Source organism: Isoptericola hypogeus (genome assembly GCF_039531145.1).
In the GTDB taxonomy this organism is placed as follows: Bacteria; Actinomycetota; Actinomycetes; order Actinomycetales; family Cellulomonadaceae; genus Isoptericola; species Isoptericola hypogeus.
In genome coordinates this window covers 1,062,506-1,118,551 of the sequence record NZ_BAAAPM010000003.1, presented here as the reverse complement: position 1 = coordinate 1,118,551, position 56,046 = coordinate 1,062,506, and the positions used below count along the sequence as shown (strand labels likewise).

The 56,046-nt window shown below is 74.1% G+C and carries 52 protein-coding genes, 1 tRNA gene and 1 riboswitch (1 of these 54 running past the window's edge); of the genes, 27 read left to right on the top strand and 26 right to left on the bottom strand.

Annotated elements, in window-relative coordinates:
* On the bottom strand, positions 1-7 hold the 5' end (the start) of the coding sequence (locus ABD254_RS07305) for an HAD family hydrolase (RefSeq protein WP_344247081.1). 635 nt of this gene lie to the left of the window's left edge; the window shows 7 of its 642 coding nt (coding positions 1-7); it begins with the start codon at positions 5-7; its stop codon lies beyond the left edge, outside the window.
* A gap of 199 nt (positions 8-206) precedes the next feature.
* Between ABD254_RS07305 and ABD254_RS07300 the strand changes: the two genes are divergently transcribed.
* Entirely contained in the window at positions 207-1,076 is an 870-nt protein-coding gene (locus tag ABD254_RS07300) for a sugar phosphate isomerase/epimerase family protein (protein ID WP_344247079.1), read from the top strand.
* Positions 1,077-1,187: 111 nt separating this feature from the next.
* Here the strand turns inward: ABD254_RS07300 and ABD254_RS07295 are convergent, their stop codons facing one another.
* Positions 1,188-1,790: a TetR/AcrR family transcriptional regulator gene (locus ABD254_RS07295; protein WP_344247077.1), complete on the bottom strand. Its 603-nt coding sequence runs from the start codon at positions 1,788-1,790 to the stop codon at positions 1,188-1,190.
* 62 nt (positions 1,791-1,852) lie between these two features.
* Here ABD254_RS07295 and ABD254_RS07290 point away from each other — a divergent pair, with 62 nt between their 5' ends.
* The 3 genes from ABD254_RS07290 to ABD254_RS07280 all read left to right on the top strand — a co-directional run bounded on the left by ABD254_RS07290 (position 1,853) and on the right by ABD254_RS07280 (position 5,352).
* Positions 1,853-2,455: a DinB family protein gene (locus ABD254_RS07290; RefSeq protein WP_344247075.1), complete on the top strand. Its 603-nt coding sequence runs from the start codon at positions 1,853-1,855 to the stop codon at positions 2,453-2,455.
* A gap of 46 nt (positions 2,456-2,501) precedes the next feature.
* Positions 2,502-3,497 carry a hypothetical protein gene (locus tag ABD254_RS07285; protein ID WP_344247073.1) on the top strand — a complete coding sequence of 332 codons (996 nt, stop codon included), beginning with the start codon at positions 2,502-2,504 and terminating at the stop codon, positions 3,495-3,497.
* Positions 3,498-4,317: 820 nt separating this feature from the next.
* The gene (locus ABD254_RS07280) at positions 4,318-5,352 is read left to right on the top strand and encodes a pirin family protein (RefSeq protein ID WP_344247071.1); all 1,035 of its coding nucleotides are present in this window, start codon (positions 4,318-4,320) and stop codon (positions 5,350-5,352) included.
* 16 nt (positions 5,353-5,368) lie between these two features.
* Here the strand turns inward: ABD254_RS07280 and ABD254_RS07275 are convergent, their stop codons facing one another.
* Positions 5,369-6,796 (bottom strand): metallopeptidase domain-containing protein, encoded by a 1,428-nt coding sequence (locus ABD254_RS07275; protein ID WP_344247069.1) that lies wholly within the window; start codon positions 6,794-6,796, stop codon positions 5,369-5,371.
* Positions 6,797-6,900: 104 nt separating this feature from the next.
* Positions 6,901-7,371 (bottom strand): nitroreductase family deazaflavin-dependent oxidoreductase, encoded by a 471-nt coding sequence (locus ABD254_RS07270; RefSeq protein WP_344247067.1) that lies wholly within the window; start codon positions 7,369-7,371, stop codon positions 6,901-6,903.
* A 196-nt stretch (positions 7,372-7,567) separates the two neighbouring features.
* On the opposite strand from ABD254_RS07270, the gene ABD254_RS07265 reads away from it, so the two are divergent.
* Entirely contained in the window at positions 7,568-10,012 is a 2,445-nt protein-coding gene (locus tag ABD254_RS07265) for an immune inhibitor A domain-containing protein (RefSeq protein WP_344247065.1), read from the top strand.
* 73 nt (positions 10,013-10,085) lie between these two features.
* Here ABD254_RS07265 and ABD254_RS07260 read toward each other — a convergent pair whose 3' ends face one another.
* The 4 genes from ABD254_RS07260 to ABD254_RS07245 form a co-directional block, all read right to left on the bottom strand.
* Positions 10,086-10,550, bottom strand: a complete 465-nt coding sequence (locus tag ABD254_RS07260; RefSeq protein ID WP_344247063.1) for a hypothetical protein — start codon at positions 10,548-10,550, stop codon at positions 10,086-10,088.
* A 58-nt stretch (positions 10,551-10,608) separates the two neighbouring features.
* Entirely contained in the window at positions 10,609-12,165 is a 1,557-nt protein-coding gene (locus ABD254_RS07255) for a VCBS repeat-containing protein (RefSeq protein ID WP_344247061.1), read from the bottom strand.
* Positions 12,166-12,382: 217 nt separating this feature from the next.
* Positions 12,383-12,456 (bottom strand) — tRNA-Gly (locus ABD254_RS07250).
* Between the two features lie 69 nt (positions 12,457-12,525).
* The gene (locus ABD254_RS07245) at positions 12,526-13,317 is read right to left on the bottom strand and encodes a hypothetical protein (protein WP_344247059.1); all 792 of its coding nucleotides are present in this window, start codon (positions 13,315-13,317) and stop codon (positions 12,526-12,528) included.
* Between the two features lie 86 nt (positions 13,318-13,403).
* Here ABD254_RS07245 and dcd point away from each other — a divergent pair, with 86 nt between their 5' ends.
* The 9 genes from dcd (at position 13,404) to ABD254_RS07200 (ending at position 23,075) form a co-directional block, all read left to right on the top strand.
* On the top strand, positions 13,404-13,979 hold the full coding sequence (gene dcd / locus ABD254_RS07240; RefSeq protein ID WP_344247057.1) for a dCTP deaminase: 576 nt from the start codon (positions 13,404-13,406) through the stop codon (positions 13,977-13,979).
* Between the two features lie 125 nt (positions 13,980-14,104).
* Positions 14,105-15,220 carry a hypothetical protein gene (locus ABD254_RS07235; RefSeq protein ID WP_344247056.1) on the top strand — a complete coding sequence of 372 codons (1,116 nt, stop codon included), beginning with the start codon at positions 14,105-14,107 and terminating at the stop codon, positions 15,218-15,220.
* A 139-nt stretch (positions 15,221-15,359) separates the two neighbouring features.
* Positions 15,360-18,347: a Na+/H+ antiporter subunit A gene (locus tag ABD254_RS07230; protein ID WP_344247054.1), complete on the top strand. Its 2,988-nt coding sequence runs from the start codon at positions 15,360-15,362 to the stop codon at positions 18,345-18,347.
* Entirely contained in the window at positions 18,344-18,898 is a 555-nt protein-coding gene (locus ABD254_RS07225) for a Na(+)/H(+) antiporter subunit C (RefSeq protein WP_344247052.1), read from the top strand. The genes ABD254_RS07230 and ABD254_RS07225 overlap by 4 nt, the downstream gene beginning before the upstream one ends.
* The gene (locus tag ABD254_RS07220; RefSeq protein WP_344247050.1) at positions 18,895-20,493 is read left to right on the top strand and encodes a Na+/H+ antiporter subunit D; all 1,599 of its coding nucleotides are present in this window, start codon (positions 18,895-18,897) and stop codon (positions 20,491-20,493) included. Before ABD254_RS07225 ends, ABD254_RS07220 begins: the two co-directional genes overlap by 4 nt.
* Positions 20,490-21,077, top strand: coding sequence for a Na+/H+ antiporter subunit E (locus ABD254_RS07215; protein WP_344247048.1), 588 nt, complete (start codon positions 20,490-20,492; stop codon positions 21,075-21,077). The genes ABD254_RS07220 and ABD254_RS07215 overlap by 4 nt, the downstream gene beginning before the upstream one ends.
* Complete coding sequence (locus ABD254_RS07210; RefSeq protein ID WP_344248517.1) at positions 21,077-21,481, top strand: MrpF/PhaF family protein; 405 nt, start codon at positions 21,077-21,079, stop codon at positions 21,479-21,481. Before ABD254_RS07215 ends, ABD254_RS07210 begins: the two co-directional genes overlap by 1 nt.
* A complete protein-coding gene (gene mnhG / locus ABD254_RS07205) occupies positions 21,478-21,927 on the top strand; it encodes a monovalent cation/H(+) antiporter subunit G (protein WP_344247046.1) in 450 nt (149 codons plus the stop codon). The genes ABD254_RS07210 and mnhG overlap by 4 nt, the downstream gene beginning before the upstream one ends.
* A gap of 71 nt (positions 21,928-21,998) precedes the next feature.
* A complete protein-coding gene (locus ABD254_RS07200; RefSeq protein ID WP_344247044.1) occupies positions 21,999-23,075 on the top strand; it encodes a cation diffusion facilitator family transporter in 1,077 nt (358 codons plus the stop codon).
* 139 nt (positions 23,076-23,214) lie between these two features.
* Here the strand turns inward: ABD254_RS07200 and ABD254_RS07195 are convergent, their stop codons facing one another.
* The 4 genes from ABD254_RS07195 to ABD254_RS07180 form a co-directional block, all read right to left on the bottom strand.
* On the bottom strand, positions 23,215-23,793 hold the full coding sequence (locus tag ABD254_RS07195) for a methylated-DNA--[protein]-cysteine S-methyltransferase (RefSeq protein ID WP_344247042.1): 579 nt from the start codon (positions 23,791-23,793) through the stop codon (positions 23,215-23,217).
* 94 nt (positions 23,794-23,887) lie between these two features.
* Positions 23,888-25,495, bottom strand: a complete 1,608-nt coding sequence (locus tag ABD254_RS07190; RefSeq protein WP_344247040.1) for an AlkA N-terminal domain-containing protein — start codon at positions 25,493-25,495, stop codon at positions 23,888-23,890.
* A 147-nt stretch (positions 25,496-25,642) separates the two neighbouring features.
* Positions 25,643-26,605, bottom strand: a complete 963-nt coding sequence (locus ABD254_RS07185) for an alpha/beta hydrolase (RefSeq protein WP_344247038.1) — start codon at positions 26,603-26,605, stop codon at positions 25,643-25,645.
* Entirely contained in the window at positions 26,598-27,833 is a 1,236-nt protein-coding gene (locus ABD254_RS07180) for an LppM family (lipo)protein (RefSeq protein WP_344247036.1), read from the bottom strand. Before ABD254_RS07180 ends, ABD254_RS07185 begins: the two co-directional genes overlap by 8 nt.
* Positions 27,834-27,969: 136 nt before the next feature.
* Here ABD254_RS07180 and clpB point away from each other — a divergent pair, with 136 nt between their 5' ends.
* Positions 27,970-30,597 (top strand): ATP-dependent chaperone ClpB, encoded by a 2,628-nt coding sequence (gene clpB / locus ABD254_RS07175; protein ID WP_344247034.1) that lies wholly within the window; start codon positions 27,970-27,972, stop codon positions 30,595-30,597.
* Between the two features lie 114 nt (positions 30,598-30,711).
* Here the strand turns inward: clpB and ABD254_RS07170 are convergent, their stop codons facing one another.
* The 5 genes from ABD254_RS07170 to ABD254_RS07150 form a co-directional block, all read right to left on the bottom strand.
* Complete coding sequence (locus ABD254_RS07170) at positions 30,712-31,530, bottom strand: C40 family peptidase (RefSeq protein WP_344247032.1); 819 nt, start codon at positions 31,528-31,530, stop codon at positions 30,712-30,714.
* Position 31,531: 1 nt separating this feature from the next.
* Positions 31,532-31,695: riboswitch (cyclic di-AMP (ydaO/yuaA leader) on the bottom strand.
* Positions 31,696-31,938: 243 nt separating this feature from the next.
* Complete coding sequence (locus tag ABD254_RS07165; RefSeq protein ID WP_344247030.1) at positions 31,939-32,655, bottom strand: septum formation family protein; 717 nt, start codon at positions 32,653-32,655, stop codon at positions 31,939-31,941.
* Complete coding sequence (locus ABD254_RS07160; protein WP_344247028.1) at positions 32,652-33,551, bottom strand: exodeoxyribonuclease III; 900 nt, start codon at positions 33,549-33,551, stop codon at positions 32,652-32,654. The genes ABD254_RS07165 and ABD254_RS07160 overlap by 4 nt, the downstream gene beginning before the upstream one ends.
* 61 nt (positions 33,552-33,612) lie before the next feature.
* Positions 33,613-34,425 carry a MerR family transcriptional regulator gene (locus ABD254_RS07155; RefSeq protein ID WP_344247026.1) on the bottom strand — a complete coding sequence of 271 codons (813 nt, stop codon included), beginning with the start codon at positions 34,423-34,425 and terminating at the stop codon, positions 33,613-33,615.
* A 47-nt stretch (positions 34,426-34,472) separates the two neighbouring features.
* Positions 34,473-34,979 (bottom strand): VOC family protein, encoded by a 507-nt coding sequence (locus ABD254_RS07150; protein ID WP_344247024.1) that lies wholly within the window; start codon positions 34,977-34,979, stop codon positions 34,473-34,475.
* Positions 34,980-35,102: 123 nt separating this feature from the next.
* Between ABD254_RS07150 and ABD254_RS07145 the strand changes: the two genes are divergently transcribed.
* Entirely contained in the window at positions 35,103-35,876 is a 774-nt protein-coding gene (locus ABD254_RS07145) for an SDR family NAD(P)-dependent oxidoreductase (protein WP_344247022.1), read from the top strand.
* Between the two features lie 31 nt (positions 35,877-35,907).
* Here ABD254_RS07145 and ABD254_RS07140 read toward each other — a convergent pair whose 3' ends face one another.
* The 3 genes from ABD254_RS07140 to ABD254_RS07130 all read right to left on the bottom strand — a co-directional run bounded on the left by ABD254_RS07140 (position 35,908) and on the right by ABD254_RS07130 (position 38,866).
* Positions 35,908-36,948 (bottom strand): TetR/AcrR family transcriptional regulator, encoded by a 1,041-nt coding sequence (locus tag ABD254_RS07140; RefSeq protein WP_344247020.1) that lies wholly within the window; start codon positions 36,946-36,948, stop codon positions 35,908-35,910.
* An 86-nt stretch (positions 36,949-37,034) separates the two neighbouring features.
* A complete protein-coding gene (locus ABD254_RS07135; protein WP_344247018.1) occupies positions 37,035-37,859 on the bottom strand; it encodes an ABC transporter permease in 825 nt (274 codons plus the stop codon).
* The gene (locus ABD254_RS07130) at positions 37,856-38,866 is read right to left on the bottom strand and encodes an ATP-binding cassette domain-containing protein (RefSeq protein ID WP_344247016.1); all 1,011 of its coding nucleotides are present in this window, start codon (positions 38,864-38,866) and stop codon (positions 37,856-37,858) included. The genes ABD254_RS07135 and ABD254_RS07130 overlap by 4 nt, the downstream gene beginning before the upstream one ends.
* Before the next feature lie 163 nt (positions 38,867-39,029).
* Here ABD254_RS07130 and pyrE point away from each other — a divergent pair, with 163 nt between their 5' ends.
* The gene (gene pyrE / locus ABD254_RS07125; RefSeq protein ID WP_344247014.1) at positions 39,030-39,608 is read left to right on the top strand and encodes an orotate phosphoribosyltransferase; all 579 of its coding nucleotides are present in this window, start codon (positions 39,030-39,032) and stop codon (positions 39,606-39,608) included.
* 85 nt (positions 39,609-39,693) lie between these two features.
* Here the strand turns inward: pyrE and ABD254_RS07120 are convergent, their stop codons facing one another.
* Entirely contained in the window at positions 39,694-39,966 is a 273-nt protein-coding gene (locus ABD254_RS07120; RefSeq protein WP_344247012.1) for a hypothetical protein, read from the bottom strand.
* On the bottom strand, positions 39,959-40,699 hold the full coding sequence (locus ABD254_RS07115; RefSeq protein ID WP_344248516.1) for an HAD-IIA family hydrolase: 741 nt from the start codon (positions 40,697-40,699) through the stop codon (positions 39,959-39,961). The genes ABD254_RS07120 and ABD254_RS07115 overlap by 8 nt, the downstream gene beginning before the upstream one ends.
* A gap of 87 nt (positions 40,700-40,786) precedes the next feature.
* Here ABD254_RS07115 and ABD254_RS07110 point away from each other — a divergent pair, with 87 nt between their 5' ends.
* From ABD254_RS07110 to fbaA, 3 genes are all read left to right on the top strand, one after another.
* Entirely contained in the window at positions 40,787-41,620 is an 834-nt protein-coding gene (locus ABD254_RS07110; RefSeq protein WP_344247010.1) for an SDR family oxidoreductase, read from the top strand.
* Positions 41,617-42,321: a TrmH family RNA methyltransferase gene (locus ABD254_RS07105; protein ID WP_344247008.1), complete on the top strand. Its 705-nt coding sequence runs from the start codon at positions 41,617-41,619 to the stop codon at positions 42,319-42,321. Before ABD254_RS07110 ends, ABD254_RS07105 begins: the two co-directional genes overlap by 4 nt.
* 106 nt (positions 42,322-42,427) lie before the next feature.
* Complete coding sequence (fbaA, locus tag ABD254_RS07100; protein ID WP_344247006.1) at positions 42,428-43,447, top strand: class II fructose-bisphosphate aldolase; 1,020 nt, start codon at positions 42,428-42,430, stop codon at positions 43,445-43,447.
* A gap of 80 nt (positions 43,448-43,527) precedes the next feature.
* Here fbaA and ABD254_RS07095 read toward each other — a convergent pair whose 3' ends face one another.
* On the bottom strand, positions 43,528-43,965 hold the full coding sequence (locus tag ABD254_RS07095; protein WP_344247004.1) for an STAS domain-containing protein: 438 nt from the start codon (positions 43,963-43,965) through the stop codon (positions 43,528-43,530).
* Between the two features lie 116 nt (positions 43,966-44,081).
* On the opposite strand from ABD254_RS07095, the gene ABD254_RS07090 reads away from it, so the two are divergent.
* Positions 44,082-46,340: an ATP-binding SpoIIE family protein phosphatase gene (locus ABD254_RS07090; RefSeq protein WP_344247002.1), complete on the top strand. Its 2,259-nt coding sequence runs from the start codon at positions 44,082-44,084 to the stop codon at positions 46,338-46,340.
* A gap of 126 nt (positions 46,341-46,466) precedes the next feature.
* Here the strand turns inward: ABD254_RS07090 and ABD254_RS07085 are convergent, their stop codons facing one another.
* A complete protein-coding gene (locus ABD254_RS07085; RefSeq protein WP_425553674.1) occupies positions 46,467-46,934 on the bottom strand; it encodes a DUF3151 domain-containing protein in 468 nt (155 codons plus the stop codon).
* An 88-nt stretch (positions 46,935-47,022) separates the two neighbouring features.
* On the opposite strand from ABD254_RS07085, the gene ABD254_RS07080 reads away from it, so the two are divergent.
* Both ABD254_RS07080 and ABD254_RS07075 read left to right on the top strand, forming a co-directional pair.
* Positions 47,023-47,394: an STAS domain-containing protein gene (locus tag ABD254_RS07080; RefSeq protein WP_344246998.1), complete on the top strand. Its 372-nt coding sequence runs from the start codon at positions 47,023-47,025 to the stop codon at positions 47,392-47,394.
* Between the two features lie 160 nt (positions 47,395-47,554).
* Positions 47,555-48,847, top strand: a complete 1,293-nt coding sequence (locus tag ABD254_RS07075; RefSeq protein ID WP_344246996.1) for an adenylosuccinate synthase — start codon at positions 47,555-47,557, stop codon at positions 48,845-48,847.
* Positions 48,848-48,918: 71 nt separating this feature from the next.
* Here ABD254_RS07075 and ABD254_RS07070 read toward each other — a convergent pair whose 3' ends face one another.
* Positions 48,919-49,689 carry a hypothetical protein gene (locus ABD254_RS07070; protein WP_344246994.1) on the bottom strand — a complete coding sequence of 257 codons (771 nt, stop codon included), beginning with the start codon at positions 49,687-49,689 and terminating at the stop codon, positions 48,919-48,921.
* Positions 49,690-49,820: 131 nt separating this feature from the next.
* On the opposite strand from ABD254_RS07070, the gene purD reads away from it, so the two are divergent.
* From purD to ABD254_RS07050, 4 genes are all read left to right on the top strand, one after another.
* Positions 49,821-51,122 (top strand): phosphoribosylamine--glycine ligase, encoded by a 1,302-nt coding sequence (gene purD, locus ABD254_RS07065; protein ID WP_344246992.1) that lies wholly within the window; start codon positions 49,821-49,823, stop codon positions 51,120-51,122.
* A 197-nt stretch (positions 51,123-51,319) separates the two neighbouring features.
* Positions 51,320-52,885: a DUF3352 domain-containing protein gene (locus tag ABD254_RS07060; protein WP_344246990.1), complete on the top strand. Its 1,566-nt coding sequence runs from the start codon at positions 51,320-51,322 to the stop codon at positions 52,883-52,885.
* A 36-nt stretch (positions 52,886-52,921) separates the two neighbouring features.
* A complete protein-coding gene (locus ABD254_RS07055; RefSeq protein WP_344246988.1) occupies positions 52,922-53,893 on the top strand; it encodes a phosphoribosylaminoimidazolesuccinocarboxamide synthase in 972 nt (323 codons plus the stop codon).
* 100 nt (positions 53,894-53,993) lie between these two features.
* Positions 53,994-54,956 carry a hypothetical protein gene (locus ABD254_RS07050; protein ID WP_344246986.1) on the top strand — a complete coding sequence of 321 codons (963 nt, stop codon included), beginning with the start codon at positions 53,994-53,996 and terminating at the stop codon, positions 54,954-54,956.
* A gap of 58 nt (positions 54,957-55,014) precedes the next feature.
* On the opposite strand, the gene ABD254_RS07045 is transcribed toward ABD254_RS07050, so the two are convergent.
* A partial coding sequence (locus tag ABD254_RS07045; RefSeq protein ID WP_344246984.1) for a hypothetical protein occupies positions 55,015-56,046 on the bottom strand: 1,032 nt, incomplete at its 5' end.

Genomic DNA, 56,046 nt, shown 5'->3' with positions numbered 1-56,046 from the left:
GCACCATGCCCTGGACCCTATCCGCCGAACATGCCCATCCTGCTCGCCGACCAGGTGGTTCCGCGGGGGACGGTGCGGCCGACCCCGGAGGAACCGCATGGTCGGCGACGTCGGCGGGCGGGGTCGGGGGGCCCGCGGGTAGCGTGTCAGCGTGAGGCCAGCCCCTGTTCAGCGTGCCGTCAGGAACGACGAGTAGCGTGCCGCGCATGCCCGAGGTCCCGATCCCCGTCACCCTGTCGACCGCGTCGGTGTACCCGCGCCGGGCGGCGTTCGCCTTCGAGGTCGCGGCGGAGCTCGGGTACGACGGCGTCGAGGTCATGGTGTGGTCCGACGAGGCGACCCAGGACCCGGCTGCCCTCTCCCGGCTGGCCGCCGACCACGGCGTCCCCGTCCGCTCGATCCACGCGCCGACCCTGCTGGTGAGCCAGCGGGTGTGGGGCCGGGCCCCGGAGTCGAAGCTGCGCCGCAGCGTCGAGATGGCGGGAGAGCTCGGCGCCGGCACGGTCGTCGTGCACCCTCCGTTCCGCTGGCAGTACAAGTACGCGCGCCAGTTCCAGGACCTGGTGCACGAGCTGAACGAGGCCGGCGAGGTGACGGTCGCCGTCGAGAACATGTACCCGTGGCGGCCGCGCTCCAAGGGCGACCGCGAGCTCAAGGCCTACCTGCCCGGCTGGGACCCCGCCGACCACGACTACGACGCCGTGACGCTGGACCTGTCGCACGCCGCGGTCGCGCAGCAGGACGGGATGGAGCTCGTCTCCGGGTTCGGCGACCGGCTGAGGCACGTGCACCTGGCGGACGGGACCGCCTCGGCCCGCGACGAGCACCTCGTGCCGGGACGCGGCGAGATGGCGTGCGACAAGGTCCTCGAGGAGCTCGAGCGGCGCGGGTTCGGCGGCGACGTCGTCGTCGAGATCTCCACGCGCAAGGCGCGCACCGCCCACGAGCGGCACGCCGACCTCGAGGCGTCGCTGAAGTTCGCGCGCGCCCACCTGGCGCCCGTGCCGCAGGCCTACCAGCCGCCTCCGCCGGAGCACCACCACCGGCCGGCGGACGCCTGGACGCCCGGCGGCTGAGCCCACAACGACGGTTGAGCTCGCCTGTGGCGTGGTCTCGACAGGCTCGACAGGCTCGACAGGCTCGACCGACGAGGTCGTCAGGCTCGACGAGCCCGACCGACGAGGTCGTCAGGCGGCGGCGGGCTGCGCGCCGACGGCCCGCAGCACGAACGCCTCCGCCGCGCGGATCGCGCGCTCCCGGGAGGCGGGGTCCTCGGGGATGAGGCGACCCGACAGGCACGCGTTGACGAGCTGCACGGTGGGCTCGATGTCCTGCTGGGGGAACTCGCCCTCGGCGACGCCGGCCCGCAGGATCCGCTTGAGGATCGACTCGACGATCTCCGCGTGCTCGCGCAGGCGCGCCTGCGTGGTCCGCGAGAGCACGGTGCGCAGGTCCGGCCCGGGAGCCAGGTGGAAGACGCGCGCGAGCTGCGCCTGCTGGCGGATGTAGGTGCGCAGCTGCTCGACGGGGTCGGCCACCTCCGCGAGAGCACGCTCCAGGGTCTGCGCGTACTGCTCGGTCTCGTGGGTGATGAAGCCCAGCAGCAGCGCCTCCTTGTCGGGGAAGTGGTTGTAGACGGCGGTGCGCCCGACCCCCGCCGCGGTCGCGATGTCGGCGAGGGTGACGGAGTCGAAGCCGCGCTCGGCCATCAGCGTCGACAAGGCGGTGAACAGCTTGTGCCGGGTCATCTGGCGGTGCTCGTGCAGGCTCTTCCCGATGATCTTGGGCATGCTGACATCATAGGCATCCGTCGTCAGTACCCCGGTCCACCCCTGGGGGCTAGGGTGCCGCTGTGACCGACTCCACGGCGGCCCCGGCGCCGCAGCCCGACCGCATCGTCCCCGACACCAAGGACTGGACCTGGGTGCTGTCCGAACCGTGCCCGGAGTGCGGGTTCGTGGCCGCCGACGTCGAGGTCGCGGCCGTCGGCGAGGCGGTCCGCGGGAGCCTGCCGCGGTGGCGCGCGGTGCTCGGGCGCCCCGACGTGGCGGCGCGCCCCGACCCGCGGACCTGGTCGCCGCTGGAGTACGGCGCCCACGTGCGGGACGTCTTCCGGGTCTTCGACGAGCGGCTCGCGCTGATCCTGATCGAGGACGACCCACTCTTCGCCAACTGGGACCAGGACGCCGCTGCCCTCGAGGGCGACTACGCGCACCAGGACCCGCCGGCGGTCGCGGACGAGCTCGAGCGCGCCGGCCGGGCGGTCGCCGCCCGGTTCGACGCCGTCGCGCCCTCCGACGAGGGGCGCGGCGGACGCCGGTCCAACGGGTCGGTGTTCACGGTGCGCACGCTCGGGCAGTACTTCCTGCACGACGTCGTCCACCACCTGCACGACGTGCGCGCCTCACCGGGGGAGCCGGACAGGGGAGCCGACCGAGGCGTCACGCGGAGGTAACACCCCCGACACACGGCGGATCCCTTCGCGCCGGTACGTTCCGCGCATGGACCCGGTCCACGCGCTCGTCCCCGCGGAGCACGCGTCCGATCACCTGCTCGTCGTCCCCGACGCGGCCGGTGTCCCGGAGATCCCCGGGCTCGCCTTGGCGTGGTTCGACGACGCCGCCTGGCTGCGCCCGCCCCGGGCTGCCGCCGCGACCGGGATCGTCGTCGGAGCCCGGTTCCGCGGCATGCGCCCCAGGGCCGACGGCGGCGCCGTCCCCGGGACGCTGCGCCTGGGCGACGCGTACCGCGCGACCGGCCCGTTCCCGGTCCCGGAGGACGCGGCGCACGCCTTCGGGCTGCCGGGCCCGGCGGTCGCCTGGGCGCTGGGGCGGACGGACGGCACGCTGGACCGGCGCGGCGCGCGCCCGGCGTCGTACGACGACCGCGACGGGATCGGCCGTGCCTTCCCGGGTGGGGTGCCCGAGGGCGAGGAGCTGCGGGTGGTGCGCTGGGCGGTGGCCGTGGCCCGCCGGGCCGGCGGCATCGTGCTCGCGGACGGGGGCCGGCTCGTTCGCCCCGACCCGTCGGCCGCGGTGGACCTCGCGCTGTGGACGTCGTCGGTGCTGCCGCCCGCGGACCTGCTCGCGGTCGTCCGCTCCCTGGTCGCGACGGCGCGCGCAGTCGCGGAGGACGGGAGCGCCGGGCCGTCGGGGTACCGGGTCGTGGCTGCCACGCCCTACGACGGGACGACCGTGGCGGACGTGGTCCGGGCGGCCGGGCTGCCGCCGGCGCTCGCCGGGTTGGAGCCCGCACCCGGGACGGTGGTCTACCGCGTCCGGTGGGCGCCGCAGGACGAGTACGAGCTGCAGGTGGAGCACCCGTCGGGGCTGCACCTGATCGCACGGGCCCGGATGCGGGCGCTGCACGCGCGGCTCGTGCTCGCGCTCCAGCGCCGCGTCGGGGGGACGGCCGTCGACGATCACGGCTTCGTGCTCCCCGCCGAGGAGCTGGAGCGGCGCACGGCCGAGGTGTCCGGAGCGCGCCCCTGGGTGTGAGGCCAGGGGACCGCCTGGCCAGAGGTTATCCACAGGTGTGTGGACAAGTCGCGTGGAAACGAGTGTGACGCCGCTCACCTGCGACGTTCCTCTCTCGAGCCTCCTCGACGGGGCGTGCCGCGGTGGTCCGGGCTCGCCGCGCCGGTCCGCGATGAGGGGCAAACCCGCGAGATCCTGCGGGTTCTGCCCGGGCCGGGGCTCTGGCCGGGCCCGCGTTGACCGTCCGGGTCTGCATCCTGGACCGCTCGGGGCCCGGCCGGCCGGAGCGTTCGTCCACAGATTTGTTCCACAGGCCTGTGGGCGGTGTGGGCATTCCGGGGCTGCTCCTGTGGACGAACCTGTGGTCGGCCGGGCGCCCTCGAAAAGATGCTCCACACCCCTTGCACCACCCCGGATGCAGGTCTAGAAACGTGCCTACCGGTCTCGTGGAGGTCGGGTCGCCGATCCCCTGCTCTGCACGGTCGCGGCCCCCTTCCAGGAGACGTCGGTCGACCGGAGAACGACGGGCCGTCCCGTACCGCGGTGCGGGCTGCGGGTGACGACGCAGGTGCCTGTACGGGGCCGGAAGACCACCCGCGTCCGGTGGCTCGTGGAGAACGGGACCCGGTGAGGCGACGACGCCCTGGCGTCGAGCGACATGCCTCACGGGATCCGACGGGTCGCCGGGGCCGTGACGTCGACCACGGCGCCCCTGGTCCCCGGGATCGTCGACCAGGGGTACGCGGTATCTCCGAGGCCCCCCGGCCGCCCCGGGGGGCCTCGGCACCGGACCCTCGGCGCCCGGGCCGACGGGCCCCGCCCTCGTGAGACGCTCGGAGCCATGAGCAACCTGGAGACCCGCCCGGCCGAGCGCACCTGCACCGCGGGCGAGCGGCATGCCGGCGTCGAGCTGCTCTCCGCCCGCGACGTGCCGCTCGGCGGTCCCCGCGCGATGACCGTGCGGCGCACCATCCCGCAAAGGCAGCGTTCCCTCGTCGGCGCGTGGTGCTTCTGCGACCACTACGGGCCGGACGACGTCTCCCGCTCCGCAGGCATGCAGGTGCCGCCGCACCCGCACATCGGGCTGCAGACGGTGTCCTGGCTGTTCGCGGGCGAGATCGTGCACCGCGACTCGGTCGGCTCGCTGGTCACGGTGCGGCCGGGGGAGCTGAACCTCATGACCGCGGGCGCCGGCATCTCCCACTCCGAGGAGTCGCCCGCGCAGGGGCGCCCGCCGTCGCTGCACGGCGTGCAGCTGTGGACCGTGCTGCCCGCCGCGCACGCGGACGTGGCACCGCACTTCGAGCACCATGCCGACCTGCCGGCGGCCGACTCCGACGGCGCCCGGGTGCAGGTCTTCCTGGGGTCGCTCGGCGTCGCCGGGCAACGGCTCGACTCGCCGGCCCGCACCTACAGCCCGCTGGTGGGCGCCCAGCTCGACCTGGCGGCCGGGGCGAGCGTCGAGCTCGAGACGGACCCGGCGTTCGAGCACGCGCTGCTCGTGGACGCCGGGGACGTCACGCTGGACGGCGACGCGGTCCCGCCGGCCGTGCTCGGCTACGTCGCGCCCGGCCGGGACCGCCTGGTCGTGACGGCCGGCGACGGGCCCGCGCGGGCCGTGCTCATCGGCGGCGAGCCGTTCGACGAGGACGTCCTCATGTGGTGGAACTTCGTCGGCCGCACGCACGAGGAGATCGTGCGCGCCCGCGCCGACTGGACGGCCCAGGTCGCCGAAGGGGACGACGGGGGCACGCGCTACGCGGCGGGCGCGGTCGACCGTCGGTTCGGCCAGGTGCACGGGTACGACGACGGCCCGCTGCGCGCGCCCGCCCTGCCCGACGTCCGCCTGCGGCCGCGGGCGCGCCCCGAGGCGTGAGGGCGGCCGCCCCGGATCAGCTCCGGGGGAACGTCACCCGGACCCGTGCGGTCGTGCCCGACGTCGCGACGACCTTGATGCGCATCGCGTCCGTGCGGGTGGTGAAGGTGCCGCCCTCGGCCAGGGACGACCGGCGTCGCGCCTGGGGCCCCGTCGGGACGATCAGGTGCTCGCCGGGGAGCGCCCAGGATGACCGGCTCCCGGCGACGCGGCTGATCGTCACCCCGTACCGCACGGTGTAGTCGGCGGCCGCGCGCCAGGGCAGCCCGCCGAGGTACGGGTAGCTCACGCCCGGGACCGGCGGCCGCAGCTCGACGAAGTAGTCCTGCCCGCCACGAGGGTCGACGGCCCGGACCAGGGTCGGCAGGCTGTTGTCGCGGTGTCGCGCCGCGATCCGCACCGTGCGGTTGCCGCCCGTGCGGGTGACCGTCACGGTCTCGGCGCGGGGGAGCACGCCGAGCCGACGCTTCTGCGCCCCCGACAGCGGCGCCGTGCCGACGGCGGCGAAGTCGGCGCCCATGAGGTCGAGCGGGTCGAGCCCCTCGGCGGCGCCGCACCGTCGCGACTTGAAGCTGCCGTCGGCGTCCCCCTCGCACCAGCCGACCCCGGAGTGCGCGAGCCCCAGGTTGTGCCCGAGCTCGTGCGCGAGGGTCGCGACCCCGGACCGGTACTGGGCGTGGCCGAAGCGCGAGCCGCGCTCCGCGCCGTCGGGACCGCCGAAAAGCGAGAACGACCAGCCGCCCGGGTTGTCGCGGCCCGCCGTGCTCGGCACCGAGCCGAGCCCCAGCGTGCCGCCGCAGGTGGCGAGGTACCTGCTGCCGTCCGGGTGGTCGCCCCGGCGGTAGGGGTACAGGACCACCAGGTGCTCCCGCGTGCCGGGGCCGCGCGTGCTCGAGGTGTACCAGCCCGAGCCGTAGTGCCTCGAGCCGCCGACCCTGACCTGGCGCAGGATGCCGTCGGTCGTCGTGCACGACCCGTCGCCCGTCTTGATGCGCTCGACCGCGCCGCGGCGGACGAACCGGATCCGGCCGCCGGACTGCTGGGACCAGTACGCGGAGACCTTGGCCAGCAGGGTGTCGACGTCCGCGTCCCGGATCCACCGGCCGACGTTCGCCTTCGTGGCCCCTCGCGGTGTCGCGACGACGATGTCGACGGGGTGCGTGCTGCGGTCGGGCGCGGCACGCAGGCCGTAGCTGCGGGCCCGGTCGCCGTCGCCGACGGCCGACTCCCACGGCACGACATCGTCGCTCTCGGGGAGGGTCGGTGGCAGGTCGGGCCGGGGGGCCGGGGACGCCGCCGCCGGGGCGGCCGCGACACGGGTCGCCGTCGTCGGCGACGCGGCCGGCGACGTGACGGCGGGCGCTCCCGCCGCGGCGAGCGGCTCGATCAGCAGCGCGGCGAGGGCGAGCGAGACGACGGTGACGGTGGTGCGGCGGTGCGACATGCTTCCCCCAGGCCTGCGAACGGTGGGAGCACCGTAACCATCGGCCCCGACATCCGCCCCCGCCCGGACCGGGCGAACCTGGCCACCGGGCGGGATTTCACCCGTCAGAGCAGCCGCAGCTCGACGACCGGCACCACGCGCCTCCAGTTCGGCTCGCCCCGCTCCCGGGCCAACGGCTCCGCCCACTCGGTCAGGACCGGCCGCAGGGCCCGCCACGGTCCGGGGTGGGCCGAGGTGTAGGCCTGCAGGGTGGCTGCGCCGTCGTCGGGGGTCATGGTCGTGGCCCGCGCGCGGGCGTCTCGGCGCCTGCCGACGGAGACGAGCAGGCGCGGTTCGGCCTGGACGTTGCGGTACCACTGCGAGCGGGGGCCGAGGCCGGCGACCACGACGACGCGGTCCGGCGCGGGGCGGTCCACGACCTCCAGCACGACGTACCTCGGCTCGCCGCTGCTGCGGCCGCGGTGCTGGAGCATCAGCAGCCGTCCGCCCGCGAGGGAGCCGAGCCCGGCCCGGAACAGCCAGATCGGAGAGCGGGCGAACCAGCGGGCGTGCAGCAGGCGCGAGGCGAGTCCCATCCCCGGGACGATACCGACGCCGTCCGCCGCTCTCACCAGGGGGAACTCGCCGCCTCCCGCGACGTCCGCCGAGATGCCTGCTGCGGGTCTCGCCCTAGACCTAGCCTGTGATCGCGGTCACGTTTAGTGTCGGGGTGCATCGCCGACTCGGCGGCCACCCCGGCGAGTCGCTCACTCGAATCGAAAGGGAACTCGCGTGAGATCACCCAAGAAGTCCGCCGGGCTACTCGCCCTGGCGCTCACAGCGGGGCTCGGCGTCACCGTCGCCGCCGGCCCCGCCACCGCCGTACCGCCGGTCGGTGACCCGTCCGCACCACGGGCGGCGTCGCCCTCCGACTCCCTGCCGAACCCGATCAGCGACAAGCAGAGCGGGCTGCGTCAGGAGGCCGTCGCGCAGATCCTCAAGGGAGAGGTGAAGCCGAGGACGGTCAGCGGCAACTCGGTCGTCCGGCTCGGCTCGGAGCCGGCCGCCGCGTCCTCGGAGAAGAACCGGGCGCGCAGCGCGGCCGCCAAGCAGCCGCAGTACGTCGAGCTCGACAACGAGCGCACCGACCGGGTGTTCGTGCTGCTCGTCGAGTTCGGCGACCGGCGCCACCCGGACTACCCCGACGTGGACTCCGACCCGGACGTCGCGGGTCCGGCCCGCTTCGACGGTCCGCGCTTCAACGAGATCCCGGAGCCGGCGCCCGACGACAACTCGACCCAGTGGAGGCCCGAGTACACGCCGGAGTACTACCACGACCTGTACTTCGGCGAGGGCGAGGACGTCGAGTCGCTGAAGACCTACTACGAGAAGCAGTCGTCCGGCCGCTACTCGGTGGACGGCCTCGTCACCGACTTCACCACGGTGCGGTACAACCAGGCCCGCTACGGCCGGGACCTCTGCGGGGGCAACGTCTGCAACAACACCTGGGCGCTCGTCGAGGACGGCATGCGGCAGTGGGTCCGCGACCAGCGGGCGGCCGGTATGACGGGCCGCCAGATCCGCGAGGAGCTGGCCACCTTCGACATCCGCGACCGCTACGACTTCGACGGTGACGGGAACTTCGACGAGCCGGACGGCTACGTCGACCGGTTCCAGATGGTGCACGCCGGCGGCGACCAGGCCGACGGCGACCCCATCTACGGCGAGGACGCGATCTGGAGCCACCGCTGGTACACCAACTTCCAGGACCAGGGCACGACGGGTCCGCCGCAGAACCTCGCCGGGGGCACCCAGATCGCCAACACGGGCATGTGGGTGGGTGACTACACCGTGCAGCCCGAGAACGGCGGCCTGTCCGTCGTCGCCCACGAGTACGGGCACGACCTCGGCCTGCCGGACCACTACGACACCGCCGCCAGCGGCGACAACCCGGTCAGCTGGTGGACGCTGATGGCCCAGAGCCGCGTCTCCGCCGCGGGCGACCGTGGCATCGGCACCCGCCCCGCCGACCTCGGCGTGTGGGACAAGCTCCAGCTCGGCTGGCTCGACTACGAGACGGTGGTCGCGGGGCAGAAGCGGACCATCGACCTCGGCCCGCACGAGTACAACTCCTCCAAGGCGCAGGGCGTCGCCGTCGTCCTCCCCGACAAGGAGGTGACCACCGAGCTGCCCACGCCCGCCGAGGGGGAGCAGCAGTGGTGGAGCGGCGCCGGTGACGACTACCGCGCGAGCATGTCGAGGGCCGACCTCGCCGTCCCGGCGGCGGGGGGCCAGCTGGACCTGAAGCTGGCCTTCAACATCGAGGAGGACTTCGACTACGCCCACCTCGAGGTGGAGTCGCCCGCCGGCAGCGGCAACTGGGTGGCGCTGCCCACCGACCAGGTCGACCCGGACACCGACGGCGACCCGGCCGACCCCAACCCCGACGCCGAGACCGGCATCGACGGCCTCAGCGACGGCTATGTCGACGCGAGCTACGACCTGGCGCCGTTCGCCGGCCAGACGATCGGCTTCCGGGCCCGCTACATCACCGACGGTGCGGCACAGGGCCAGGACCCGGGCCTGGGCTGGTCGGGTCTGATGGTCGACGACATCACCGTGACCTCCGGCGGGGAGACGATCTTCGCCGACGGCGCGGAAGAGCCGCCGAACGGCTGGGACCTCGACGGCTTCACGGCCGTCGGCGCCGAGGAGACCGCGGTCTACGACCACTTCTACCTGGCGAGCAACCGGGCGTACGTGTCCTACGACCGCTACCTCAAGACGGGGCCGTACAACTTCGGCTTCCCGGCGCAGCCCGATCGGGTGGAGCACTTCCCCTACCAGAACGGGCTGCTGGTCAACTACTGGGACACCTCGTTCACCAACAACAACACCAGCCAGCACCCGGGCCAGGGCCTGGTGCTGCCGGTGGACGCGAACCCGCAGGTGAACTACAACCTCGAGGGCCAGCCGTGGCGCGGTCGTATCCAGACGTACGACGCCACGTTCGGCCTCGAGCGCGTGGACTCGTTCACGCTGCACGTGAACGGCAAGCCGAGCTATGTGCGCGGCGGGGCGGGCAACGCGGTCTTCAACGACTCGGACCCCGACCGCTACTTCACGCCGTACGCCGACGCGGGCCTGCAGCGGGTCGGAGTCAAGGTGGCGGGCGCCGGGGTGAAGATCAAGGTGCTCGAGCAGAATGGTTCCACCATGAAGATCCGCGTGTCCTGACCGGTACGCGCTGACCGAGGGGCCGGGAGCCGAGGGCTCCCGGCCCCTTCGTCGCGCCTCGTCTGGCGGCGGGTCAGGGGGACGCCGGAAGCTCCTCGGCACGCTCGACCAGGACGACGGGGTAGCCGCCTGCGGTCGCGTCGGGCCGGGACCGGCCGGTGACCTGCACGTGCTCGCCTGTCTGCAGCGACGTCGCCACGTCGCCGGTCAGGGCCCACGCGATGTCGTTGTCGTCCCGCAGCACGACGTACCCGTCGAGCGAGTCGACCACCACGCCGACCAGTCGCAGCTTGGTCCCGGCGTCGCTGGGGACCGTGGGCGGCGCCGTCGGGAGGATCGGGCCGGGCAGCGACCCGGACGGGGACGGGTCGTGCGGCGGCGCGGGGGGCTCTTCGGTGGTCGGCGTCGCGGCCGGGCTGCCGCCGGCCTCCTCGGGGGACGCCTCCTCGGGGGACGGGCCGCCGCACGCCGCCGCCGACAGCAGCACCGCGAGGAGTGCCGGGGCCAGGACGGGCCGGCGGCGTCGCGTCGTCCTCATGTGGATTGGACGAACTGCGACCCCGTCCGGTTCCCGTCCGCGACGTGCCCTCGCTCGGTCAGAGGCCGTCGCCGACCAGACCGGCGCCGAAGGTCGAGGCGCCGACGTCGTCAGGGGCCAGCCCGCGCGGCGCGCCCCCGTCGGACGGGATCACGGCGACCAGTCCGTCGGGGTAGCCGACGTCGGTGGGGGAACCGACGAGCAGGGCCTGCTCGCCGGGAGCGGTGATGACCGAGATGGCCAGCCCGAACTTGTCGCCCGCCTGCGGTGCCCCCGGCACGCCCGGGCTGGACTGGCTGTAGCCGGTGTCGTCGGCGGCGTCGAAGATCGGGACGACCTGCACCAGGCCGGTGTTCGTCGCGGTGCCGTCCTCGCCCGGGACGGCGACGGCGAGCCGGGACCGGTTGTCCCAGGTCGTGGGAGGCACCCAGGCGACGACCTGACCGAACAGGTCGCCTGCCTCGGCGGCGCCGTCGACGCCGCTCGTGTCCTGGTTCAGCGCGATGCCGGGCACCAGCGAGGTCCCGCTGGCGTTGAACACCTGCGCCCATCCGGCGTCGGCGTCGCCGCCGATGTCCTCGCGCGGGATGCCGACCGCGAGACGCCACACCGATCCCACGAGGGCGGCGTCGAGGCTGTGGCCGAACCGGTCACCCTGCTCGATGCTCCCCGGCACATCCGGGCGGCCCTGGTCCAGCAGGAACGCGTCCTCGGGCTCGTCGAAGTACACGTCCTCGAGCACGGTGACGTCCCCGGCGTTGCTGACGCTCCCGATGTCCTCGTAGGGGGCTCCGACCGCGATGTCGACGACGTCGGCGAATCCCGTGAACTGGCCGATCGCGACCGACGTGCCGAGCTGGTCACCGGGCTCGGACGCACCGGGGACCGTGGGGCTGTCGGAGGTATACCAGATGGTGACGCCGCCGCCGTCGAAGGGCACCCGCGCGGCGACCGCTCCGGCGTCGGCGTCGCCACCGACGTCGCGGCCGGGAACCCCGATCGCGAGCGCGTACGCGTCGGGCGCCGGCGTGCCGCCCTGACCCACGTCCTCCTTGACGTCCAGCGCGTGGCCGAACCGGTCGCCCGCGACCGTGGACATGCCGAAGTCGCTGGCACGGAACCACGTCCCGTCGAAGGCACCGAGGCCGCCGACGCCGCCCCGGAACAGGTGCACCGCCCCGGCGTCGGCGGTGGCCCCGACGTTCTCGTACGGGGTGCCGACCAGCAGGTCGGAGTAGCCGTCGCAGTCGATGTCGGCGCTGGCGAGAGCGAAGCCGAACCGGTCGCCGGCGCTGCTGCCGTCAATGGAGGCGAGGTCGTCCTCGCTCAGCGTCTCCGCCGGGCCGTCGCCGATGGTGCCGGCCCCGGTGCCGTAGCTCACGGTGATCGTGCCCGCGTTCAGCTGCCCGTCGACCGTGGCTGTCGGGTCGCCGACGACGAGGTCCGGCCGGCCGTCCCCGTCGAAATCGGTCTCCACCCCCGCCGCGCAGAAGTCGGGAACGTCCGCGTGCGCCCGTGGGGCCGGCTGCGCGACCGCGCTCGCCAGGACCAGGGCGACGGCTGCCGTCGCGATCAGTCCGAGCCTCGGTGCGCGCATCCTCGTGGTCGATGTCATCGTGCCCTCCATGACCGGTCGGCATCGTTGCCGACGTATCTCAAGAGGGCCACGCGGGACCGGGTGATACCCGGGCGATGCGCAGGTCCGCGGACGGCGACCGGACGGAACCAGCGCGTGTCCGGTCCGGCCGCGTGGTGGACGCCGGTCGACGCCGAACCCGTCGGCGACAAGAAACCCCGGGGCGGAGGCGGAGCCTCTGACCCGGGGTTCTTCGTGGAGCGGGTGACGGGAATCGAACCCGCGCTATCAGCTTGGGAAGCTGAAGTTCTACCATTGAACTACACCCGCGCAGCAGCACCGTGACGGTGTGCGCGCCCCGATCATACCCAACTCGCCCGGATGCACCGAACCGGCACGTCACGGCGTGGTGAGCAGCCGGTACCGGTGCAGACGACGACCCGCGGCGCGGCTGCTCGCCTTCACCGCGTCGACCGTCAGCACCTTCACCGGGCTGTACCAGGACTGCGACGGCTTGTGCAGTGCCCAGCCGTCCCCGAGGGTGATCGCCGCGTGCTCGACCTGGCCGGCCGGAGAGCGCCAGACCAGCACCGTCCCGGGGTGGTCGTCCGGGCGGGATCGTCGGGGCAGCGCGACCGCCCGCTCGGCCAGCCAGCGCTCGAACGGCTCGCGCTGCATCCACTCGTGCTCGGCCCCGGCCACGCCGGCCGCTGCCATGACGGTCCCGAAACAGTTCGGGCCGCTCGCCGCGGGGAAGCGCCCGGCAAGCCCTCGCGCGCCGGGCAGGCCGCTCGCGGCGGCGTGTGCCCAGGCCGCGTCGGGCACCGCGTCGTGCCGGCTCGGGCGCACGCCGTCCTCGACCCAGCGGACCATCCGGGCGTCGAGCCGGCCGGGGTCGGCGGCGGACGGCCAGTGATGACGCTCCGGCTGCGCCTGGCGCACCGCGGCCCGATCGGACGCGCTCATCGCCCGGAACGTGGCCTCGTCGATCCAGCCCAGGACCGCGTCGTCGGGCACACCGAAGAGGCCGAAGGTGTCGCGCAGCTCAGGCGAGAGGCGGCCGCGGTCGTCGAGCGCGCCGACCGCTTCGGCCTGCCGCGGGGTCAGCACGTACGGCTGCCGGGGCGGCGCGAACCATCCTCTCCAGCGCTGGGCGAGGCTGGCGGGGACCTCGATGTTCAGTACCTGCACGGCGAGGAGCGTAGCCGCGGCCTCCCGCCCTGCGCCGCCTGTCGGACGGTGGGGCGCCGCCCGCCGTCGGCGACTACCGTGTGGGCGTGCTGCTCTCCGACCGTGACATCCGTGCCGAGCTCGACGCCGGGCGGGTGGTGCTCGACCCGCTGGACCCGGACATGCTCCAGCCGTCGAGCATCGACGTCCGCCTGGACCGGTACTTCCGGCTGTTCGACAACCACAAGTACCCGTTCATCGACCCGTCCCAGGAGCAGCCGGACCTGACGCGCCTCGTGGAGGTCTCGCCCGACGAGCCGTTCGTGCTGCACCCGGGGGAGTTCGTGCTCGGCTCCACGTTCGAGTCGGTCACCCTGCCCGACGACGTCGCCGCCCGCCTGGAGGGCAAGTCGTCCCTCGGCCGGCTCGGCCTGCTCACGCACAGCACGGCCGGCTTCATCGACCCCGGCTTCGGCGGGCACGTCACGCTCGAGCTGAGCAACGTCGCGACGCTGCCGATCACGCTGTGGCCCGGTATGAAGATCGGGCAGATGTGCTTCTTCCGGCTCTCGTCGCCGGCCGAGCACCCGTACGGCTCGCAGGCCTACGGCTCCCGGTATCAGGGGCAGCGCGGCCCCACGGCCAGCCGGTCCTGGCAGTCCTTCCACCGGACGTCGCTCTGAGCACCCCGCGGGTGCCGGCGACGGGGCAGGGGGCGTTCCGGGACGGCGGCCGACGTCGCTACGCTCGGTCCCGCCGCGCCAGCGGCGGGGGGCGCACGCCCTCGTCCCGGAAGGAGCCCCGCCTCATGGCCACCCACGCCGACCTCCCCCCGGTGCCGCCGACCGCGGCCCAGGGACACCAGGCGCGTCACCTCCTGGGCGTTCCGGCGGACGTCGTCGTCGACGAGCTCGAGGTGCTCGCGATGTCCCGCTTCGCGGGCACGCGCTGGGACGTGGTCCCGACCGACCTGCCCGGGGTCGAGGTGCCCGTCGGGCGGATGGCGAACCCCGGCGAGCCGGGAGTGCTGCGCCTGTCCCGCCACAGCACCGTCACCGGCCCGTTCGCGCCGCAGGGCAGGCGCCTCGAGACCGGGCTGCCGTCCGGCACGGCGATGGTCTTCGACGTCGTGTGCCCCCGCGAGCGCTGGGACACCCCGCAGCGCTTCGGCGGCGACCGCGACGGCCTGGCGCGCGCCTTCCCGGCCGGGCTGCCGAACCGCGAGGAGGAGCGGGTCGTCGGCTGGCTGGTCCAGGCGGCGCGGCGCCTCGGCGGCTCGGTGCGGCTCGACGTCGCGGGCACGTGGGACGACATTGACGGCGGGCGTCGTGCGCCCGGCGCGGGCGTCGTGCTCACCCCGGACCCGGGTGCCGCCGTCGACCTCACGGTCTACTCCGACGTCTGGCTCGACCCGCAGGCCGCCCACCGCGTGCTGCAGGCCGTGCACCCGCGCGTCGTGCTGGCCACCGAGGGGAAGCCGTACCAGGGGCCGCCCCAGGGGATCGCGGAGCGGCCGCTCTACCCGGGCGAGGCGCTCGACGACGACACCCGCCGCGAGCTGCACGCCCGCGCCGACGACTTCGACATCGCCGCGCTGCAGGAGCCGATGGTGCTCGATGCGTACGGGCTCGTCACCGACCTGGGCGTGGACGGGTCGATCACGGTCGAGGTGGAGGGCGAGGAGCGGCTGCCGCTGCTCCTGCGCGACCTGCCGTGGGCGAGGTCGGGAGCCGTCTGCTACCACGTGCGCTGGGACGCGCCGGACCTCGTGGAGTCGCAGCGGGAGTTCCCGCAGCCGGCGCTCGTCGTCGCGCGCAAGCGTGCCGCCGACATGGTGGGGAAGCTGGCCGCGGCCATCCACCGCGCTACGGGCGGGGAGATCGCCGACGAGGGCGACTTCCTGCTGGACCCCGAGGACCTGTAGCTCGCCGCCGGTCGCGCAGGCTCGACCGCCGTCGTGATGACGCAGTTCACAGGCCCGCGTCACGAACCTGGCGGCATGGTCACCCGGGCGTGACGATAGAGTAAAGCCCTCGCCCCGCCCCTCTATCGGACGGAGTGCTGTGCTTCCAGTGCTGCTGCTCACCTTCCTGCTGGCCCTCGCGGCGCCGGCTCTCGTGGCATGGCTGGGGCGGCGGGCGTTCTGGGTCCTCGCGATCGGTCCGGCGGCGGCCGCGGGCTACGCCCTGGCGCAGACGCCGCGGGTCACCGCCGGCGACTTCCCCGTCTCGAGCACCCCGTGGGTGCCGGGCCTCGAGCTGTCCCTCGACTTCCGGCTCGACACGCTGTCGTGGCTGATGCTGCTCGTCGTGGGTGGGGTGGGCGCGCTCGTCCTGCTGTACTGCTCCGCGTATTTCGCGCGCGACGCGTTCGGCACCGGCCGGTTCGCGGCCGTCCTCACCGCGTTCGCCGGGGCGATGGTCGGCCTCGTCACCGCCGACGACCTGCTGATGCTGTTCGTCTTCTGGGAGCTGACCACGGTCTTCTCCTACCTGCTGATCGGGCACTACGCCGACCGCAAGGCGTCGCGCCGCGCCGCGATGCAGGCGATCGTCGTGACGACGGCGGGCGGGCTGGTCATGCTGGTCGGCCTCATCGTGCTGGGCGTGTCGACAGGCACCTGGCGCGTGTCGGAGGTCGTGGCCGACCCCCCGACGGGCACCGCCGCGGCCGTGGCGGCGGTGTGCCTGCTGGCCGGCGCCGCCACGAAGTCCGCGCTCATCCCGTTCCACTTCTGGCTCCCCGCGGCGATGGCCGCCCCGACGCCGGTCTCGGCCTACCTGCACGCGGCGGCGATGGTGAAGGCCGGGGTATACCTGGTGGCGCGGTTCGCCCCCGGCTTCGCGGACTTGCCCGTGTGGCGCTGGCTCGTCGTGGTGCTGGGCGGCGGCACCCTGCTGCTCGGCGGCTACCGCGCGCTGCGCCAGCACGACCTCAAGCTCGTGCTCGCGTTCGGCACCGTCTCCCAGCTCGGGCTGATCGTGCTGCTGCTCGGCCTCGGCTCGAAGGCGCTGGCCCTGGCCGGCCTCGCCCTGCTGGGCGCCCACGCGATGTTCAAGGCGGCGCTGTTCCTCGTCGTCGGCGCGATCGACGTCGCGACCGGCACCCGCGACCTGCGCCGGCTGTCGGGCCTGTGGCGCACGATGCCGTTCACCACCGTCGCGGGGGTGCTCGCCACCGCGTCGATGATCGGGTTCCCGCCGTTCGCCGGGTACGTCGCGAAGGAGGCCGCGCTCGAGGGGCTGTGGCACGACGTGACGCACGGTGCCGGCGCGCTCGAGGCGGTGGCGCTCGTCGCGGTCGTCGCCGGCTCCGCCCTGACCGTCGCCTACGGCCTGCGGTTCGCCTGGGGCGCGTTCGCCACGAAGGGCCGCCCGGGCGCGGCGGTCACGCGGGCCGCCGTCGTGCCGGAGAAGGTGGCCGAGACCGTCGACGTCCCGGCGGCCACGGCCGTCCGGCGGCAGCCGTGGCTCCTGGTCGCGCCGCCGCTGGTCCTCGCCGTCCTCGGGCTCCTGGTGGCGCTGTTCCCCGCGACCGGGGAGCGCCTGCTCGCCCCGTACGCCGACCTGTACCCCGCGGGCGAGCCCGGCCACCTGGTGCTGTGGGGCGGAATCACGCCGGTGCTCGCGATCACGGCCGGGGTGCTGCTCGCCGGCGCGCTGCTGTTCTGGCAGCGGGCCAAGGTCGAGCGCGTCCAGGACGGGCTGTGGTCCCCCCGGGGGGCCGACGTCCTGTACCGGCGCTCGATGCGCCGCCTCGACGACCTGGCCGCCGACGTGACGGCCGCCACCCAGCGCGGCTCCCTGCCCGTCTACCTGGGCGTGATCCTCGTCGTCCTCGCCGTGGCCCCCGGAGCCGTGATCGCGAGCGGACTCCTGGGCGGCACGCCGGCGATCGAGGTCGTGCCGTGGGACCGGCCCGCGCAGGCCGCGGTCGTCGCGATCGTCGTCGTCGCGGCCGTGCTCACCGCCCGCGCTCGACGACGCCTCAAGGCCGTGGTCCTCGCCGGCGTGGCGGGGTACGCCAACGCTGCGCTCTTCCTGCTGCACGGCGCCCCCGACCTCGCGCTCACGCAGGTGCTGTGCGAGACCGTGATGCTCGTCGTCATGGTGCTCGTGCTGCGTCGCATGCCGCCGTACTTCACCGACCGGCCGCTCGCGGCGAGCCGCTGGGTACGCCTCGCGCTGGCGGTCGTGACCGGGCTGGTGGTGATGGGCCTGGCCGTCGCGGCGCCGCTCGTGCGGACCGCCGTCCCCATCAGCGTGGACTTCCCGAGCGAGGCGGTGGAGTTCGGCGGCGGCAAGAACGTGGTCAACGTGACCCTGGTGGACATCCGCGCCTGGGACACGGTCGGCGAGATCTCTGTGCTGCTCGTCGCCGCGACCGGGGTCGCGTCGCTCATCTTCCTGCGCCAGCGCAGCGGCGAGGTGCTGCGCCTGGCCCGCGCCGACGACGTGAGCCACACGGACACGCACACGCGCAGCGTCTGGCTCGCGGCCGGGCGGACCGTCGCCCCCGAGCGGCGGTCGGTGCTGCTCGAGGTCGTCACCCGCGTCGTGTTCCACGCCATGATCGTGTTCGCCCTCTTCCTGCTGTTCAGCGGGCACAACGCCCCGGGCGGCGGGTTCGCCGCGGGGCTCGTCGTGGGGATCGCGTTCGCGGTCCGCTACCTGGCCGGCGGCCGGTACGAGCTCGGCGAGGCCGCCCCCGTGAGCCCCGGCATCCTCCTGGGTACGGGCCTCTTCCTGTCCGCCGGCGTGGGCCTCGCCACGCTGGTCGGCGGGCAGGAGGTCCTGGAGAGCTTCATCGTCCACGACCTGCACCTGCCCGTGCTCGGCGAGGTCCACCTGGTGACCTCGCTGTTCTTCGACATCGGCGTGATGCTCGTCGTCGTCGGGCTCGTGCTCGACCTGCTGCGCACCCTCGGCGCCGAGATCGACCGCCAGCCGCGCGAGCCCGAGAGCACGGGCGACGCGCAGGCCGAGCAGGCCGAGCGGGCCGAGCGGGCCGAGCGGGCCGAGCGGCTGACCGTGACGGAGGAGGCGCGATGACGGTCCTCGAGAACACGCCGTCCGCCGTCCTCGTCCTGGCGATCGGCGTCCTCTTCGCCACGGGCGTCTACCTGCTGCTGGAGCGCCCTCTGACCCGGGTGCTCCTCGGGTTCATCCTCATCGGGAACGGCGTGAACCTGCTCATCCTCGTCGCCGGAGGCCGGGCGGGGTCGTCGCCCATCGTGGGCAACGACCCCGCCGGCGAGCCGATGAGCGACCCCCTCGCCCAGGCGATGGTGCTCACGTCGATCGTCATCACCCTCGCCCTCACCGCGTTCATCCTCGCCATGGCCTACCGGTCCTGGCAGCTGCACGGGCACGACGAGGTCGCGGATGACGTCGAGGACCGGCGCGTGGCCCGCCAGGCCGCGGTCAACGCCCCGGCGTTCGAGGATGCCGACGCGACGGAGACCGGCGCCTCGCTCGACGAGGAGGCGGCCGAGGTCCACGACGACGTCGCGGACGACGACGACCACGCCGACCGGAACGACGACGGGATCCCCGACCGGCTGCAGGGACGCCGGCGCGAGCGGAAGGAGGACGACCGATGACCCTCTGGACCGTCGAGACGCTCGTCCCCCTCCCGGTGATGCTCCCGCTCTTCGCCGCCGGGCTCACCCTGGCGCTGCACCGCTTCGCGAACGTCCAGCGCATCATCAGTGTCGCCGCGCTCGCCGCCTCGACGGCCGCGTCGGTCGCGCTGATGTTCGCCGCCGACTCCGGGCCGCTGGTCGTCGACGTCGGCGACTGGGCCGCGCCCGTCGGCATCGACCTCGTCGCCGACCGGCTGTCCGCGGTGATGCTCACCGTCTCCGGCGTGATGCTGCTGTGCGTCCTGCTCTACTCGCTCGGCCAGGGCGTGCCCGAGGGGGAGGACGAGGACGCCGTCCAGTCGCGTGTCGGGGACAGGATCCCCGTCGCGATCTTCCACCCCACGTACCTGGTCCTCGCGGCCGGGGTCGCCAACGCGTTCCTTTCCGGCGACCTGTTCAACCTGTACGTCGGGTTCGAGATCATGCTGGCCGCGTCGTCGGTGCTCCTGACGCTCGGCGGTACCGCCGAGCGCATCCGGGCGGGGTCCGTGTACGTCATCGTCACCCTGCTGTCCTCGCTGCTCTTCCTCACCGCGATCGCGCTGATCTACGCGGCGACCGGCACCGTGAACCTCGCCCAGCTCTCGCTGCGCCTGCCCGACGTCGACCCGACGGTGCAGCTCGCGCTCCAACTGCTGCTCCTGCTCGCGTTCGGGATCAAGGCCGCCGTCTTCCCGCTGTCGGCGTGGCTGCCGGACTCCTACCCGACGGCGCCGGCTCCCGTCACCGCCGTGTTCGCCGGGCTGCTCACCAAGGTCGGCGTGTACCTCATGCTGCGCATGCAGACCCTGCTGTTCCCGCACAACGACCTGGTCGACCAGATCCTCATGGTGGTCGCGCTGCTCACCATGCTCATCGGGATCCTCGGTGCCGTGGCGCAGAGCGACGTCAAACGTCTGCTGTCGTTCACGCTCGTGAGCCACATCGGGTTCATGGTGTTCGGTATCGCGCTCGCGTCCGAGGCGGGGACGGCCGCCGCGATCTTCTACGTCGTGCACCACATCTCTGTCCAGACGGCTCTCTTCCTGGTGGTAGGGCTCGTGGAGTACCGCGGCGGGTCGACGTCGCTCGACCGGCTGGGCGGTCTGGCGAAGCTCGCGCCGGGCCTGGCCGTGCTGTTCTTCGTGCCCGCCCTGAACCTCGCGGGGATCCCGCCGCTGTCCGGGTTCCTGGGCAAGGTGGGGCTGCTCACCGAGGGCGTGCGCGACGGTTCCGGTCTCGCGTGGGCGCTGGTCGTGGGGTCCGTCGCGACGTCGCTGCTCACGCTGTACGCGATCGTCAAGGCGTGGAACAAGGCGTTCTGGCAGGCGCCGCCCCCCGAGATCGAGCCGCATGTGCCGCTGCCGCGCGGCATGGTGCTGCCGGCGGGCGCGCTCGTGGGGTTCGGCCTGCTGCTCACCGTGGTCGCGGGCCCGCTCTACGGTTACGCCGAGCGCGCGGCCGAGGCGTCGATGGACGGCCGCTCCTACGTCGAGGCGGTGTTCCCCGACGGGGCGGAGCGCGGGCGCGGCGAGTCGGTGGAGGTCGCTGTGGAGGGCGGTGGGCACGGATGAGCCTGCACCCCCGACGCCGGTCCGCCCGCGTGCTGCGCCGGGTCGCCGTGCAGTGGCACGCGATCGTCCTGCTCACCGTCATGTGGGTCCTGCTCTGGGGCGACCTGTCCTGGGCGAACGTCATCGCGGGGGCCGCGATCGCGCTCGTGGTCGTGATCCTCTTCCCCCTGCCGCCGATCTCGATGAACGGCACCCTTCGGCCGTGGGCGGCGTCGGTGCTGGTCGCCCGGTTCGTCGCCGACCTGGTCGTCGCCTCGTTCGAGGTGGCCTGGGTCGCCCTGCGGCCGGGGAAGCAACCGCGCGGTGCGATCGTCGGCGTCCAGCTGCGCAACCCCGACGACGCCTACCTGACGATCACCGCCGTGATGTCGTCGCTCGTGCCCGGCTCGCTCGTCGTGGAGGCCAGCCGGCGCACGGGGATGGTCTACCTGCACGTGCTCGACGTCGAGGCCTCCGGCGGGCCCGAGGGGGTGCGGCAGGAGATCCGCACGCTCGAGGCGCGCGTCCTGCGTGCGTTCGCGTCGGACGCCGTCCTCGTGCGCTGCGGGCTCGACCGCCTGACGTCCGGGAAGGGGGCGCCGTGATGCTCGCCGCCGTGATCGCGTCCGCGGTCCTCGTCGCCGCCGCCGCGATGCTCGCGCTCGTCCGCGTGGAGCGCGGCCCCTCGATGCTGGACCGGGCCGTCGCGCTGGACGCGCTGACCATGACGCTCGTCGGCGCGATCGCCGTCGAGGCGATCTGGTCGCGGCGCACCGAGACCATCCCGATCCTCGTGGCGCTGTCGATGGTCGGGTTCGTCAGCTCGGTGACCCTGTCGCGGTTCGCGGCGCGGGAGCCGACCGGTGAGTCCCAGGGCCGCGAGCCCGAGGACGTCGCCGCCCAGGCGCGGACGTCGGACGTCTCGCGGGCCGAGACCCGGCGCGCGGGTCACGACGACGACCTGGCGCCGACCGACGACGAGGGGACCGAGGGGGAGGTGCGTGGATGACCGAGGTCGACCCCGGGACGTGGACCACCGTCGCGGACGCCGTCGCCGCCGTCTGCATGCTGCTCGGCGCCTACTTCACCCTCGCTGCGGGGGTGGGGCTGGTGCGCTTCCCGTCGCTGCTCGCCCGCATGCACACCGTCACCAAGCCGCAGGTGCTGGGACTCGTGCTGCTGCTCGCGGCACTCGCGCTGCGCGTCCGCAGCTGGTCCGCGGTCGCGATGCTCGTGCTGGTGGTGGTGTTCCAGCTCGCCACGTCCCCCGTGGCCGCGCACATGGTGGGTCGGGCCGGCTTCCGCACGGGCAAGGTGGACGACGCCGAGCTCGAGCTCAACGAGCTGCGCGAGACTCCGGCGGGGCTACGGCTGGACGAGCCGGGAATCGACGAGCCGGGAGTCGACGAGCCAGGGGTAGACGAGCCCGGATCGGCCGAGACACGCCGGACCTGACGGCCGGCCCGGCCCGCGCCGTCGGCCCCGCACGTCGCGCGGTGCTGCCGCGCGGCTGGTAGACCGGCACCATGCCCAGCGACGCGAGCGACCTCGACCCGTCCCGGCCGCCCGAGTCGTCCCCGCCCGAGTCGTTCCCGCCCGAGTCGTCCCCGACCGAGTCGTCCCCGCCCGGCCGGCCCGAGGCCGGCAGCCCGCGCGTCGCGAAGCAGAACCGCGAGGGCGAGAGCACGCTGACCGTCGTGATCGCGTTCGGGGCGAACCTGCTGATCGCGGCGGCGAAGTCCGCGGCCGCCATGATCACCGGGTCGGCGTCCATGCTGGCCGAGGCCGTGCACTCGTGGGCCGACACCGGCAACGAGATCTTCCTGCTCGTCGCGGACAAGCGGTCGCGCCGCCCGGCCGACGCCGAGCACCCGCTGGGCTTCGGCCGCGAGGCGTACGTGTGGTCGATGTTCGCGGCGATCGGGCTGTTCGCGGTCGGCGCGGGCGTGTCCATCACGCACGGCATCCAGGAGCTGGTGCACCCCGAGCCCGCGAGCGACTTCGGCATCGCCTACGCGGTGCTCGGCCTGGCGTTCGTCCTCGAGGGGGCGTCGTTCCTGCAGGCGACCCGGCAGGCGCGGGCCGAGGCGAAGAAGGTCGAGCGCGAGGTGCTGCACCACGTGCTCGTCACCTCTGACCCGACGCTGCGCGCGGTGTTCGCGGAGGACGCCGCGGCGCTCGTCGGGCTGGTCGTCGCGTTCTCCGGCGTGCTCGCCCACCAGCTCACCGGTTCGCCGGTGCCGGACGCCGTCGGGTCGATCGTGGTCGGCGTCGTGCTCGCCGTCGTGTCGCTGGTGCTCGTGGACCGCAACCGGCGCTTCCTCGTGGGAGAGGCCGCGCTGCCGGCCACCCGCGACGCCGTGCTCGCGCACGTCCTGGCGATGCCGCAGGTCGAGCGGGTCACCTACCTGCGCCTCGAGTACGTGGGGCCGCGCTCGCTGTACCTCGTGGCCAGCGTCGACCTGCGGGGCAACGAGCGGGAGGAGTCGGTGGCGCGGCGCCTCGACGAGCTCGAACGGGCGGCCACCCGCTCACCGGTGGTCGCCGGCGCCGTGTTCACGGTCTCGACGCCGGAGGAGCCGTCGCTGCACCCCGCCGGCTGAGCTCGTCGAGACCTCGCTGGTCGAGCCTGTCGAGGCCCTCGCTGGCCGAGCCTGTCGAGACCCGGTTTCGACAGGCTCAACCAGCGGTAGGGACAGGCCGACCAGCGGTAGGGACAGGCCGACCAGCGGTCGGGATGCGTCAGCGGGCGTGCTCGGCCTCGTGGTCGAGCAGGCGGCGCTTGACGTCGACGCCGTACCGGAAGCCGCCGAGGCCGCCGTCGGTGCGCAGCACCCGGTGGCAGGGGACGAAGAGCGCGGCGGCGTTCATCGCGCACGCGCCGGCCGCCGCCCGCACCGCCGCCGGGCGGCCGGACAGCTCCGCGTAGCGCGAGTACGTCACCGGGTCGCCCGGCTCCACCGTGCGCAGGACGTCCCATGCGTGCGACCGGTACGGGCCGGAGGCCTGCCGCACCGGGACGGCGTCGATCGCGTGCACGTCGCCGGCGTAGTAGGCCCGGACGGCGGCGACGGCGGGCGCGACGGCCGGGTCGTCGTCGTCCGTCGAGACGACCTCGGCCGGGCGCAGCCCGGGATGCGTCAGCGCGACCAGCGACGCGGCGTCGTCGGTCCAGCCGGAGGCGAGCACGGCGCCGTCGGGCGCGACGACGACGGTGAACGGGCCGTCGGGGGTGCCGATCGTGGCGGTGCGGGCGCCGGCGGTGGTGGTCGCGGCGGTCGTGGCGGAGGCGCGGGTGGTGGTCTCGGTCAGGGCGCTCATGGTTCCTCCGGGTCTCGGGTCGTGCCGAACAGGCGCTTGCGTGCGGAAAGGCGGGAAAATCGGCCGAAAGGCGGGAGCAACCGCCTGGTCGGCGTCACGGGAGGGCCGCGCGCCACAGGTGCATCGCGGCGTACGAGCGCCAGGGCGCCCACGCCGCGGCCCGCGCGGCGAGCGCCCGGGACTGCGCCGGGCGGCCGCCGTCGGGCAGGGGGATGCCGGCGGCGCGGGTGCCGGCGAGCAGCGCGACGTCGCCGTCCAGCCACGCGTCGGGGGTGCCGAGCACGCGCATCGCGACGTAGGCAGCGGTCCAGGGCCCGATGCCGGGCCGGGCGAGAAGGTCGGCCCGCAGGTCGTCGGGGTCGGCGCCGACCTCGACCACGAGCTCGCCGTCCGCGAGCGCCCGCGCGGTGTCGGCCACGCACGCCCGCGAGCGGGCCGGGAGGCGCAGGTGCTCCGCGCCGCCGGCCGCCACCTGCGCGGCCGTGGGGAACAGGCGGGTCAGGCCGACGATGCCGGAGTCGTACGCGGATCCGACCGCCGCCGTCATCCGGCCCAGGTGGGTGCGCGCGGCGGCGACGCTGATCTGCTGGCCCACGATGGCGCGGACCACGAGCTCGTGCGGGTCGACGGTGCCGGGGACCCGGAGGCCGGGCGTCGCCGCGACGAGCGGGGCGAGCGCCGGGTCGTCGCCGAGCGCGGTGTCGACGGCGACCGGGTCGGCATCGAGGTCGAGCAGCCGGCGCAGCCGGGCGACCGCGACGGGGACGTCTGAGGGCGAGGCGAGCTCCAGGCGGACGCCCACACGGCCGGGTCCGACGCCGGGTCCCGCGGTGACCTCGGCGGCGCCCGGACCGTGCGGCAGGAGCAGCGTGCGCGCGTACCGCACGTCGGGCCCGTCGGGGGACGCCGTCTCGACGCCGTCGACGGCGCGGGCGGCCAGGAAGGCGACGACGCCGCGGGCGTCGAACGGCTCGCGCACCGGCAGCTCCAGTGCGAGCCGCAGCCGCCCCACCTCGGCGTCGCCCGTCCCGCCGAGCATGCGGTTGCTCGCGATGTGGCCGCCCTTGCCCCCAAGAACCGCCTGGTCGGCGGGACGCAAGCGCATGCTCGAGGAGCGGGGGCGGCGGGCGCGGGCCCGTAGGTCGCTCGGAGTGACGGCGAAGACCTCGACGACGGTGTCGTTGAACTGCCGGATCGAACCGAACCCGGACGCGAAGGCGACGTCCGCGAGCGGCAGGTCCGTGCCGACGACCAGGGCGCGCGCCGTCTGCGCCCGCTGCGCGCGGGCGAGGGCGAGCGGCCCGGCGCCGAGCTCCACGGTGAGGAGGCGGTGCACCTGGCGCGCGCTGTAGCCGAGGCGGGCCGCGAGACCTTCCACGCCGTCCCGGTCGACGACGCCGTCGGCGATGAGCCGCATCGCGCGGGCGGCGAGGTCGTGCCGCAGGTTCCACTCGGGCGTGCCGGGGGCCGCCTCGGGCAGGCACCGCCGGCAGGCGCGGTACCCGGCGTCGTGGGCCGCGGCCGACGTCAGGTAGAAGGTGACGTTCTGCGGCAGGGGGGTGCGGGCCGGGCACGACGGGCGGCAGTAGATGCCGGTGGTCCTCACGGCGGTGAAGAACTGTCCGTCGAAGCGCGCGTCGCGGGCCGCGATGGCGCGGTACCGCTCCGCGAACGCCGGGGGGTGCTCGTCGATGACTGCCATGCCGCCATCCTCGCCCGCCGTGCGGCGGCATGGCTAGCGGGAATCGGACACGACGGTGGTCGACCGGATCACCGTCCGAACACGGGGTTGCGATCGCTTTGAGCACTTATTTCGACCGCAAGCCCGTGTTCGGCGGGGCGGGGTGGGTCAGGGGACGCGGGCGTCGAGCCAGTCGAGGACGGTCGTCAGGTACAGCTCGCGGGCGGGCGCGGGGGAGAGGGCGAGGTCGTGCGCGCCGCCGGGGATCTCGCGGAACGTGACGTCCGTGCCGATGCGGGGCGCGCGGTCGCGGATGTGGGCGACGTTCAGGACGGAGTCGGTGGTGAGGTGCTGGTCCTTGCTGGAGCGGTCGGAGGCGAGCACGAGCACGGGGACGTCGAGGTGCAGCCCGCGCGCGAGCCGCCGCTGGGAGCGCATCACCGAGCGCGCCCAAGCGGCGCGGGCGGCGAACCGCGTGTGCGGCTTCCACGCCGGCTCGAAGTCCCACTCCCCGCCGTAGGAGCGGTGCAGGGCCCGGGCGTAGTCGACGCCGAGGTGGCTCACGACCGCACGCGGTGCGAGCGCACCGAGCGTCTCGACGAGCGCGACGGACGCCAGCCGCGCCGCCCGGGGTTTGTTGACCTCGACCCAGGGGCTGTTGAGCACCAGCGCGTCGGCCCGGCCCGGGCGCGCGGCCGCCCACAGGGGTGCCACGAGGCCGCCCGTCGAGTGACCGAGGACGGCGAGGCGCTCGTGCCCGGCGGACCGGATCGCGGCCGCCGCGGCGTCGAGGTCCTGGGCGTACACCGCGATGTCGCGGACCTGGTTCGGGTCCCCTCCCGCGGCGACCTGCGCGTCCCAGGCCCGGCCGTGACCGCGCAGGTCGATGCCGTAGAACGCGTAGCCGCGGCCGGCGAGCTCCGCGGCCACGTGGGGGTGGAAGAAGTAGTCGGCGAACCCGTGCACGTACAGGACCGCGACCCGTGCGGGCGCGCGGCCCGTCGTCGACGGGACGTGGCGCACCAGGGCGGCCTCGGCGTCGCCGGGAAGCGGGAGGACGCGCGCCTCGAAGTCCGGGCCGAGCACGTCGGGGCCCCACGCCCCGGACGCCGGGGGCGGGAGGTCAGGCACCCTGCGGCGGGTCCGTCGGGCGGCGCTCGGTGCCCGGCTCGTCGCCCGGCGTGGGCTTCGTGGGCTCCGTGGGCGCGGCCGGCTCCGGGGGTGCCGGGGGTTCCGTCGGCTGCACGGGCTCGGCGGGTTCCGACGGCGGGGTGGGCTCGAGCGGCTGGGTGGCCGGCTCCAGCGGCGGGGCGGGCTCGGCGGGCTCCGCGGGCTCGTTCGGCCCTGCGGGCTCGGTGGGATCGGCGGGCTCGAAGGGCTCCGCGACCGGGCCGGAGCCGGCTCCGGCATAGGCGTCGGGACGAGGCTCGGCGGGTTCCGCGGGCGTCTCCGGCTCGAGGGGCTCGGCGACCGGGCCGGTGGACGGCGCCGGGGCGGCGCCGGGGGGCGACGTGGGCTCCGGCGCGGCGGCGGGCCGCGTGCCGAAGACCTGCTCCTCCGCCGTCGGGCCGGTGCCGGAGCCGGGCGCGGTGCCCGGGTCGGCCACGGGGGCCGCGCCGAAGGCTGCCGGCGACCCGGTGGGGGGCACGCCAGCCGAGCCGTCCGCCGGAGCCGCGCCGGAGCGCCGCGACCGCAGCACGAGCACGACGATCAGCGCGATGACGAGGATCCCGACGACCAGCCCGACGATCCACCAGGGGAAGCTGCTGCCGGCCTCGGCGGCGCCGCGTGCCTGGATCTCGGTGGTCTCGCCCATCTGCGGGGTCCAGGTGACGGTGTTGCCGTCGATCTCGCCGTTGGAGTCGGTCACCTCGCCGGGGAAGGTGACGGAGAGCTGCGCGTCGAAGGAGTCCTGGACGCCCTGCGGCAAGGACCCGAGCTGCTCCGCACCCTCGGACAGGTCCATGGTGCCCGTGACGACGTACTCGTCGCCCTCGCGGGTGATGGACAGGTCCTCGCCGCCGCTGCCCGCGAAGTCCTCGATCGGCGTGTCCGCGAACGTGACCTGGGTGCCCGTGTACTCGTCATCGGAGTACGGCTCCTGCGTGGTGCCCTCGGGCAGATCCTGCTCGAGCTCCCCGCCCGCCTGGTCCCACAGCTCGCCGGGCTCCATGCCCATGGTCTCGGCGAGCTGGTTGGAGAACGCCAGGACCATCGTGCCGGAGACGGTGTCGTCCTCCGACAGGGTCATGTCCATGTCGACCTTCATGCAGCCCGCGAGGGCGAGCAGGCCGACGGCGGCGAGCACGGCCGCGAGGCCGGTGCGGAGGCGGCGCTCGCCTCGGGTCAGAGTGTCCACCGGGCCAGCATCCCCCAGCCGGCGGGCGCCGGCCACCGGGGCGCGAGCAGCGCTTGCGTCCAAAGTTGAGCGGAATACACTCAACTTCGTCGGGGTTCTCCGATCAGTCGTTTCCCCGTGTCGTCCCGGAGGTTCCATGGACATCAAGCTCACGACCATGTCGCAGCAGGCGCTCGGCGACGCCGTCCAGACGGCGTCCGCGGCAGGCAACCCGCAGCTCGAGCCCGTGCACGTGCTCTCCGCCCTGCTGCAGCAGAGCGGCGGCGTCGCCGTGGGGCTGCTCGAGGCCGTCGGCGCGAGCCCGCAGGTGATCGGGCAGCGCACCCGTGCGGCCCTCGTCGCCCTCCCCGCCGCCAGCGGTTCCGCCGTCGCCGAGCCGCGGGCGTCGCGTGCCACCACCTCGATGCTCGACGTCGCAGGCAAGGAGGCCGAGGCGCTCGGCGACGAGTACGTCTCCACCGAGCACCTGCTGATCGCCATCGCGGCGGGTCACTCGTCGGCGGCTCAGGCGCTCGCCGAGGCGGGAGCGACGGCCGACGCGCTGCGCGCCGCGCTGCCCGCCGTCCGGGGTTCCGGCCGCGTCACCAGCCCGAATCCCGAAGGGACCTACAAGGCGCTCGAGCAGTACGGCACCGACCTCACGCAGCAGGCCCGCGACGGCAAGCTCGACCCGGTCATCGGCCGCGACTCCGAGATCCGCCGGGTCGTGCAGGTGCTCAGCCGCCGCACCAAGAACAACCCCGTGCTCATCGGCGAGCCCGGCGTCGGCAAGACAGCAGTCGTCGAGGGCCTCGCCCAGCGCATCGTCGCCGGCGACGTCCCCGACTCGCTCCAGGGCAAGCGCCTCGTCGCGCTCGACCTGGCCGGCATGGTCGCGGGCGCGAAGTACCGCGGCGAGTTCGAGGAGCGGCTCAAGGCCGTGCTCGAGGAGATCACCGCGTCCGACGGCGAGGTCGTGACCTTCATCGACGAGCTGCACACCGTCGTCGGGGCGGGCGCGGGCGGCGAGGGCGCCATGGACGCCGGCAACATGCTCAAGCCGATGCTCGCCCGCGGCGAGCTGCGCATGGTCGGCGCCACGACGCTCGACGAGTACCGCGAGCACCTCGAGAAGGACCCGGCCCTGGAGCGCCGCTTCCAGCAGGTCTTCGTCGGCGAGCCGTCCGTCGAGGACACCGTCGCCATCCTGCGCGGGCTCAAGGAGCGGTACGAGGCGCACCACAAGGTGACGATCGCCGACTCCGCGCTGGTGGCCGCCGCGAGCCTGTCCGACCGGTTCATCTCCGGGCGCCAGCTGCCCGACAAGGCGATCGACCTGGTCGACGAGGCCGCCAGCCGGCTGCGCATGGAGCTCGACTCCTCGCCCGTCGAGATCGACGAGCTGCAGCGCGCCGTGACGCGCCTCGAGATGGAGGAGGTCGTGCTGTCCGAGTCGACGGACGCCGCGAGCGTCGACCGCCTCGAGCGGCTGCGTGCCGACCTCGCCGACAAGCGCGAGGAGCTCGCGGGGCTCACCGCACGCTGGGAGTCCGAGAAGGCCGGCCACAACCGTGTCGGCGACCTGCGTGCCCGACTCGACCAGCTCCGCGTCGACGCCGAGCGCAGGCTCCGCGAGGGCGACCTGGAGGGCGCCGCGCGCATCCAGTACGGCGACATCCCCGCGGTCGAGCGGGAGCTCGCGGACGCGGAACGGGCCGAGGCCTCGACGACCGAGGCGGGCGAGGCCGCCCACGAGGCGCCGATGATCGCCGACAAGGTCGGCGCGGACGAGATCGCCGAGGTGGTCTCCGCGTGGACCGGCATCCCCGCCGGGCGCCTGCTGCAGGGCGAGTCCGAGAAGCTCCTGGCCATGGAGGACGTCATCGGCGAGCGCCTCATCGGCCAGCGGGACGCCGTGCGCGCCGTGTCCGACGCGGTGCGGCGCTCGCGGGCCGGCGTCGCCGACCCCGACCGGCCCACGGGCTCGTTCCTGTTCCTCGGCCCCACGGGCGTCGGCAAGACCGAGCTCGCCAAGTCGCTCGCGGACTTCCTGTTCGACGACGAGCGCGCCATGGTGCGCATCGACATGTCGGAGTACTCCGAGAAGCACGCGGTGGCCCGCCTGGTCGGCGCGCCCCCGGGGTACGTCGGCTACGAGGAGGGCGGCCAGCTCACCGAGGCCGTGCGACGCCGGCCGTACTCCGTCGTCCTGCTGGACGAGGTGGAAAAGGCGCACCCCGAGGTCTTCGACCTTCTCCTGCAGGTGCTCGACGACGGCCGTCTCACCGACGGCCAGGGCCGCACGGTGGACTTCCGCTCCACCATCCTCGTGCTGACGTCGAACCTCGGATCGCAGTTCCTCGTGGACCTGACGCTGGACGACGAGGCGAAGCACGAGGCCGTGATGTCGGCGGTGCGGGCGTCGTTCAAGCCGGAGTTCCTCAACCGGCTCGACGACGTGGTGGTCTTCGACGCGCTGGACGTCGACGAGCTGGGCCGGATCGTGGACCTGCAGGTCGACGCGTTCGCGCGCCGGCTCGCCGACCGGCGCATCGGCGTCGAGGTCACGGACGCGGCGCGCGAGTGGCTGGCCCTCGAGGGCTTCGACCCTGCGTACGGCGCCCGGCCCCTGCGCCGCCTGGTGCAGCGCGAGATCGGCGACCGCCTCGCCAGGCGGCTGCTCGCGGGCGAGGTCACGGACGGCGACATCGTCGTCGTGGACCGCGAGCCCGACGCGGCGGGGCTGGTCGTGACGCCGCGCGCGCAGGTCCCCGCGACCGGCTGATCCCGCCCCGGCGCTGGCCCAGAAGGACAACGAGCGTGCTGACTCGTTCCTCGAACGGATCGTCTGAGGAACGAGTCAGCACGCTCGTTGCGGCTGGGCCCGTGGCCGGTGGGGTCAGATGCGGATGAACCGCGGGTTGTCCTGCCAGATGTGCCGCTTGACGACGCCGACGCCGGGGCGGGCGGCCTCGATCTGCTTGCCCTTGCCGATGTAGATCGCCACGTGGCCGGGCGTCCAGATGAGGTCGCCGGGCTTCGCGCTGGACCGGGAGACCTGGCGGCCCTGCGTCCGCTGCGCGGAGGACGAGCGGGACAGGGACTTGCCGACGGCCTTCTTGTAGACGTAGCTGGTGAAGCCGGAGCAGTCGAAGGCGCTCGGGCCGGACGCGCCGTAGACGTAGCGGTCGCCCACCTGCGCGTTGGCGACGGCCACGATCTTGGCGCCGCGGTTCACCTTCTTCTTCGCCTGCACGGGGAGGGTGCGCGTGGAGACGCCCCGCAGCATGCTGCTGCTCGGGTCGACGTAGACCCGGACGCGGTTCTTGCCGGCCTTGTACTTCTTCCACGAGGGCTTGAAGGACGACTTGCCGTGCTTGAGCTTGTGGTTGGCCACGACCTTGCCGTTGATGACGAGCTTCGCGCGCCCGGAGACGGCGTCGCCGGACCGCTTCACGGCGACCTTGTACACGGGCCGCGCGGCGGCACCCGCGCCCTGCTTGATGGTCCGCTTGCTGGCGGTGAACGCCGTGTGCGGCTGCGGCTTGGCGGTGTGGACGGTGGTGGACGCCGGGGCCGCCGACGCCTCGGAGGCCTGGGCGACGAGACCGCCGCCGGTCAGGGCGGCGACGAGGCCGAGGGCGACGACGGCACGTCGGGGGCGGGACGCGGCGACGGCGGCAGTGCCGGGGCGCGCGCGATCGAGGGAAGTGGGCATGAGTATTGACCTCTCGAGCCTGCGAGATGAGCTGTCGGATGAGGCCGAGATCGGTGGCCCGCCGTCCGGGGACGGCTTAACCCCTAGACCGTGCCGGCGACTTTCGTCGTCGTGGTGCCCGGTCGATGTTGGTTCTCCCGCTGCTGCCGTGAGTTCGAGGTGTCGCCGGGACGCCGGCAGCACTCGGCTGCGTCCTGGCCGCCGCCCACGGGCGTCGTGGACGGTCGAGGGACGCTAACCCGCCGACGCCCCCGGGGTCACGTTCCGATAACGAGCGGCGTGTCGAGATGTCGGCGCCGATCGTCGGCATTCGTGCAGGACGAGCCGGACATCCTGGGGACATCCCGGCACGCCAGCCGGAGGCAACAGTGTGTCGAACGTCACTGTCACGGGCTTGACGGCGGGCGCTCAGGACAAGAGCGATCCCGACCGGGCGGAGGTGGCCGCCGCGAGGCACAGCCCGGCGCGGTCGCCCGCCTCCCACGACGCCTCCGTCGGCGCCCAGACGACGAACCGCAGCGCGTCGGCCTCCTCGCGTCCCTCGGGGCCGAGGAGCGCCGGACCGCACGTCCGCGCGGAGCCCGCCGCGGCGTCGTCCGCCCCGGGCCAGACGGCGCCCGGTTCGGCGTCCGAGCGGCCCACGACCTGCGCCTCGTGGCGGTCCGTGCACGGCACGACCAGGACGCGGCCCACGGGGCCGTCGGCGGGCAGGTCGGCCACGCACGAGCCGAGCACGAGCTGCACCGCGTTCACCTCGCGCGGCTCCGTGACGTCGGCGGACACCGGCGCCCACGCGCCGTCCCGGGCGGCGTCGACGCCCAGCGCGACACCCGTCGCCACCAGCAGCGCGGCGACGAGCCCGCCCGCGGCGAGGGTGGCGGCCCGTCGGCGGGGACGGCGCGTCGGGGCCGGGCCGGCGCCGGACGGCGTCGCGCCGTCGTTCGGCCGTGCGGCCGTGGGGGAGTCGTCCGCCGGCGGCGGGAGGCGCACGTCGTCCAGGCCGGCGGTGGGCAGCGCGCCGGGCGGGGTCGGCGAGGCGAACGTCGGCCCGTCGGGCCCCGCCGATCCCGAGGCGTCCGGCTCCGGGACGTCCGGCTCCGGGGCCGGCGGCTCGTGCGGGCTCACGCGCGGGAGCCCCGCGGCGCGGGAGTCGCGGCGTCGGCGAGGTCGACGATCACCGGCACGTGGTCGCTGGCGCCCTTGCCCTTGCGCTCGTCCCGGTCGATCACGACGCCGGTAACGCGCTCGCGCAGCGCCGGCGAGGTGTACGCGAAGTCGATGCGCAGGCCCTTGTTCCGGGGGAAGGCGAGCTGCTGGTAGTCCCAGTAGGTGTAGGTGTGCTCGGCGGGCAGGTGCTCCCGGGTGACCTCGGCGTAGCCGGCGTCGGCAAAGGCCGCGAACGCCTCCCGCTCGGCCGGGGTGACGTGCGTGTGCCCCGCGAACGCCGCCGGGTCGTAGACGTCGGTGTCGAGCGGGATGACGTTCCAGTCGCCGACCAGGGCGACCTGCGCCGCCGCGTCGTCGGCGAGCCAGTCCGCCGCGGCGCGCCGCAGCGCGCCCAGCCAGGCCAGCTTGTAAGCGTAGTGCGGGTCGGCGACGGCGCGGCCGTGCGGCACGTACAGCGACCACACGCGCACCCCGCCGCAGGTCGCGCCCAGCGCACGGGCCTCGACGGGCGGCGGGACGTCGAGCAGCGTCGCCGCGGGCTCCGGGTCGGGGGCCTCCGCGGGCGCGTCGTCGGCGGCGGGCACCGCGGGCTTGGCGAAGCCGGGCTGCCCGGCGAACTGCGCCTCGACGTCGGCGATCCCGACCCGCGAGGCGATCGCGACGCCGTTCCAGGCCGAGTGCCCGACGTGCGCAACCTCGTACCCGGCGGCCTCGAACGCGCCGACGGGGAACTGCTCGTCGCGGCACTTGGTCTCCTGGATCGCCAGGACGTCGGTCTGCGACCGCTCCAGGAAGGCGACCACCCGGTCGACGCGGGCGCGGACGGAGTTCACGTTCCAGGTGGCCAGTCGCACGGGCGTCAGGGTACCGGCAGCCCCGGGCGTCGCCGGGGCGCGGGCGGAGGCCGGCGGCGCGTCACCCCCAGGTCGCGGTCTCCGGATCGACGCCGTGTGCGCGGGCGTTGGCGTCGATCACCTCGCGCAGCCACGCCGTGAGCCCGGGCCGGAGGGCGTCGTGCTGGGCGGTGAAGTCGGCGTCCGCCGCGTACATGCGGCCGATGACGACGTGCCTCGGGTGCGGGACGTCGAAGTACGCGCCGAGCGACGCGCGGTGGCGCTCGGCCAGGGCGTCCGCCTCGCGGCTCCCCGGCCGCACGCCCCGGCCCATCGCGTCGGCCAGCGCGGCGAGGACGGCGTCGGCCTCGGCCGCGATCTCCTGCCAGTCGTCGGCGGTGCGGGCGGCCGCGCGCTCGGCGAACTGGGCCCACTGCTCCGTGTCGCCCCACCGCTCGCGGGCCCCGGCCGCCCACCCGGGCTGCCAGCGGTCGCCGAACAGTGCGGTCTGCTCCTCGGGGGACAGCAGGACGCCGCGCTTGCGCGCCTCGATCAGCCGGTCGAGGGCGGCACCTGCCCGCTCCAGGCGACGCAGGCGCTCGCGCACCAGGTCGCGCTGGCGGCGCAGGGACACGTCCGCGCCCTCGGGCGCGTCGAGCAGCGCGGCGATCTCCTCCAGGGGCACGTCGAGCTCGCGGTAGAGGACCACGCGGTGCACGCGCGTGAGGTCCGACGGCGCGTACAGCCGGTACCCGGCGGGGGTGCGCGCCGACGGCCGGACCAGGCCCACCGCGTCCCAGTGGTGCAGCGTGCGGACGGTGACGCCTGCCGCGCGCGCGGCGGCGCCGACGGTCAGCCCGCCGGCGCCGTCGGCGGGTGCGGGTCGGGACGCCATGGCGCCCAGTCTGCCCGCGGAGCCCGCGGACCCGCCCGCGGGGCCGGTCACCCCTCGGCGCCGAAGCCCAGCTCGTCGCGCACGTTCCGGGCCTCCGGGCTGGTCGGGTCCCACGGTCGGGCGGCGGTCATGACGACGCGGGTCCGCTCGGGGGTCATGACCTCCAGGTCGAGCGTGCCCCACGGCTGCAGCCGCGGCCCTGTGGTCGAGCCGGGCGCGACGCGTTCGCAGGCAGCCGCGATCTCGTCGATCTCGCCCTGCACGCACGAGAAGCTCACGCTCAGCGGGCCGGCCTCGGTGGCGGGAGCGGCGGGCACGAGCAGCACGTCCTGGAACGCCCAGCGGCGCAGGTGCACCACCGTGCCCGGCGCGGCGAAGAACTCGAAGAAGCCGAGGCCGTTCACCCAGAAGTCGGTGGACGCCTCGAGGTCGTGGGTCGGGACGTTGACGAACATCGGCATGCCGTAGATGCCGCGGAACAGCTCGGGCGGCTGGACCCCGGGGCCGGGCAGGGGCACGGGGCTGATGGAGAAGGCGGGGAAGGTGTCGGTCATGCGGCCAGCCTGAAGCCTGACGCCGCGTGAGGGTCAACCCCGCGGCGTGCGCCGCGCCGTGCGGCGCGTCCGCGAGGTCGCGCCCTCGCTGGACCTCCCGGCCCAGCCACTAGGCTGCCTGCCATGGGTACCGCGCTCGTCACCGGCGCCACGGCCGGCCTCGGACTGGAGTTCACCTGGCAGCTCGCCACCGCACGCCATGACGTGGTGCTCGTGGCGCGCGACGTCGAACGGCTGGAGAAGCTTGCGCACCAGGTGCGGGCCGCGGCCGGGGTGCGCGTCGAGGTGCTGCCCGCCGACCTGTCGCAGCCGGACGACGTCGCGCGCGTGGCTGAGCGGCTCGCGATCACGGGCGACGAGGACGGCGACGACCGCCGCCCGGTCGGGCTGCTGGTCAACAACGCCGGGGTGGCCACGGCGCAGCGGTTCGTCGACGGGGACCTGGGCGTCGAGCTCGCCGCGTTCGACGTCATGGTGCGGGCGGTGCTGGTGCTCTCGCACGCGGCGGCCGGCCAGATGACGGCCCGCGGGCGCGGCGCCATCCTCAACGTCGCGTCGGTCGCGGCGCTCACCGCGGGCGGCACGTACGCCGCCGCGAAGGCGTACGTGCGCTCCTTCACCGAGGGTCTGGCCGTCGAGCTCAAGGGCACGGGCGTCACCGCGACCGTCGTCTGCCCCGGGTTCGTGCACACCGAGTTCCACGACCGCGCCGGCGTCGACATGAGCGCGATCCCCGACGTCGGCTGGCTGGAGGCCCCGGCCGTGGTGTCCGAGGCGCTCGCGGACGTGCGTCGCGGCCTCGTCATCTCGACGCCGTCCGTGCGCTACAAGGCGGCGTCCGCCCTGCTGCGCCTCGCCCCGCGAGCCGCCGTGCGGGCGGTCGGCAAGTACCGCTGACCTTCGGTCGGCCGACGGCGAGGCAGCGGCCTCAGCCGGCGGTGCGGGCCTTCTCCGCCGCGGCGCGCGCGACCTCGGCCTCCGTCTTGTGGGCGTCGCGCAGGGCCTTCTCCAGCTCGCGCACCCGCTTCTGCGCCTCCCGGACGCGCTTGTCGGCCTCCTTGCGCTTGGCCGCGGCCTTCTTCACCCGCGCGTCGGAGGCATAGGCCTGCACCAGGGCCGTCGCCTCGGCGAGATCGTCCTCGTCGGCGGAAGTCGCCGCAGGGGCGGGTCCGTCCTCCGGCGTCGTCGAGCCCTTGCTCGCGATGACGGCTGCGATGCCGTCGAGCGTGCGCTCCAGCCCCCAGGCGACGTCGTCGATCTCGTCCAGTCCCTCGCTGTCCGGGACGTAGGTCCCGCGCTCCACGAGCGGGCGCAGGTACGGGAAGCGGACCTCGTCCACGAGGTGCCGCAGCGCGTCGGTGAAAGCGGGACCCAGCGCCCCGTCGTCGCCGCCGGCCTCGGAGATGGCCCGCTCCAGGTCGCGGCCGAGCGCGGCGGCGTTCCGGGCGTACCCGGTGACGAGCAGGATGGTGGCGATCTTCTCGTCGTCGGCCAGCGGGGCCGACCGCAGCGCGCGCAGGCCCACGTCCAGGAACCGGAGGTTGCCGGGCGTCATCGGCGCGCCGGTGATGGGGATGTCCAGCACCCACGGGTGCTGCCGGTACGTCGCGAGGATGAACAGCGCCCACTCGCGGAGCTCGGCGCGCCAGTCGGCGGGCTCGTGAGCCGGGGGGAACTCGACGACGAACGCGACCTCCTGCATGAGCAGCAGCAGGTCGTCCTTGCTGGTGACGTACCGGTACAGCGACATGGTCGTGAAGCCGAGGCTCTTGGCCACCCGGGCCATCGAGACGCCCGCCAGCCCCTCGGCGTCGGCGATCTCGACGGCGGCCTCGACGATCCGCTCGATGCTGAGCTCGCGCCGGGGCACCCGCTCCGGCCGCTCCGCCACGCCCCACGCGAGCGCGAGGCGCGGCGGCAGCTCGGGCAGGTCGGTGTCGGGCGAGTCCGTCTCCGGCGTGTCCGTCATGGCCTCATCATCCCCGAACGGCTGCGCCGGTCGAGCCTGTCGGGACCAGGTCGGGGTCTGGACGGGCTCGACCGGCGACTCCGCGCTCAGCGGGCGGTCCGGCGCCGGTAGAGCACGCCCCCGACGACGATGCTCACGGCGAGGAAGCCCACGAGCCACGCGCACCCGGTGAGGATCGTGCCGGCGTCCGGCGCGCCCATCAGCAGGCCGCGCACCGACTCGATGATCGGCGTGAACGGCTGGTTCTCGGCGAATCCGTGCAGCCAGTCCGGCATCGTCGAGACCTCGACGAAGCCCGAGCTGAGGTACGGCACGAACAGGAAGATCATGTTCACCGACATCGAGGCCTCGACGCTGAGCACGAGCCCGAGCGTGACGCTGATCCACGTGAACGTCAGCACGGAGAGCACGGCGAAGGCGACGAAGCCCAGCCACTCGCCGAGGTCGGCGCCGGGCCCGAACCCGTAGGCGACGGCCACGAGGAGCACCACGACCACCGAGGCGAGGTTGCGGACGACGCTCGCGATGACGTGGCCCCACAGGGCGGACGAGCTGAAGATGGGGAGCGTCTTGAAGCGGTCGATCGTCCCGGAGGTCATGTCCTGCGCGACGCCGGTGGCGGCGGTGGCGGAGTTCATGCCCAGGCACATGACGAGGACGCCCGGCACCACGTAGTCGATGTAGTCGCCGGAGCCGCCGGAGATCGCGCCCCCGAAGATGACGACGAACACGGACATGATCATCACGGGCAGCACGAACGCCGTGATCAGGCCGTCGACGGAGCGCAGGGAGCGCCGGGCCTCGCGCCGGGCCATCGTCCCGACGTCGCGCAGCGGGGCGCCGCGGCGGGCCCGGCCGGCGGGCGGTCGGGTGGCGGTCGCGGCACGGGGTGCCGGCAGGGTGGTGGTCATCGCAGGGCCTCCTCGGGGGTGGGGCGGTCGGTGGTGCCGGTGGGCGCGGAGCCGCCCGTCGCGCCCGGCGCGGCGTGCGCGCCGGTGAGGGCGAGGAACACGTCGTCGAGCGTCGGCTTGACGACGCTCACGGCGGCGACGGCGACGCCGCGGGACTCCGCCTGCTCGAGCACCTGGCGGATCGTGCGGACGGGCTCGGCGCTGGGGAACGTCAGGGCCAGGGCCTTGTCGTCCGTCTCCGCGGCGTCGAGCCCGGCGACGGCGAGGCCGCGGGCGGCGGTGAGGCTCGCCGCGTCATCGAAGGCGACGCGCACTTGGTCGCCGGCGACGAGCGCCTTGAGCTCGGCCGCCGTGCCGCGCGCGGCGATCCGCCCGTCGGCCAGGACCGCGATCGTGTCGGCGAGGCGGTCGGCCTCCTCGAGGTACTGGGTGGTGAGCAGGATCGTCGTGCCGTCGGCCGCGAGCCCGCGGACGACCTCCCACAGCTGGGACCGCGAGGCCGGGTCGAGGCCGGTGGTCGGCTCGTCGAGCACGAGCACCTGCGGGTCGGCGACGAGGCTGATGGCCAGGTCGAGACGGCGCCGCATGCCGCCGGAGTAGGTGCCGACGCGGCGGCGGGCGGCGTCGGTGAGGTCGAACCGCTCGAGCAGCTGGTGCGCGCGGCGGCGCACGGTGCGCTTCGGCAGGTGGGCGAGGTCCGCCATCATCACGAGGTTCTCCTCGCCCGTCTGGAACTCGTCGACCGACGCGTACTGGCCGGTCAGCGCGATGCTGCGGCGGACGTCCGCCGGGTGCCGGACGACGTCGGCGCCCGCGATCGTGGCGGTGCCGCCGTCGGGGCGCACCAGGGTGGTGAGGATGTTGACGGTGGTGGTCTTGCCCGCGCCGTTCGGGCCGAGCAGCGCGAAGATCTCGCCGCGCCGCACGGTGAGGTCGACGCCGCGCAGCACGGCGGTGCGCCCGTAGGACTTGCGTAGCCCCTGCACGGCGATCATCGGGTCGTTCATGGCCGGTCCCCTCGACGATGGAGTGTGTATGGCGTACACGAGTGTAGGGCATACACGCGGTGTTGCCTATACACATCGCGTGCCAGGTACGCGTGCGGCCGCGTTCGGCCCGGTGTCCGCGCGGGATCCCGTGTCCCGGCCGCGCCCCGTACGCTGGGGGACCGTGACGACTCCCGACTTCTCCCCGACCCCCCGCGAGCAGCTGCGAGACCTCATCACCGAGCTCGCCGTCGTGCACGGGAGGGTGACGCTCTCCTCCGGCAAGGAAGCCGACTACTACGTCGACCTGCGTCGCATCACGCTGCACCACCGCGCCGCGCCGCTGGTGGGGCACGTGCTGCTCGACCACCTCGAGGAGGTCGGGCTCGGGACCGCCGAGGTCGACGCCGTCGGCGGGCTCACGCTCGGCGCCGACCCGATCGCGGACGCGCTGCTGCACGCCGCGGCGTCACGCGGCCAGGACCTGGACGCCTTCGTCGTGCGCAAGGCAGCCAAGGCGCACGGCATGCAGCGCCAGATCGAGGGACCCGACGTCGCGGGCCGCAAGGTCGTCGTCCTCGAGGACACCACCACGACGGGTGGCTCGCCCATCGCCGCCATCGAGGCCCTGCGCGCCGCCGGCGCCGAGGTGCTCGGCTGCGCGACCATCGTCGACCGCGCCACCGGCGCCGGCGAGAAGATCGAGGCGCTCGGCGTGCCGTACCACTACCTGTTCGACCTGGCGGACCTCGGCCTGGCCTGACTGTGAGGATCGCTTTTCGGGCGTGTCGGGACCACGGCGGTCGCGACACGCCCGACCGGCGAGCCCCGGCTCGCCGCGCGAGCCGTCAACCGCGGCGGCGGCCCAGCAGGAACCCGGCGCCGAGACCCACGAGCAGCGGCCCCGCGAGGGTGGCGGCGGCGACCAGCTCCGGGGGCGTCGTCTCGATGGTGAGCATGGTCTCGGACGGCTGCGCGTACGTGAACCAGCCGAACTGGGCGTAGCCCATCGGCCGCAGTGCCCACACGAGCAGGCCCACGCCCACGACGATCGCCGCGACCGCGAGCCACGTGCCCCTGCGGGGACGGCCCCGGCCGTCCGGCGTCGGCGCGTCAGACACGGTCGATCAGGTCAGCGACGGAGTCGACGACGTGCGTCGGCCGGAACGGGAACGTGTCCACCTCGGCGGCGGTGGTGGAGCCGGTCATCACCAGGAACGTCTCGAGCCCCGCCTCGATGCCGGCGACGACGTCGGTGTCCATCCGGTCGCCGATCATTGCCGTGGACTCGGAGTGTGCCTCGATCCGGTTGAGCGCGGAGCGGAACATCATCGGGTTCGGCTTGCCGACGTAGTACGGCGAGCGGCCCGTGGCCGCCTGGATCATCGCCGCGACGGCGCCCGTGGCAGGCAGCGGGCCCTCCGGCGAGGGGCCGGTGGTGTCCGGGTTGGTCGCGATGAACCGGGCGCCGTCGCGCACCAGCCGCACGGCCTTCGTGAGGGCTTCGAACGAGTACGTCCGGGTCTCGCCCAGCACCACGTAGTCCGGGTCGGACTCGGTGAGCGTGTAGCCGGCCTCGTAGAGCGCCGTCGTGAGCCCCGCCTCGCCGATCGGGTAGGCCGAGCCGTTCGGGATCTGGTCGGAGAGGAACTGCGCTGTGGCGAGCGCGGAGGTCCAGATCGCCTGCTCGGGCACGTCGATGCCCGACGTCGCCAGGCGGGCACGCAGGTCACGAGGCGTGAAGATCGAGTTGTTCGTGAGGACGAGGAACGGTCGCTCCGCCTCGCGCAGCGCGCGCACGAACTCGGGCGCCCCGGGGATCGCCCTCCCCTCGTGCACCAGCACGCCGTCCATGTCGGTCAGCCAGGACTCGATCTTCCGCTCGCTCACGGCGCCACCCTAGTGGGCAAGGCGGCCTCGCGCGTGGGCCAGGATGGGCCCATGACGACGATCACGGTGGTGGGCGGCACCGGTCAGGCGGGCCGGGCCGTCGTGCGGGAGGCGATGGCCCGCGGGCACGATCTTCGGGTGGTCTCGCGTCTGCGGCCCGACGACCTCGACGGGGCGGCGCACCATGCGGTGGACCTCCTCGGCGACGACGAGGGGCGGGTCGCGGCGGCGCTCTCGACGGCGTTCGAGGGCGTCGGCGCGGTGGTCGACACGAGCAACGGGATGCTGCCGGGCGCGCAGGAGGTGTTCACCACCGGGGCTCGGCGGGTCGCGCAGGCCGCGGGCCGCGCGGGCGCCGGGCGCGTCGTCGTGCTGTCGATCGCCGGGGTGGACCGCAGCGAGTACGGCTACTACCGCGCGCACGCCGAGCAGGAGCGCGTCTACGCCACCGGGCCCGTGCCCGCGACGGTCGTGCGCGCCACCCAGTTCCACGAGTTCCTGAGCCTCTACTTCGGGCCGGACAGCAGGCTCGGCGCCTGGTCCCGGCTGGGCCTGCTGCCGTACCCGCGCGGCTGCCGCTTCCAGACCGTCGACCTGCGCGACGTCGCCCGCGCGCTCGTGGACGCGGCGGAGGGGATCGACCCGCTCGGCGTCGCGCCGCGGCCAGGCCCGTCGGGCGCCCGGACCGTGACCGTGGGCGGGCCGGAGGTTCGCGGCGCGCGAGACATGGCGCGCGCGTGGCGGCGGGCGCACGGCTCGCGACGGTTCCTCGTGGGGGTACCCCTGCCCGGCGCGCTCGGCGAGTTCTTCCGTGCGGGCCGGAACCTCGTGCCGGACGGGGCCGTGGGCACAGTCACCTACGACCAGTGGCTGGCCGGCCGGTGAGCGACGGCGCGGCGCACCGTGACGAGCCGTCCCGCGAGGTCGGCGTCGGGCCGTGGCCGGGCGGTCCCGAGGCCTGGCCGCGCACGCCCGACGGCGACGCCGACCCGCGCTACGACCCCGAGCTGCTGGCGCACGGCGACCGGCGCAACGTCGTCGACCGGTACCGGTACTGGACGGTCGAGGCGGTCGTCGCGGACCTGGACGCGCGCCGCCCCGCCGACCGCACCCTGCACGTCGCCATCGAGAACTGGGCGCACGACCTCAACATCGGCTCCGTCGTGCGCACCGCCAACGCGTTCAACGCCGCGGGCGTGCACGTCGTCGGCCGACGACGGTGGAACCGGCGCGGTGCGATGGTCACCGACCGCTACCTGCACGTCCGCCACCAGCCCGACGCGGCGGCGCTCGCCGCGTGGGCGGCCGCCGCGGGGTTGCCCGTGGTCGGGGTCGACAACGTGCCCGGGTCGGTCCCGCTGGAGGGCTACGACCTGCCCACGCGCTGCGTGCTGCTCTTCGGCCAGGAGTCCGCGGGCCTGACGCCCGAGGCGCAGGCGGCGTGCGCGGACGTCGTGCACATCGCGCAGCACGGCTCGACCCGATCGCTCAACGCGGGTGCCGCCGCCGCGATCGCGATGCACGCCTGGGCGTCGCGGTGGCTCCATCCGCAAGCGCCGCCGTCTCACGGACCCGACGGCATGTGACGGCCATGACCCGGACGTGAGAAAATCCGGATGCATGCGGGTCGGCGCCCGTCGCGACGAAGCATCCCGCTGCATCCTCGTACGCCCCGTCATTGGAGTACCGCAGATGCCTATCGCAACCCCCGAGGTCTACGCCGAGATGATCGACCGGGCGAAGGCCGGCAAGTTCGCCTACCCCGCCGTCAACATCACGTCGTCGCAGACCGTCACCGCCGCGCTCCAGGGCTTCGCCGAGGCCGAGTCGGACGGCATCATCCAGGTGTCCGTGGGCGGCGGCGAGTACGCCTCGGGCGCCACGATCAAGGACCGCGTCGTCGGCTCCCTGGCCCTGGCGGCCTACGCCACCGAGGTCGCGAAGAACTACTCGGTGAACATCGCCATCCACACCGACCACTGCGTCAAGAAGAACCTCGACTCCTGGGTGCGCCCGCTGCTGGCCCTCGAGGCCGAGCAGGTCAAGGCCGGCAAGAACCCGACCTTCCAGTCGCACATGTTCGACGGCTCGGACATCCCCCTCGACGAGAACCTCGTCATCGCCGCGGAGCTCCTCGAGCTGTCGCAGGCCGCTCGCACCATCCTCGAGATCGAGGTCGGCGTCGTGGGCGGCGAGGAGGACGGCCACGAGGCCGCCATCAACGACAAGCTCTACACCACCGCCGAGGACGGCCTGGCCACGGTCCGGGCCCTGGGCGCCGGCGAGAAGGGCCGTTACCTGACGGCGCTGACCTTCGGCAACGTGCACGGCGTGTACAAGCCGGGCGCGGTCAAGCTCCGCCCGTCGATCCTCGCGGACATCCAGAAGGCCGTGGGCGACGAGATCGGCCAGGAGAACCCGTTCGACCTCGTGTTCCACGGCGGTTCGGGCTCCACGGCCGAGGAGATCTCCGAGGCGGTCGACAACGGCGTCATCAAGATGAACATCGACACCGACACGCAGTACGCGTTCACGCGCCCGGTCGTCGAGCACATGTTCAAGAACTACGACGGCGTGCTGAAGATCGACGGCGAGGTCGGCAACAAGAAGGCCTACGACCCGCGCGCCTGGGGCAAGCTGGCCGAGGCCGGCATGGCCGCCCGCATCGTCGAGGCCGCGCAGCAGCTGCGCTCTGCCGGCCACAAGATGTGACCCTCGCGCCGACGCAGGACGCCCCCTCCGCTCGACGAGCGGAGGGGGCGTCCTCGCGTTCTGCGGTCGGGAGGTCCCGGCTACCGCGGCGACGGGCGGCTCGGCGTGGGGGCCGCGGCGTCGAGGTCGAAGCCCGGGTCCTCGTCGACGATGTCGAGCAGCTCGCCGATCCGGGTGACCTCGAGCAGGAAGCGCACGGTGGGCGGCGCGCGCAGCACCTGGACCCGGTGCGGGCTGCGGGACGCGAGCCGGGCGAGGAACGCCACGCCGGAGGAGTCCATGAACGTCACGTGGTGGGCGTCGATCTCGACCGGCATCCCGGATTCCTCGGCGTCGGCGATGGCCTCGCTCAGGTCGGCGCCGATGTCGGCGTCGATCTCCCCCGAGAGCACGACGCGGGCCCGCGAGGCGCCGACGATGACGTGCACGCTCGCCGGGTCGCCGAGCTCGGGCGCAGGGTCGTCGGGCGCGTCCGTGGGCAGCAGATCACGCGGGGTCGTGTTCGATCCGTCGTGCACGGTGCTCCTTCCACGCGCGGTACTGCGCTCGCTCGAGTCTCGGCGGACACCAATCTACGGTTGAATGACCAGCAAGAACACCAACCAGGACGGGAAATCGCGGCAGCGGAGGCATTATGACCGAAATACCCGGTCCTTTGCCCCCTGTCTCCGACCGGCTCCTGGGCGCGGCGCTCTCCGACGCCATCCTGCCGGTCTTCGTCACCGGCACCTGGGAGGAGGGTATGCCGGTCCTCTGGGTGAACGGCGAGTTCACGCGGACCACGGGCATCCGCGCCGACGAGATGCGGGCGCGCGGCGACCACCCCCTGCTCTCCCTCGTCGACGACGACCCCGATCGCGAGCCCGGCCAGGCGGCGCTGCGGGAGGGACGACCCACCGCGCGCATGATCAAGGGACACCGCCCGGACGGAGCGGTGTCCTGGTGGCACGTCACGATGTCGCCGGTGCCCGAGGAGGACGGCGGCGTGCGGTACTGGCTCGGGGCGGCGATGGACGTGTCGCCGTACATGGAGCGCCACGCCGCGCAGCTGGCCTCGCTCGAGGTCGAGCGCCGCGAACGGGCCGACCTGGACCTCGTCGCGCAGACGACCGAGCTCCTCGGCGACCTCGAGTACCCGTACGCCCTGCGCGACATCGCCGACCTGCTGCGCGCGCTCGTGCCCTGGGCGGGCTTCTACCTCAACGACGACGGGCTGGTGTTCGCGGACGGCGTCGACGTGGCCTCGCCCCCGAGCGGCCGCGGGCGCCGGCACGCCCGGTACGTCCCCGACTCGCCGGTGCTCGACGGGCTCGACGACGGGCCGCCGTCGGTCGAGCATCCCGGTGCCGGCGGCGGCCAGCAGCCCGGCCGCCAGCCGGGCGAACCGGGCAGGCCCGGCCTGCCCGGCGCGGCGCGGATGGCCGTGGACCAGGTGCAGGACCTGCTCGACGGGGTGATCGACGGGCCCGTGCTGCTCGAGCTGAACGGCCACTACCCGGCGCACTCCGCGTCCGGCTGGCTGCGCCGGGACCTCGTGCGCCGCGTGGTCGAGGAGACGGGGGCGGTGCCGCGCTCCGCGGTCGTGCACGCCGTCGCCGGCCGGCGGCGGGTGCTGGGGCTGCTCGCGAGCTGGCACGGCGCGGGCATGGGTCTCGACGGCGCGCCCACCGAGGAGCCGAGGAGCCCGGGCGAGCCGCAGCACGTGTTCACCGTGATCGAGGTGGTGGCACGTCGCGCCGGCACGGCGATCGACAACGCGCGGCTCTACGCGCGCGAGCACCGCCTGGCGGAGGCGCTGCAGCGGGCGATGCTGCCCGAGCAGGCGGAGGTGCCCGGCCTCGACGTCTGGACCTACTACGCGCCCAACGCCGAGCACGCCCAGGTGGGCGGCGACTGGTACGACGTGCTGCAGATCGCGGAGGGCACGGTCGGGCTGGTCGTGGGGGACGTCGTCGGGCACGACGTCGAGGCGGCCGCGGCGATGGGGCAGCTGCGGTCGGTGGTGCGCTCGTACGCCTTCGAGCTGGCCACGCCGGGCATCGTCGTCGACCGGGTGGACCAGCTCGTCACGGGCATGCGCATCCCGCGCTCGGCGTCGATGGTGTACGCGACGCTGCACCACCAGCCCGACGGTGGCGCGTGGACCGTGCAGTACACCCGCGCCGGGCATCTGCCCCCGCTGCTCGTGCGGGACGGCGAGGTCGTCCAGCTCGCCGACGCCGGGGGCTCGCTCATCGGCTTCGGTACCCGCCCGCGGGCGACCGGGCGTGCCGAGCTGCGCCGGGGTGACGTCCTGCTGTTCTACACGGACGGGCTCATCGAGCGGCGGGACCGCTCGCTCAAGGTGGGGCTCGACGCCCTGGTGGAGACGTCGGCGCGGATCACCGCCCGGGACGCGGCAGGGGTGGGGGAGGAGCTGCTCTCCCGCCTGGCCGACGCGCCGGAGGACGACGTGGCACTCGTCGTCGTGCGCGTGCCCGACCCGGTCGCCGACGCGCAGGTGCAGCCGCTGAGCCCGCGGTCGCGCCGCTGGCTGCTGCCCAGCGAGCCCGCGTCGATCGGCCGCGCCCGGCACGCGGTGCTGCGCACCTGCCAGGCCTGGGGCTTGCCGGAGTCCGCGTCCGCCGAGCTGGTCGTGTCCGAGCTGGTCGCCAACGGCGTCCTGCACGGCTGGGGAAACATCGCGCTGCGGCTGTTCGACACCGGCGACGGGCTGCGTATCGAGGTGGAGGACTCCAACCCCGCGCCGCCCGTCACCACCGACGGCCATCCCAACCGGCTCGGCGGGTTCGGCATGCAGATCGTCGAGCGGCTCGCCGACTGGGGCTGGCGGCCCGCCGGGTCGGGCAAGCTCGTCTGGGCCAAGCTGCGCCCGACCGCGCCGGCGTCGTAGCCGGAACGTCCCTGCCCTTCGAGAACGCCCTGGCGGACGTTTCCCGGTGTCATGGCGTCCGTCAGGACATCCTCGAAGGACAGTGGTGGGCGGGTCGGTGGTAGCGACGGCCAGGTTTCGACAAGCTCAGCCAGCGAGGCGGGCGACCTCGTCGGGGGAGGTCCCGGAGTCGCGCAGGAACTGCGCGCACCGCTCGGCCTCGTCGTCCTCGCCGATCAGCTGCGCGGCCCGGGACAGGGCGAGCAGCGCGCGCAGGAAGCCCTGGTTGGGCTCGTGGTCGGCCGGGATCAGACCCTGGCCGCGCCACCCGGCCCGACGCAGCGCGTCGAGGCCGCGGTGGTAGCCGGTCCGGGCATAGGCGTACGCGGTGACGGCGCGGGCGGCGCCCGGGTCGTCGGCGTCGGCCGCGCCCCCGAGGGTCTGTTCGGCGAGCACCGCCCACGCGAGCGACGACGAAGGGTGGTCCGCGGCGAGGCGAGCGGGGTCGTCGCCGGCCTCCAGGCCGTCCCGCACCTGCGGGTGGTCGTCGGGCAGACGGGTGGGCGGCGGACCGGCGAGCAGGTCGCCGTCGGGCTGAGGGCTCATGGGCCCCATTGTCGCCGCAGCCGGGGCCCGGAGCGCGCGCTCGGGACGGCGCGGATCTCGACCGTCGCCGCGGGCCCCGCGCGGGTACGCTCGGCACATGATCGAGATCGCGACGTCATCGACGACGACGACGCTCGTGATCGCCGGTGACCTCGACCTCGCGGAGCGCGAGCAGTTTCCGGAGATCGCGGCCCGGGTGGTGGGTCTGCGGCGCCAGCTTCTCGTCATCGACATGTGCCGTGTGACCTTCATGGACTCCACGGGCGCGGCGTTCCTCATCTCGCTGGCGGACTCCGGCAGGCGGCGGGGTGGCGCGACCGTGCTGCGGGGCGCCGACGAGCGCGACCTGTTCGTGCTCGAGGTCTGCGGGGCGCTCGACCTGTTCCGCATCGACCGTGACCACCGGTGCGAGTCCGCCGCGCCCGCCACGGGGGCGACGTCGACGCCGGTGCCGCACCGCCCGGTCTGACCTTCCCGCCCGGCGCGCGCCCCCCGCCGTCGCCTGGGCGGGTCGGGCGGCCGAATGGTCACGGGCGGGTAAACTCGGGCGCGGCCCGGACCTCGACCCGCCCGCGACGACCGCACGGCGGCAATGCCGGGCCTCGTCGACGAAGGAGAGTGGGAATCCCATGCCAGCCGTGGTGCTCGTCGGTGCCCAGTGGGGCGATGAGGGCAAGGGGAAGGCGACCGACCTCCTCGGGTCTCGCGTCGACTACGTCGTGAAGTTCAACGGCGGCAACAACGCGGGGCACACTGTCGTCATCGGCGACGAGAAGTACGCCCTGCACCTGCTGCCGTCGGGCATCCTCTCGCCGGGGGTGGTGCCGGTGATCGGCAACGGCGTCGTCGTCGACATCGACGTGCTGTTCGAGGAGCTGGACGCCCTGAACTCCCGCGGCGTCGACACGTCCCGGCTGCTGGTCTCCTCGCAGGCGCACGTCATCGCGGGCTACCACCGCACGCTCGACAAGGTGACGGAGCGGTTCCTCGGCAAGCGGCGCATCGGCACCACCGGGCGCGGCATCGGCCCGGCGTACGCCGACAAGATCAACCGCGTCGGCCTGCGCATCGCGGACCTCTTCGACCCGAAGATCCTGGCCGAGAAGGTCGAGGGCTCCCTCGACCAGAAGAACCACCTGCTGGTGAAGGTCTACAACCGGCGGGCCGTCGACGTCGACGAGACGGTCGACGAGCTGCTCGCGCACGCCGAGCGGCTCCGGCCGATGGTGGCGAACACGCCGCTCGTGCTCAACCAGGCGCTCGACGACCACAAGACGGTCCTGTTCGAGGCCGGCCAGGCGACCATGCTCGACGTCGACCACGGCACCTACCCGTTCGTGACGTCGTCGAGCGCGACGGCGGGCGGGGCCGTGACCGGCTCCGGCATCGGGCCCACCCGCGTCGACTCCGTCATCGGCGTCATCAAGGCCTACACGACGCGCGTCGGCGAGGGCCCGTTCCCCACGGAGCTCTTCGACGCGAACGGCGAGTACCTGCTCAAGACCGGCGGCGAGTACGGCGTCACGACCGGCCGTGCGCGCCGCTGCGGCTGGTACGACTCCGTCATCGCCCGGTACTCGTCGAGGATCAACGGCCTCACCGACCTCGTGGTCACCAAGCTCGACGTGCTCACCGGCATGGAGAAGGTGCCGGTCTGCGTGGCGTACGACGTCGACGGCACCCGCTACGACGAGATGCCCGACGACCAGACCGCGTTCCACCACGCGAAGCCGATCTACGAGGAGCTCCCCGGCTGGTGGGAGGACATCTCCGGCGCGCGGACCGTCGAGGACCTGCCGAAGAACGCGCAGTCGTACCTCGCGCGCCTCGAGGAGCTGTCCGGCTGCCGCATCTCCGCGGTCGGCGTCGGGCCGCGCCGCGACGAGATCATCCCGGTGCACGACCTCATCCACGGGCGCTGAGTCGGGGTCGCGACGCGTCTGCCGTCCCGGTCCTGCGGGATATCGGACCGATAACCCACAGGACCGGGACGTCAGACCGTGAACGTCTCGGGGGCGGGGCCGCCGGGACGCCAGCCGGTGCTCCGAAGGATCTCCGCCATCTCGTGGGCGACGGTGCCGGCCCACGCGTCGGCACCGGTGTAGCGGCGTACCACCGTACGGTCCGTGACGATCCGGTTCTGCCGACGGCGGTCCTCGAACAGGGCCTCGGGCGTCGAATGCGGGTCGATCCCGTCGATCTCGACCAGCAGCACCCGGCCGTCGGGAAGGAACCACGCCAGATCCACGCGTGCGACGAAACGGCCGCGGCGGTCGAAGGCCTTCAGCTGCAGCATGTCCGGCGGCACACCGGCGTCGACGCAGGACAGGCGGGCCCAGGTCTCGGCCGGCGACTCGGCCCGGGCGTCGGCCTCAGCCCACCAGCCGTGGGTCCGCGCGACGCCCGCGTGCCACCGCGCGTAATCGTGGGCCCGGTCGAGCTCCGCGGTGGTGAGGAGCTTCCGGTGCAGGGCGGAGTCCATGACGGCAACCGCGTGCCTGCGGTCGAGCTCGGGGATCGACTGTGCCAGAGCGTCCACCACGGTCGCGCATCGGAGCCCGTCGACGAGGACCCAACGCCGCAAGGGGATCCGGCGGATGCGCACCGGGGTCCAGGCCTCCCGTGACGACCCGTCGGGGAACGCGACCTCGGGCCGGACACGCGCCGGCGCGCCCTGCACCCCGTGCAGGACGAGGGCGCACAGACCGGTCGCGACGGCGCCCGGGTGGGCGAGCACGCCCAGCGCCGCGGCCCGGAGGCGCACCAGGTCCCGGCGGTCACCGGCTCCCGGGCTTCGTCCACAGGGTCCGGGTTCGACGTCGGATTGCTGGGGGAATCGGGGTCGGCAGCCCGCAGGACCGGGACGCAGGACCCGCCCGGTTAGCATGGCTGCCCGTGAAGATCCTCGTCGTCGGGACCGGTGCCCGCGAGCACGCCATCGTCCACGCCCTCGCGTCCGAGGCCGCCGCCGGCGGCGAGGCGCACGAGCTGCATGCCGCGCCCGGGAACCCGGGCATGGCGACGCAGGCCGCGCTGCACCCCGTCGACGCCAACGACGGCCGCGCGGTGGCGGCGCTGGCCCGGTCGCTCGCCGTCGACCTCGTCGTCGTGGGCCCCGAGGCGCCGCTCGTGGCGGGCGTCGCCGACGCCGTCCGCGAGGCGGGAGTGCCGTGCTTCGGCCCGTCGGCCGAGGCGGCCCGGCTCGAAGGGTCCAAGGCGTTCGCCAAGGACGTGATGGCCACCGCGGGCGTGCCGACGGCGATGGCGCACGTGTGCACGACCGTCGACGAGGTGGCGGCCGCACTCGACGCCTTCGGGGCGCCGTACGTCGTCAAGGACGACGGGCTCGCCGCGGGCAAGGGCGTCGTCGTGACGTCCGACCGGGACGCCGCGCTCGCCCACGCCCGCGAGGCGCTCGAGGCCCGCGGCGACGAGGGCCGCGTCGTGGTCGAGGAGTACCTCGACGGCCCCGAGGTTTCGCTGTTCTGCCTCAGCGACGGCGCCGCCGTGGTGCCGATGGTGCCGGCGCAGGACTTCAAGCGCGTCGGCGACGACGACGCCGGCCCCAACACCGGCGGCATGGGCGCGTACACGCCGCTGGACTGGACGCCGTCGGGCCTGGTGGCCGAGGTGGTGGAGCGGATCGCGCAGCCCACGGTGGACGAGATGGCCCGCCGCGGCACCCCGTTCTCCGGCGTGCTGTACGTGGGGCTGGCGCTCACGTCGCGCGGCACGCGGGTGGTGGAGTTCAACGCCCGGTTCGGCGACCCGGAGATCCAGGCTGTGCTGGCGCGGCTGCGCACGCCCCTGTCCGGAGTGATGCAGGCGGCCGCCACGGGCGCGCTGGCGCAGGTCGAGCCGCTGCGCTGGTCGGACGAGGCGGTGGTGAACGTCGTCGTCGCGTCGCAGGGCTACCCCGAGTCGCCGCGCAAGGGCGACCCGATCACGGGGATCGCGGACGCCGAGGCGCTCGACGGTGTGCACGTGCTGCACGCGGGCACCGCGGTCGCCGACGGCGGCGCGCTGGTGTCTGCCGGCGGGCGCGTGCTGTCGGTCGTCGGGCGCGGGGCCGACCTTGCCTCCGCGCGCGCCGCGGCGTACGCCGGGGTCGCGACGATCGGGCTCGACGGTGCGCACCACCGCAGCGACATCGCGCTCAAGGCAGAGCGCGGCGAGGTCGCCGTCCCGCCGGCCTGACCGGCGCGACGACCGACTGCGCCGGCGCCGCCCGTGCCCGCGGGGTCGACGGCAGTGCCCGCGCCGCCGCCGGCGCCGGCCCGAAGGTCTCGATCCCGCAACGAACGGCGCGCAGGGCCGTGACCTGGGGAAAACCGGGCTGAACGATCCTCCGACTCCGCTACTGTCCGAGCGGACCTCGAAGGGAGCTCGTTCACATGTCAGAGACCTCGCCCGCCACGCCCGACCCCACGCCACGCATCGCGGAGGGCGACCCGACCGGCCCCACGGTCTCCGTCGACCTGACGCCGGGGGAGCCGGCCCCGGCCCCTCGCCGCCGAGCACGCAAGCTCCTGACGATCGGGCTGGCGGGCGGCCTCGTGCTGGTGGGCGGTGCCGGGGCGGTGGCCTACGCGATGCTGTCGGGTGGCGGCGCGCAGCCGCACGACGTCCTGCCGGCGAACGCCCTCGCCTACGCCCGGGTGGACCTCGACCCTTCGGCGGGGCAGAAGGTGGAGGTCCTGCGGTTGCTGCAGAAGTTCCCCGCCCTCGCCGACAGCGTCGGCGACGAGGACGCGGACCTGCGCGCCCTGTTCGTCGAGAAGGCGCTCGAGGACTGTGACGTCGACTTCGCCGCCGACGTCGAGCCGTGGCTCGGGCAGCGCGTGGGTGTCGCGCTCCTCGACGAGCCCTTCGAGCCTGTCGTGGCGATCCAGGTCGACGACGAGGACAAGGCGCGGGCCGGCATCACCGAGCTCGCCGAGTGCTCGGGCGCGGAAGCGGACGGGATCGCGTTCCTCGACGGCTACGCGATCGTCGGGTCCGGGCAAGAGGCGGTCGACACCGCGGTGGCGGCCGCGGCCGAGGAGTCGCTCGGCGAGACGAGCGCGTTCACCGCGGCGACCGAGAAGGTCGGTGACCAGGGTGTCGCGTCCGGCTGGGCGGACTACGGGGCGCTGATGGCCCACCCCGAGCTCGCCGACCTGATGGCCGAGGGGCTCGAGCAGTCCGGACAGCCGCCGATCGAGCTGCCGGAGCTCACGGGCGACCTGGGGACGGCGACGGTCGTGATCCGCGCCGAGTCGTCGGCCATCGAGGTGCGCGGAGCCTTCGAGGGTGCCGAGGAGATGCTCGGCGAGTCCTCGCTGGACCCGGCGCAGCTGCCCGACTCCACCGCGATCGCCTACGGCACGGCGATGTCGGACGAGTTCGCGGAGCAGTACGCCGACACCTTCCTGGACGCCTTCGTCGGTGCGGGCGGCGCCCAGGCGAGCGCCCAGGTCGAGGCGATGCTGGGGGTCTCGATCGAGGAGCTCACCACGCTCCTGCTGTCCGACCCGCTCCTCACCGTCGGCGAGCGCGGCCTCGCCGACCTGGACACGTTCACCGGCCCGGAGAGCGTCGAGAACCTCGACGTGGCGCTGCGGTCCCACGGCGACCAGGCGGAGCTGCGTGACATCGACGAGCGGCTGGCCGCCGCGGCCGAGACGATCGGCGGGGTCCGGCTCACGGTGCAGGACGTCGACGGCGGCGTGGCGCTCGCGACGTCGGACAGCGCGCTGGAGGTCGGGTCCGGCCTGGCGGCGTCCGAGGCGTTCGGGTCCGTGGTCCCGTTCGACTCGGTGTCGTCGCTGAGCTACCTGGACTTCGACAAGCTCGGCCCGGTGATCGAGCTGATCGCCGAGGGTGACGAGACAGTCCTGTCCAACCTGGAGCCGCTGCGTGCGTTCGGTGTGTCCAGCAGCGGCGACGAGTTCGCGATGCGCCTGTCGTTCGACGGCTGACGTGGACCGGGCCCGACCGGATGGAAGACTGAGCGCGTGACCCAGACGTATGACGCCGACCAGCCCGACGCCTTCGCGGGGGGACCGCTCGACCTGCCGGGCTGGCGGCACGTCTACTCCGGCAAGGTCCGCGACCTGTACGAGCCGGACCTGCCGGCCCTCGGTGGGGTGCACCCGCTGGGCGACGTCGTGCTCGTCGTGGCGTCGGACCGCCTCTCGGCGCACGACCACGTGCTCGCCCCCGGCATCCCGGACAAGGGCGTCGTGCTCACCCAGCTCAGCCTGTGGTGGTTCTCGCAGCTTGCCGACGTCGTGGACAACCACGTCGTGTCTACCGAGGCGAGCGCGGAACCGGGCGACGGGCTGGTCCCCGACGTCGTCGCCGGGCGCGCGATGATCTGCCGCCGGCTGGAGATGTTCCCGGTGGAGTGCGTGGCCCGCGGCTACCTCACCGGGTCCGGGCTCGCCGAGTACCGGGCGTCGGGCGAGGTCACCGGCATCCCGCTGCCGGCCGGGCTGGTGGACGGCTCTCGCCTTCCGGAGCCCATCTTCACCCCGGCCACCAAGGCCGAAGTGGGCGAGCACGACGAGAACGTCACGTTCGCCGAGGTCGCGCGCCGTATCGGGGACGACGACGCCGCCCGCCTGCGCGACCTCACGCTCGCCGTCTACGCGCGGGCCGAGCAGATTGCCCGGGAGCGGGGCGTCATCCTCGCGGACACGAAGCTGGAGTTCGGCGTCGACCCGGCGACCGGCGCGACGGTGCTCGGCGACGAGGTGCTCACCCCCGACTCCTCGCGGTTCTGGCCCGCGGACGAGTGGGAGCCGGGCCGTGCGCAGCCGAGCTTCGACAAGCAGCTCGTGCGCGACTGGCTGACCTCACCCGACTCCGGCTGGGACCGTGCGTCCGACGTGCCGCCGCCCGTCCTGCCCGACGCCGTCGTGCAGCGCACCCGCGGACGGTACCTCGAGGCGTACGAGCGCCTCACCGGCTCCACGCTTGCGTGAACCGGTCGCGCGCTGACCCGCGTGTCGGCCGCGAGTCCCGGTACGGGAGCGCGGGCCGTCCGGCAACACCCGGGACACGCGGCGGGGGGACACTGTGCCCATGACCGCCGCACGCCAGCTCCCGCTCAACGGCCTTCAGGATGCCGTCTACCGCTACCTGCTGACCGTGCCGCGCGCGACGACCGAGGAGGTCGTCGCCGCGACGGCCATGGCGCCCCCTGAGGTCGCGGAATGTCTGGCGGCGATGGTCGACCGCGGGCTCGTCGCGCCGGACCGCGGCCCCGACGACTGGCCCCAGCCGCGCCCCGGTGCGCCCGAGCGATGGCGTGCCGTGCCCCCGGCGGCGGCGCTCGGCGGCTCGCTCGCGGGCCTGCGGGCCGGGCTCGCCCGGGCGGAGCAGGAGATGGCAGAGCTCACGGCGCTCTTCCAGGCCGCCGTGCCGGCCCGCGGCGCCGAGCTGGTCGAGGTCGTCTCGGGGCGGGAGGCGCAGGGCCGCCGGGTCGCCGAGCTGGAGGAGCACGCGCGCAATGCGATCGACGTGTTCCAGTCCGGGTTCAACACCGTCACGTCCGTCGAGGCGGCGATCACGGAGGAGGACCGCACCGGTGGCCACCGCTACCGGGTGGTCGTCGACGCGGCGTTCCTGAAGGAGTCCGCGGCCGTGCGGGCCCTGGACGAGCGGGTGTCCGCCGGCCACCGGGTGCGCGTCGTCGACCACCCGCTGCTCAAGCTCGCGATCGCCGACGGCGAGCTGGCGATGGTCCAGGTGGACCCCATGGTCTCCCTGGTGCTCCGCGGGCCGCTGGTGCGGATCGCGACGGAGCTCTTCGACTCCACGTGGCGCCGGTCGCGGCCGTACCTGCGCGAGGGCGACGGGCTGAGCCGCGACGACCGTCAGCTGCTGCAGCTCATGATGTCCGGCCTCACCGACGCGGCGATGGCGAGCCAGCTCGGCAGCTCGCCCCGCACCGTGCAGCGCCGGCTGCGCGCGCTCATGGACACGGCCGAGGTCGGCACCCGGATGCAGCTGGGCTGGTACGCCCTCCGCAACGATTGGGTGTGACCTCGGCCGTGCCGGGACCACCGGCCCGTCCCCCGGGGACGGGCCGGTGGTCGGCGCGTCACATGCGGTCCTCGACGTCCTCCAGCGTGGTGCCGCGGTACGACGTGACCGGCGTCGTGATGCGGTCGGACGTCGGGTTCTGCGCACGATAGTTGGTCCGCACCCAGGCGAGGTCCGCCCGGTCCACCGAGCCGGAGCGGTCGAGGTCCGCCGCCGGGGCGGTGGTCCCCTTCGCCTCGAGGATCGCGATCGCGTCCCGCACGTCGACGACGTCGTCGGCGTTCACGTCACCGGTGGAGAGCGCGGGCACGGTGCTGACCACCTGCCCGCCCTCCGACGCGGCCCCTCCCGCGACGTCCTCGTACCAGGTGAAGTGCCCGGGCACGCGGACCTCCAGGCGGTACGCCTCGTCGGTGAGCGGCAGCCCACCGAACCCGAAGCGGGACGTCGCGTCGACCTCGGCGGTGCGCACCGTGCCGTCCGGCGCCGTGAGCGTCACCGTGCTGCCGGCCGTGGTGTAGTCGAAGGCGGGGTCGAACGCGTAGGCGTCGGTGAGCATCGCCTCGGGCGCGACCCGGCCGCTGAGGTGCGACAGCGGGTTGAGCCGCTCCACCGCGCCGTAGAACTGCTGGAGCTGGGCCTTGGTGCCGTCCGTGGAGGTGTATGAAGTCGAGCTGGTGACCAGGCTGTTCTCCAGCGACCACCCGTCGGCGTCGAGCACCTCGTAGGAGACGGTGAGCAGCGGCAGCTCGTCGGCTGTGAGGCCGGCGGTGTCGCCGACGTCGAACGACGCCGTGGCGAACTTCCACGTCCCGGAGCCGGCGTCCTTCGTGGTGACCTCCACGGGCGTCGGGTCGTGGGCGGCGAGCTCGTCGGTGGGCTCGACCGACAGGAGCTTGATCAGCTTCGAGTCGAACCGGAGCTGGGTGTTGAACGAGCCCCAGGCCTTGAGGTCGTGCGCGGTGAGCGTGTACGTCACGACGTCCCCGGGCCCGGCCTTCGCCGTGTCCGCGGCGCCGACCACGTAGGGCAGGCCCTCCTTGATGAAGTAGACCTTGCGCCGCTCCGCCCAGTTGCCGGCCGCGTCAGC

What these genes read in the sequence shown, in the direction of transcription:
- ABD254_RS07300 (WP_344247079.1), top strand. Translation starts at nt 207, where the DNA reads ATGCCCGAGGTCCCGATCCCCGTCACCCTGTCGACCGCGTCGGTGTAC.
- ABD254_RS07295 (WP_344247077.1), bottom strand. Translation starts at nt 1,790, where the DNA reads ATGCCCAAGATCATCGGGAAGAGCCTGCACGAGCACCGCCAGATGACC.
- ABD254_RS07285 (WP_344247073.1), top strand. Translation starts at nt 2,502, where the DNA reads ATGGACCCGGTCCACGCGCTCGTCCCCGCGGAGCACGCGTCCGATCAC.
- ABD254_RS07280 (WP_344247071.1), top strand. Translation starts at nt 4,318, where the DNA reads ATGAGCAACCTGGAGACCCGCCCGGCCGAGCGCACCTGCACCGCGGGC.
- ABD254_RS07275 (WP_344247069.1), bottom strand. Translation starts at nt 6,796, where the DNA reads ATGTCGCACCGCCGCACCACCGTCACCGTCGTCTCGCTCGCCCTCGCC.
- ABD254_RS07270 (WP_344247067.1), bottom strand. Translation starts at nt 7,371, where the DNA reads ATGGGACTCGCCTCGCGCCTGCTGCACGCCCGCTGGTTCGCCCGCTCT.
- ABD254_RS07260 (WP_344247063.1), bottom strand. Translation starts at nt 10,550, where the DNA reads ATGAGGACGACGCGACGCCGCCGGCCCGTCCTGGCCCCGGCACTCCTC.
- ABD254_RS07255 (WP_344247061.1), bottom strand. Translation starts at nt 12,165, where the DNA reads ATGACATCGACCACGAGGATGCGCGCACCGAGGCTCGGACTGATCGCG.
- ABD254_RS07235 (WP_344247056.1), top strand. Translation starts at nt 14,105, where the DNA reads ATGGCCACCCACGCCGACCTCCCCCCGGTGCCGCCGACCGCGGCCCAG.
- ABD254_RS07225 (WP_344247052.1), top strand. Translation starts at nt 18,344, where the DNA reads ATGACGGTCCTCGAGAACACGCCGTCCGCCGTCCTCGTCCTGGCGATC.
- ABD254_RS07220 (WP_344247050.1), top strand. Translation starts at nt 18,895, where the DNA reads ATGACCCTCTGGACCGTCGAGACGCTCGTCCCCCTCCCGGTGATGCTC.
- ABD254_RS07215 (WP_344247048.1), top strand. Translation starts at nt 20,490, where the DNA reads ATGAGCCTGCACCCCCGACGCCGGTCCGCCCGCGTGCTGCGCCGGGTC.
- ABD254_RS07210 (WP_344248517.1), top strand. Translation starts at nt 21,077, where the DNA reads ATGCTCGCCGCCGTGATCGCGTCCGCGGTCCTCGTCGCCGCCGCCGCG.
- mnhG (WP_344247046.1), top strand. Translation starts at nt 21,478, where the DNA reads ATGACCGAGGTCGACCCCGGGACGTGGACCACCGTCGCGGACGCCGTC.
- ABD254_RS07200 (WP_344247044.1), top strand. Translation starts at nt 21,999, where the DNA reads ATGCCCAGCGACGCGAGCGACCTCGACCCGTCCCGGCCGCCCGAGTCG.
- ABD254_RS07195 (WP_344247042.1), bottom strand. Translation starts at nt 23,793, where the DNA reads ATGAGCGCCCTGACCGAGACCACCACCCGCGCCTCCGCCACGACCGCC.
- ABD254_RS07190 (WP_344247040.1), bottom strand. Translation starts at nt 25,495, where the DNA reads ATGGCAGTCATCGACGAGCACCCCCCGGCGTTCGCGGAGCGGTACCGC.
- clpB (WP_344247034.1), top strand. Translation starts at nt 27,970, where the DNA reads ATGGACATCAAGCTCACGACCATGTCGCAGCAGGCGCTCGGCGACGCC.
- ABD254_RS07170 (WP_344247032.1), bottom strand. Translation starts at nt 31,530, where the DNA reads ATGCCCACTTCCCTCGATCGCGCGCGCCCCGGCACTGCCGCCGTCGCC.
- ABD254_RS07155 (WP_344247026.1), bottom strand. Translation starts at nt 34,425, where the DNA reads ATGGCGTCCCGACCCGCACCCGCCGACGGCGCCGGCGGGCTGACCGTC.
- ABD254_RS07150 (WP_344247024.1), bottom strand. Translation starts at nt 34,979, where the DNA reads ATGACCGACACCTTCCCCGCCTTCTCCATCAGCCCCGTGCCCCTGCCC.
- ABD254_RS07145 (WP_344247022.1), top strand. Translation starts at nt 35,103, where the DNA reads ATGGGTACCGCGCTCGTCACCGGCGCCACGGCCGGCCTCGGACTGGAG.
- ABD254_RS07140 (WP_344247020.1), bottom strand. Translation starts at nt 36,948, where the DNA reads ATGACGGACACGCCGGAGACGGACTCGCCCGACACCGACCTGCCCGAG.
- ABD254_RS07135 (WP_344247018.1), bottom strand. Translation starts at nt 37,859, where the DNA reads ATGACCACCACCCTGCCGGCACCCCGTGCCGCGACCGCCACCCGACCG.
- ABD254_RS07130 (WP_344247016.1), bottom strand. Translation starts at nt 38,866, where the DNA reads ATGAACGACCCGATGATCGCCGTGCAGGGGCTACGCAAGTCCTACGGG.
- ABD254_RS07115 (WP_344248516.1), bottom strand. Translation starts at nt 40,699, where the DNA reads ATGGACGGCGTGCTGGTGCACGAGGGGAGGGCGATCCCCGGGGCGCCC.
- ABD254_RS07110 (WP_344247010.1), top strand. Translation starts at nt 40,787, where the DNA reads ATGACGACGATCACGGTGGTGGGCGGCACCGGTCAGGCGGGCCGGGCC.
- fbaA (WP_344247006.1), top strand. Translation starts at nt 42,428, where the DNA reads ATGCCTATCGCAACCCCCGAGGTCTACGCCGAGATGATCGACCGGGCG.
- ABD254_RS07090 (WP_344247002.1), top strand. Translation starts at nt 44,082, where the DNA reads ATGACCGAAATACCCGGTCCTTTGCCCCCTGTCTCCGACCGGCTCCTG.
- ABD254_RS07085 (WP_425553674.1), bottom strand. Translation starts at nt 46,934, where the DNA reads ATGGGGCCCATGAGCCCTCAGCCCGACGGCGACCTGCTCGCCGGTCCG.
- ABD254_RS07080 (WP_344246998.1), top strand. Translation starts at nt 47,023, where the DNA reads ATGATCGAGATCGCGACGTCATCGACGACGACGACGCTCGTGATCGCC.
- ABD254_RS07075 (WP_344246996.1), top strand. Translation starts at nt 47,555, where the DNA reads ATGCCAGCCGTGGTGCTCGTCGGTGCCCAGTGGGGCGATGAGGGCAAG.
- ABD254_RS07060 (WP_344246990.1), top strand. Translation starts at nt 51,320, where the DNA reads ATGTCAGAGACCTCGCCCGCCACGCCCGACCCCACGCCACGCATCGCG.
- ABD254_RS07050 (WP_344246986.1), top strand. Translation starts at nt 53,994, where the DNA reads ATGACCGCCGCACGCCAGCTCCCGCTCAACGGCCTTCAGGATGCCGTC.